The organism is Massilia sp. METH4, from assembly GCF_037094685.1.
In the GTDB taxonomy this organism is placed as follows: Bacteria; Pseudomonadota; Gammaproteobacteria; order Burkholderiales; family Burkholderiaceae_D; genus Rugamonas.
Genome location: NZ_CP146614.1, coordinates 1,763,999 through 1,820,812, shown reverse-complemented (window position 1 = coordinate 1,820,812; position 56,814 = coordinate 1,763,999). Strand labels below are relative to the sequence as shown.

Here is a 56,814-nt window from a genome sequence, read left to right as displayed (position 1 = left end):
GGCCGATGCCTGCTTCATCGGCACCTATGGCCTGCACCCGGAAGCCGGGTTGACGGTGGCCGATCCCGAGGAAGCGGCCGTCAAGCGGGCAATCGTCAACGCGTCGAAGCACGTGGTGGCGCTGGTCACGCCGGAGAAACTGGGCACGGCCGCTTCGTATATCGTGTGCGAGGCCGGCCGCATCGATACGCTGATCACGGCCGGCAGCGTGCCGGAAGCGGACCTGGCGCCATACCGTGCGCTGGGCGTGCGGGTGCTGTAAGCCTTACTTCGCTTCCGCCGCCAGCGTATTGAAATCGTTGATCCAGCCCTGCATGCGCTTTTGTGCGTGGGCCTTCTGTTCCGGCGTGGCGATGCTCACCACGGTGTGCACCAGCCCGATGGTGCTGTTGGTGTACGACTCATAGAAAGCCTTGCGCTCGGAATTATCGAGGCGGCTGAAGCTCTCTCGGATCAGGCTCTGGATCTGCGCGATCGCCTGCTCGCGGCTCGGTTTCTCCTGCATGATGCGGCGCGCCAGCGCCAGCACGTTGCGCTGCCGGCGCATCCGTTCATCGAGCCAGATCTGATTATCGAGCGGGCGCGCGTCGGAAGCCTTGCGGATCGCTTCCTTCTGCTCGCGCGAGAAACTGCCGAACCACAGTTCGAACTGCTCCATCGATTTCTTGTAGCGGTATTCGTTCTGGTCGTCGCGGTCGCCCTTCATGTTCTCGCGGCGGAACTTGTCGTTGTTCTTGGCGAACTTCTTCTCCATCTGCGTCAGTTGCTCGGGTTTGAGCGACAGCGCGAGGTCGGCGATGTCCGGCGCCGCCTTCAGCAGTAGCGCCTGCGTACGGGCGCGGATATCGTCGTAGTCCGCGCGCAGGTCGGCCGGCGTGGGGTTGCCACGCAACTGCTGCTGCGCGCGCTGCAGCACGTGCACGTAGTCCTGCAACTGCGTCTTGCGGTGCCAGCGGAACAGGTCGTCGATGTCCTTCTTGACCTGTCCGCTCTGTTCGTCGTCGAAGTCCACATAGTTATCCAGCCACCAGTACAACAGCGTATCGCCATTGTTATAGGCCAGCTTCAACGAGCTGCAGGCGGTGACGAGCGCCAGGAGCGCGGCCAGGCACCAGATTCGGAAAAATGATGTCTGCATGTTAAACTTTTGCATATTTTTAACTAACACGAATTCAGCCATGAACGTTGTCATCCTCGCTGCCGGCATGGGCAAGCGCATGCAATCGGCCCTGCCCAAGGTGCTGCACCCGCTGGCGGGCAAGCCTTTGCTGTCGCACGTGATCGATACGGCGCGCACGCTCGCGCCGGCCAAATTATGTGTGATTTACGGGCATGGAGGCGCCACGGTGCTGTCCGCTCTCGAAGCGCAGAAGGCTCGGGGCGGCGTGGAAATCTCGGCCGCCCTGCAGGAACCGCAACTCGGTACGGGCCACGCGGTGATGCAGGCCCTGCCCGTGCTGGATGAAGCCGTGCCCACGCTGGTGCTGTATGGCGACGTGCCCTTGACCACGGCCGCTTCGCTGCAGCGCCTGGTCACCGCGGCCGGCCAGGACAAGCTGGGCATCCTCACCGTGGTGCAGGCCGATCCGTTCGGCCTGGGCCGCATCGTCCGCGAGGGTGACCGCATCGTGCGCATCGTCGAGGAAAAGGATGCCACGCCGGAGGAGCGCGCGATCAAGGAAATCAATTCCGGCATCATGTGCATCCCCACCGGCCGCCTGAAAACCTGGCTGGCCTCGCTGCAAAACAATAATGCGCAGGGCGAGTACTACCTGACCGACATCGTGGCGCGCGCCGTCGCCGATGGCGTGGAAGTGGTGTCCGCGCACCCGGCGGCCGAATGGGAAGTGCTGGGCGTGAACAGCAAGGTGCAACTGGCGCAGCTGGAACGCATCCACCAGAACAACCAGTCCCAGGCGCTGCTGGAAAAAGGCGTGACGGTGCTGGACCCGGCCCGCATCGACATTCGCGGCGAACTGGTGTGCGGCCGCGACGTGACGATCGACGTCGGTTGCGTCTTCGAAGGCAAGGTCGTGCTGGCCGACGGCGTGACGGTCGGCGCGCACAGCGTGATCGTCAACGCGTCCATCGAAGCAGGCGCGCAGATCAAGCCGTTCTGCCACATCGAGGAAGCCACGGTCGGCCCGAAATCGATCATCGGCCCGTACGCGCGCCTGCGCCCGGGCACGGTGCTGGACGAGGATGTCCACGTCGGCAATTTCGTCGAAATCAAGAACAGCCACGTGGCCGCGCACAGCAAGGCCAATCACCTGGCCTACGTGGGCGATGCGGACGTGGGCTCGCGCGTGAACATCGGCGCCGGCGTCATCACCTGCAACTACGACGGCGCCAACAAGTACCGCACGGTGATCGAGGACGACGCCTTCATCGGCAGCGACAGCCAGCTGGTCGCGCCGGTGACGGTGGGCGCGGGCGCCACGATCGGTGCCGGCACCACGCTGACGAAGAACGCACCGGCCGGCCGCCTGACGATCTCGCGCCCCAAGCAGATGACGGTCGAAGGCTGGCAGCGCCCGGTCAAGGCGAAGAAGTAAGCAGTCCCGATGTAAGCAAGGCGGTCCTGCGCTCTTCCGAAAACCGCACCAGGTCGGGGAAGAAGCGCTCGAAGCCTTCGGCGATGGCGTCGCGGTGCCGCACCAGGTCCTGCACGCCATCGCGCAGCAAGTCTCCATTGCGGCTCAGGCGGCGCGACACCCGCGCGATGGTGCCTTCCACGCCGGCGAAACTCGCATATCCCCCCAGCCAGTCCTGCCGCACGAGGTAGGGCAGCATTTCCTGCAACCGTGGCGGCAGCATGGGCTCGTGCGCTGCCAGCGCGCGGTAGAAGCGGGCGATCAGCGCCTCGCGCGGCTCTTCGCTCCACCGTTCCCAGTGACGGCTCAATTCGTGGTCGTAAAACACGTCCAGCACGATGCCAGCATAGCGCCGCCGCCCTTCCCCGAACAATTCCTTCGCGGCCAGCACCGCCGGGTGGCTGTCTGTATAGCTGTCGATATGGCGGTGCAGCGTGATCTCGCGCGCGATCTCCGGCGGATAAGCCGCGACATCGTTCGCCTTGACGAAGTCGCCCAGCATCGCGCCGACCATCGCCGCGTCATCGTGCCGGGCCAAATACACGTGGGCAAGGTAGTTCATGCGTCATTCTAGCCGCTGGCAATCGGTGCCGCTGTGGACAAGCGTGTGCACAAGGGAAGGAACAGCCGGTGTGCAACCGGTGTGTAAAGGGTGGGCACGAGCTGGAATGGCTGGTGCGCATGCGGACTAGGCCGTATTGGGGATAAGGCTGTTGGCAAGCATGGGAAGAAGATCGGGATAAGCCGTGAATAGTCGTGTATAGCCAGTTTTCCCCTGGTTTTGAGGCAATTGGCCACCTGAATAACTTTGTGGAAAAGCCATGGTAAAACGTGTTGACAGGGTGCTCGACACGACTTTTCGATATCGCCGTGCTCCATGTTTTGGCAACCTTGCAAGCCGCTAACCCGGCCCAGCCCAGGAAGGGCAGCCGGCAGGGGATGCCGGTGAATAACCTTCCCATTTACGCACAGCGTAAATGGTAGGTGTTCCATTCGCAGAGTAGCAGTGCAAACGTTTTCGGCAGCCTGTGCAGCAGCCTGCCGGACAGCGCGAGGTGCTGCCTCAGTCCTGTGAATAACTTTGTGGGAAAGCTTGTGGTCAATCCGGTATAAGCACGGTATAAGCTGGAGATAAGCCGGCCGCCGGCAGTGGAAAAGCGCGTGGATAACCACGCGCACAAGCGGTGCACAGGCTGTGGATCGCCATGTATAAACAATGCCCGGACAGGCCCGCTCAAACAGCGATGCGCGTATCGAACTTCGCGCGGAACGTCGAGAAATACGCCTTCACATTGCGCACATTTGCATGGCTGGTGAACAAGCGGTGGGCCAGCGCGTGATAGGCCGGCATGTCCGCCACCTGCACTACCAGCACGAAGTCCGGCCCGGGCGATACCCGATAACACTGCAATACCGCGCTTTCCTGGGCTACCAGGGTCTCGAATTCGGCCATCCGCTCGGCAGCCTGCACGTCGAGCGTGATCTCGACGATGGCAGTCAGCCGCGCGCCCACCTTGTCCGGCGCCACGATGGCCACCTGGCGCTCGATGATGCCGCCGTCGCGCAAGGCCTTCACCCGGCGCAGGCAGGTGGGCGCGGACACGTGCACCAGCTGCGCCAGATCCGCGTTCGTGATAGCGGCGTTTTCCTGCAACACATTCAGGATGCGCCGATCCAGCTCATCCAATGGACTATCCATATCGCTTCCATCTTACTTGCCTCATTCAAGGCGAAAGTTAATTTAAATCAACCCTTTTCGGGTCCTTTTCGTTGATTATTTCCCCACGGCATGGGCTGAGCGAAAGGCATTCCATCGGCCGGCCAACGTGAACCTGAACGGAACCCATGAACAAACCGTCGCTGAAAATCGTCCGCAGGTCCGATCGCCTGTTCTGGAGCGGTCGCAGGCTGGTGCGCGACGTGTATTCATCGGCCTGGGGAACCGAGCCCTGCCACCTGTGCGACGACTACGATTTCGCCGTGCTGATCTGCGACGGCGATGAAGTCAGGGGCAACCTCAACATCAAGGTGCGCACGCCGGACAACCTGCTGCCGAGCGAAAAATACTTTCGCCAACGCCACTGGGAGGCACAATACGCAGCCTGCGGCGGCAATGTCGCGGAACTGTGTTCCCTGGCGGTGTCCGCCAGCCTGCCGAACCGCGAACGCATCCTGGTATTCAATGGCCTCATCCTCGGCTCCCACCTGTTGGCCATGCAGCAGGACATCCGCCTGTACGCCACCGTGCAGCGCTCCGCCCTGATCAATACGCTGATCCGCATCATGCGCTACCCCTTTCGCCCGAGCGGAGACCAGACGCTCGACGCGGCCGTCATTCCCGACGATAAATACTGGACCACGAAACCACTGCCGCGCCTGTATTACGTATCGGCCGAGTGGGCTACCGGTGCCGCGTCGTTCAAGCTGCTGCATGCCTTCCTGGACTCGGGCCTGACGATCGAAGGCATCACCCCGCCTGTCCTGGCTGCGGAGCCGCCGCCGCCGGTCGACGCAGAGTTGCCCGCCATTGCTGCCTGAGCATCGGGTGAGAAATAAAATACCACATAGGCAGTCAACATGAAATAAAAATGCATGGCATGTGGAGGGTGAAATTTCGTTTCATAAAACGTTATAACAAGTAAGCATATTTCGCCGACACTGCTCTACGATGCCTGCATATCAACAAATTACTGAAGAGGTCACCATGTGCGGCATCGTCGGCGCAGTAGCGCAACGTAATATCACCCCGATCCTGATCGAAGGCTTGAAGCGCCTGGAATACCGCGGCTATGACTCGTGCGGCGTCGCACTGCATACCGACGGCCGCCTGCAGCGCTCGCGCAGCACGTCGCGCGTGGCGGAGCTGGAAAAACAGACGCAGGAAATCGGCCTGCAGGGCTTCACGGGCATCGCCCACACGCGCTGGGCCACCCACGGCGCGCCGGCTTCGCACAACGCGCACCCGCACTTCTCGCCGAATTCCGACAATGCCCGCATCGCCCTGGTCCACAACGGCATCATCGAAAACCACGACGAGCTGCGCGACGAACTGACGAAACTGGGCTATGTGTTCCAGAGCCAGACCGACACCGAAGTGATCGCCCACCTGGTCGACCACCTGTACACGGGCGACCTGTTCGAAACGGTGCAGCAAGCCGTCAAGCGCCTGCACGGCGCCTACGCGATCGCCGTGTTCGCCCGCGAAGAACCGCACCGCGTGGTGGCCGCCCGCCAGGGCTCGCCGCTGATCGTCGGCCTGGGCAAGGGCGAGAACTTCGTGGCGTCCGACGCGATGGCGCTGGCCGGCACCACCGACCAGATCATCTACCTGGAAGAAGGCGACGTGGTCGACCTGCAACTGGGCCGCGCCTGGATCGTCGACGTCAACGGCAAGCAGGTGGAACGCGAAGTGAAAACCGTGCACGCGCACACCGGCGCCGCCGAGCTGGGCCCGTACCGCCACTACATGCAGAAGGAAATCTTCGAGCAGCCGCGCGTGGTGGGCGATACGCTGGAAGGCGTGACCGGCATCATGCCGGAACTGTTCGGCGACGAAGCCTTTAAGGTCTTCAAGCAGATCGACCGCGTGCTGATCCTGGCCTGCGGCACGAGCTACTACTCGGGCCTGACGGCCAAGTACTGGATCGAATCGATCGCCAAGGTACCCGTCAACGTGGAAATCGCCAGCGAATACCGCTACCGCGACAGCGTGCCGAACCCGAATACGCTGGTGGTCACGATTTCCCAGTCCGGCGAAACGGCCGACACGATCGCCGCCCTGAAGCATGCACGCTCGCTGGGCATGGAAAACACGCTGACGATCTGCAACGTCGCCACCAGCGCGATGGTGCGCGAGTGCAAGCTGGCCTACATCACCCGCGCCGGCGTCGAAGTGGGCGTGGCATCCACGAAAGCGTTCACCACGCAGCTGGCCGCGCTGTTCCTGCTGACGCTGTCGCTGGCCCAGGTGAACGGCCGCCTCACGGACGAGGAAGAAGCATCGCACCTGAAGGACATGCGCCACCTGCCGTCCGCGATCTCCGCCGTGCTGGCGCTGGAACCGCAGATCATCGCCTGGGCCGATGAATTCGCCCGCAAGGAAAACGCGCTGTTCCTGGGCCGCGGCATGCACTACCCGATCGCCCTGGAAGGCGCGCTGAAGCTGAAGGAAATCTCCTACATCCACGCCGAAGCCTACCCGGCCGGCGAATTGAAGCACGGCCCGCTGGCCCTTGTGACGGAAGAAATGCCGGTGGTAACGATCGCCCCGAACGACGCGCTGCTGGAAAAGCTGAAGTCGAACATGCAGGAAGTGCGCGCCCGCGGCGGCCAGCTGTACGTGTTCGCCGACGTCGACTCGCGCATCGCCTCGGGCGAAGGCGTGCACGTGATCCGCATGCCGGAACACTATGGCTGCCTGTCGCCGATCCTGCACGTGGTGGCACTGCAATTGCTGGCGTATCACTCAGCGCTGGCGCGGGGTACCGATGTGGACAAGCCGCGCAATCTGGCGAAGTCGGTGACGGTGGAGTAAAGGCCAAGTGCGGGCTTTGACGTTGATGAGCCTAGATTATGTTTGTCAAACGTAGATTATGTTTGTCAAATTTCGGCGTGTGAACATAATTGGCGTGCATACCTAACGTCTGGCCGATGAACCCATCGTTACTTTCCGGCAACGATGGGCATGCTTTCTTCATCAGCTCGTCAGATCCTCAGGCTGCGGTCGAGCGCTTGAGATTCCATCGGTGAAGGAATTGTCATAATGGTTGATGAACGTAATACACTTGACGCTCCCTGATTCCCAACAGGTGATCCGAGTGAATTGTGGAAAAAGCTGCAGTGTGCCATCGGTGACGTCATCACGCGATGTGGAAGGCAACGTATCTCAGCTAATTAACTGAGTGTCTGGAATCGACTGATGACCCTAATATAGCCGTCGATTCAAAGCATTGATAGGCTCGAACCATGCCCAGCCAGTTCGATGCAGCCACGCCTTGATTTGCTTGGTGAACATACTACGCAATTTGACGGCTAAAAGTCGTTTATTGCATAATCGACATAATACTTTTGGTAACCGATGAAAAATGGGAAAGGCGGGTCGCATGTTCGCATCGGGCTTGCATTTTGTTGTCTCAGCATTTCCAATATGGCCTGCGCCGTAACCTGCCCAGTCTTTATTTAAGCTTTTTGGCGATATAGTCTGCTCTGGCCCTGATTCCCGCCTCTGTCGCATCTTTGAGCGCCATGCGTACCCGCTCAAGATACTTGCGTCCCCGTCCAGTGCGAGCAGCTTCGTCAATTAGGGAAATTGCGAGCGGACCATCGTCGGTCAGGCGACCGAAACTTTGAGGGGCGAGGTCCTGCTCGACAAACCTTCGTGTGACCGTCTCCGTCAACCGGACACACATGTCAGAACTGAACCAAGCGTTCCAATCTAGACGCCAGCTTGCGATGCTTTTCGCCTCATCAGAGAAACCTCCTTCTTCAAATGCCCTGTAAACACGGGTAAAGGAGTAACGCAACAGCTCGGCCTGAGATCTGGATTCCCAGCCTAGCGCCCGTGCCAATAAAAACGCCGAAAGAAAGTCCTCGTCCGACCGGACGAGGACGCCAGTGGCTGTCCGTAGCGCGATGAGCCAAGGGTCCTCGCCACAAGCATTGGGAACATCGTCGGGACGGGATTGCCGGGCTACAGCCAAGATCGTCGCCATCCGCGTCACCCGGCCGGTGGCGAGTACGGCAGCAGTCTTGTTTCGATCGCGGCATAAGACGGCCAGCCACTGCAGCATCGTACTAGGATCGGCCTCAGCAGACTCCAAGGCACTGATTAAATCCACAGGATCTGTTCGGCTGATGATTGCCGTAGCGGGTCCGATGCGGCCTGCGGCCAGCAGGGCTCGGGCAGCACGGCCCACATCCTGGTTTGAAATGCGTTCCGCCAGCCCATCGTCAACTTCGGGGATGCGCCAAAAGGCCGGGTGCATCAGAACGTCCGGGCGTCGCTCGGCTATGGCGCTCGCGATTTGACCGTTGGTCTGCAGCCCTGCCACAATTTGGTCCGATTGCATCTCCGCCAGTGCATGCGACGTGACACCGCCGAGCGGCCCTTCAGAGACGAGTGCAGAGTAGAAGCGACGAGGTGATCGTCGCCACAGTTCGATGCCAACTCGATCGCCGATCTCGGCCTGCTCTGCCGGATCGCTTGACCGTTCCAGCGTTTCGAGGAGGAACTCGAATACCTCGTCTTCGATTTGACCGGCCGCCTTCAGCGCTTGCCGTGCCACGAGCGTACGAACCGACCTGGCCTGCCGCCGTCCGTCGCCATTGAGAGCCGCGAGGGCGGATACTGCCGACGTCAGGTCGGGTGGATGACTGCCCAAGAGACTCGAATAAAGCTCACAAAGCGGCCGCATGGCACGCCGGCCGCCATCGACATCGCCCCCGATGCGCTTGAGAAATTCGCGCAGCGTTGACGATGCGGGCTCGGCGAGATCGGTTAACAGAGGTTGCAGCGTGTCGGAGATGCCGCCCCGGTCTGCCAGTATGGCATCCGGAAATTTCGAGCGCAGTTGACGATCTTTCTCGCGTGCGAACTGGAGATCAAGAGCAATCCCTTTTCCGGATCGATCCATTCCCGAAAGAGTGCAGAACCCGAACGAACGGCGCAGCCTCGGCCACTGCTGCATCCAGATCGCGGTCACGACTTTCTCGTCATCGAACGGCTCTCCTGCTTCTGTCACTACTTGTTTTGTTGGAGATGAATACAGTGCCTCAAGGAGAAGTTCGACTCGCTCCGTTCGTTCGATCCCGTTCGGATAGGGATGCGCCGACACGGAAACGGGAGCACCATAGGCCAACCCTATATTCATACCAGCTGGACGGGTGAAAGCGCCGAGCAGGGTTTGTGCAGAAGTAATCTTGGCGAGATCGGCGTTCTCGATGATCAGCGAGTGCGTCCAAACACAACCGGGACGGGGCATTTCAGGTGCGGCCCAGGTTCGCGCCAGCACATATCTCCCGCTTTTCTCAAGCGGATACCCAGTGAGATAGCCGTTGGGTGACGGCTTCACGCCAGGACCGGAGAGGTCGCTCATTACCAGCATGAAACGGGCATCTATCGCATCCAATGGAAGCGAGCTAGAAATGAGCCTATGACCATCGTTATATCCGTGCAACGCCTGATGGACCAGAATCGACGACATTAGCTAATCAGCCATTGCAGTGGCTTGGTTATATCTGAACTAACGGCAAGCCCGTCCACGACCTTAATTCGGTCGGACGGTCGCTCTAGATCCCGAAGTTTATCGGTCTCAGGGAAGCTCTCGTTCTTCTCAGGATCTTCATACACACCTCCTTGGGCGCTGAGACCCCAGACATGCCAGGTCCACGGGTCACGCCCATATCGCAGATATTGGTGCAGAAGAGGCAGCTTACTTTCGAGGATCTCTGCCGGCGTTAGCCCGTCCCCTTCGACTTTGTCCCATGCGGAGATGAGAAGGGCTAAGCGCCTACCACCAATATCCAGATCTCCCGACATCAGCATTTGCAGCAGGTCAACGATCTTGACCTGCGTTGGCGCAAGATCGGCGCTCCACTCTGTCGGCTCCATCTCTGGTACTCCGATGCCCAGCCTCTTCGACATGGCTATCCGATCAACAACCCAAGCCGGCATCTTAATCGTATCACCGTTGACCAGGAGGACGAGTGCGGGCGCTTTGAGGGTTTCTAGCATGCCTTTGTCAAGCTCACGCCGTTCCCACATGCGGGCAAAGTCCTCTCCCGGCAAATCAGGAAACGACACCTGGACTTTCTGGCCAACGGCGTCCTTGAGCCGCATTGTCACGTCCCTTGCACCACTTACCTGCGTTCGCTGCTGGATATTTCCGGAACGCCACCGCTTGGCCAGTGCGTTGAGGTGCTCGTAATTGCCGTGGCTGAGGCCATCGAACGAGAGGGCCGTAATTGATCCTGGCTCACGTACCATGTGCCACAGGGCCGCGAGAAGAGTCGTTTTTCCAGAAGAGGGCAGCCCTACAATTGACAGATGGATTTCGCTGCTCAATTTTCGGTCCCCTTTTCGATCAATATGTCGATCATGCGTTCGAAGCCACGGTCCGCGCCGTCGCCCAACGCGACTGGAGGCAGGCTCGCGTGTAGCCAGAACAACAGGAGGTCGCCGACGCCCTCTCCCCGGGCGACATTCTCGCAATCCTTCGGAGATGCCGCAACTACGAACGGCTTCACTTCACCGAGATATGCCCCGTGGGATTCGCTGATCGACTTCACAAGCCCGTCAAAGTCCTTTTGCACGCGGTCCGCATATCGCGAGGCGACGACTGAATCCTTTTTCGTCAGGACAATCGCTAGCCGACATCCCTCGCGAATCGAACGTGCCTCGACCAAGGCGTCAACGATCTGTGGCGTTGCTGCCTTGACCTCATGCCTTAGCCCTGAATCAGCCAGTTGAGCGCCGTTGACCAGCAGGGTTATGCAGTCCGCCCGACGAATCTCGAAGAACTGATCGGCTTGTGATATCTGGTCGGTCGCCGCGAGATAGTCCTCCCCTGAACGGTCGCCTATGAACAAAGAGGTAAGACCCAAACCCTCCTGATAGAGATCAAGATGAAAGAACGTCGCGTCCGATCCGCGGCTGGTCCTCTCCGTGTGCGGGACGGCGCTTCTGGAAGCCGCACGGGCGAGATGGCACACCTTCTCGAACCCAATCAGGGTAGATGATCCAGCAAACGCTGCACCTGATACTGCCCCTTCCTGTAGCAGGTCGTACACTCCTGCAATCAAGCTGGTCTTGCCTGAATCGTTCGGGCCTATAAGACCGATCGACCGGGAAACAAGGCGTCGCTGCAGAATCGATGCTGTGTAGCGATCAAGTGCCTCACCCGACGCAAGCGCGATTGTCGGCTCCGGCTGTGTCACCACAGTGTCCGGCTCCTCGGCTTCCGGTATGTCGTCGATAGATATCCTGCCAGCATGCGGGCACTCGTCGATCTCGTAACCTTCGACGCATTTTCTGTCCGACGCCAGGTTGCAATCTGCGTTGCCGCACGTTAGCGCCTTGGTTGCCATCGGATCAGCCATTCACGTGCAAGAACAGGTACTCGCGGTAGAATAGTTCGGCGAGTTTGATCGCAGGAATTGACGTGTCGATTGGCAACCCAGTCATCGAAGCCCATACCGGTAGCCATGCGTCATTCGACCCGATCTCGAGTTTCTTTTCGAGCGCGAAGTGCAAGGGTGTCGTCACGGGAGATACCCTATCGGACGTCGTCACTCCCCTAATCCAGTCCACATCGGCGGCGTTCACAGCGTCCGAAATCTTCAGCGTCTCGCCGCCAATGCCAGCACGGGACAGCAGTGCCTTCATTGATGCCGGCCCAGGGGAAACTTGGGTGAGTTGGCCAAGCTCTTCACCTAACACTAATGGTTTCAACGAGGCGGCGATTTCGTCGAAAGGTGCATCCGCAACGTTGCTTTGGCCTCCGATTAGCCACCACAGCATTTGAAGCTCCTCCTCGCCCAACGATATCCGTCGGGCGAGCAGCTTCGCCACGCGATTCTGGCCATCAACGATCTCACGGGTCGCCATCCGGGCAGCATCACGAAGGCGGTCCAGCTCACTCGTCCACTGGGCCGACGTCATGCTCGCCATTGCCTCTGGCGACACCTCGAACTCTAATTTCGGTGCGACGATTTCGAACGCCTTCGTGTCGGGACGCTCGTGCTTTTTCCGCGCGAACTCAACAAGCGCGATCTTCGCCAAGCCTGGCAGATCCATCGGCAGGTCGTATTTGCGCTTGCCCTCGAAGGAGGCGTTCAGCACCACGATCGCGGCGTCGGGCATGCTGGAGAAGAGTCGTACCAGCACTGCTGCAGAGAGAACCTGCAGCTCACGGCGCGAGGCTGCGGGGACCATAGGTGAGCCATTGCCCGATATCGTAGCTAGTACTGCTTGATGCGTCTCAGCGAGTTTCTCGTTTTTCCAGCCGTCCACTGGTGCCGCCGTGGCAAATGCATATCGGACAAGGACCTCTACCGTATGGAAATTGGCGGTGGCGGCGGTATCGACCACGCCTTTCCATCTTTGCGCTCTGGTTTGACCGTCGTCCATAAAGGCGTCAACATACCAGCGGGCGAAATCGGCGTTCATCACGGGCGTCTTAGCCATCGTCAACTCTCCATCTTGGCCACTTCAGCCGCGACCTTGTTCATGATCTGTAACTCCGCTGCGCGAATCAGAGCCCGTCCATACCGTTCCGGTTCTGGTAACCTCATTTCGCCTTCCTTGAGCAGACCTAGCGAAGCGGCGATATCTCGTCGCTGGCTGCTCGAAAGATTCCAGAATCGGTAGAGCAGGTCCCGAGTATCCTCGTCGCCCATAGTCGCCTCCGCGTCCTGAACGGTCAGCACCCCGCTCGAATGTTCATGCGGCTCACTGACGGTTAGCGGCGCCCTGACGGCTACCCCCGCCGGCGCAGGTATGTCAACTTCCTCTGGTACCAAGATCGTCGAAGTGAATACGTCTTGCCCCTGATTGTTCAGGATCGCGATGAATCGCTCCGGATTGTCCTGCATCCGCCGCTGGCGAACTTCAACCTTCAAGCGGCGTTCGGCTCCAACACCCTCGACTCTGAGCCGTATCAAGTTGTAACCCGGATCGTAGGGTTTCTCATCACGCGAAGGATTCACTGCGGCTGCGGCGAAACGCACGTAGCTTGAGTCCATGACTAGCCGCTGTTTGTGCTTGTGGCCGAACACATGCAAGGCTGCGCGGGCGGTGAGCGCGTCGTCCACCGCGTCGCCGTCGGCCAGCCACTCGATGGGATGGTGGCACAGCACAAGGTTGACCGTATTCGGCGCCGGATCGAGCACAGTCTGTAACGGGCTGAGATATAGATCACGCTCCTTGTCGTCGTTGCCATCGCGGCCGGATAGAAGAGTGGACGTCAGCCCGTACAGTCTTAGGCTTACGCCGTTCTCCAACGAGATGTCCTGGTGCCAGAATGGTTTCCTGGGCCATATCTGACAGCCAAATGGGGCAGCGAACTCGTTGTATGCAGAATGCGATTGGAGAAGGAGTTGTCCAGTCGTCTCGTCACCCAGCTGCTGTTTAAGCTTCCATTCGCGGTTAGCGAGCGGCGTTGACACGATCGCGTGCTGGGCGTTCTGAATCTGAACACTGCCTTTGATGATCGCTCGGTCCACATCATGATTGCCCGGCACCACGAAAATCCGCTCTTTGGGACATCCCGAAATATCGGAAAGCTGCTGGATCCAAATTTTGGCTGCCTGATATTCATCAGGGGCGGCCTTGTACGCGACATCTCCGCCGATCAGAATTGCGCCGACCTTGCCTAGCTTCTGTACCTGCTCGGTTAAATCGCGCATCAAGCGGGTGCGAATCGAGCTATCAGGATCCATCCACTGGTCAAGGCATTCCGGCGATTTGAAGTGAATATCGGATATATGCAGTATCAACATGAACACGTTTCCTTAGCAACTAGTTCGGCCGTGCCACGCGCATTTGCATCGTAGACATCCCTGATGGGTAAGGTTTGCGGCCTTGTCTTAACGGGGTGCTCTCCATGGCTTTACCAGCATCGCGACCCCCAGGCATGTTCGCGTCCTTTCATCGCCTTTCGGATTACTTTCAAAGCTTTTGAGAGTTGAGATCGGCCTGACTTTCCGCCGGTTAGCTGATTGCTACCAACCTCAACCGCCAAAGCAAAAAGAGGCATGAAGGCGATTGTCAGTATGGCCTGAACCAGGGGCGCAGTTTCTTTTCAACTAATGTTACCATAGTCAAAGAAATGCTCAGGCGAGTTGCGAGGGGCAATCCATTTTTGGAATCGAAAACGTGCTAGACGACTGGCCGGACGATGCCGCCACCGGCTGGGAGTACTTCAGCGTGGCGCCGAAGCCCAGCGGCTGCTGTCTGCCGCATCATCGGCGCGCTTCTACCTGAAGAGCAACTGCGATGAGATGAAGGTCCCGTAAATTCATAAATGCGGGATACGGAGCAGCCTCAGCGGCTGCCGTACAATCTGGCCACTGGGGCATTCCCGCGATCGAACGCTACTCATAACATGAAACACTCTTTCGATGGTCTGTGGACGCAAACCAAGCTCGACATGCTGGGGCGCTATCTGGTCGCTTTCAACACCGCCGGCGCAACAATGCTGAACGCGTAGTACAACTAGCCCCACGAGATGATTTGTGTGCAGGCCAGGATGCCAATCACACGCCACTGCGATGCCATGTCTCCTTCCTGCAGATTGCCCTCGACCGGCGAACAGATCAGGCGCAACAAGCCTGTTTCACGTGCGGCTGCACCTGCGCGGCCGGCAGGTCGGAACAGCCACAACCGCTTCCTCCCTCTTCCTTGGCCTTGACCTCGGCCACGCAGCAGCTGCCCGAATCCTTCGGTGCCGGACCACCGCAGCAGGCTGTCGCGCGAGGCTCCGCCGGAACATCGACGAAACGCGTACTGCAGACACCGGTCTCCGGCAGCGCCAGCTGCACGTCGTCGGCGGCAACCAGGTCGCCAGCCAGCGCGGCGACGACCGAGCGCACCTGCTCGTATCCGGTCGCCATGAGGAAATTGGGTGCCCGCCCGTAGCTCTTGGCGCCAACGACGTAGTAGCCTGTCTCCGGGTGCGCCAGTTGCCGATGCCCATGAGGCCGTACCGTCCCGCAGCTGTGCTCGTTCGGGTCGATCAACGGCGCCAGTGCATCGGTGCTCTCGAGCCACGGGTCGTGCCGCACACGCAACTCGCGCGTGAGTTCCAGGTCGGGTCGCGCGCCGGTCGCGGCAATGATGCGCTCGATGCCCTCGATCGCACGCGGCTCGCCTTCAGGCCCATGGCCTTCGACGCGCAGCGTGCCGCCGTGCTCACGCAATGCGGCAATGCGAAAACCGGTATGCACCTCGAGCCGGCCAGAATCCCGCAGCGCCTTCAGGCGCATGCCGAGCTGTCCCCGTGCCGGCAGGCCATCCGCCGCGCCGCCACCGAAAACCCTCGTCAACTGGCTTCCCCGCACCGCCCACACGATCCGCGTTCCTGGTGCCACTTCGGCGAGCTGGGCCAATGTGAGCAGGCTGCCTGCGGCCGAATGCCCGGCGCCTGCCACCAGCACGCGCCGGCCGGCGTAGGTGTCACGCATTGTGCCCAGCACATCCGGCATTCCGTAGGCGATGCGTGCAGCCGCCGCGGCTTCGCCGAGCGCCGGCATGCCGTTCGCGCCCAGCGGGTTCGGATGCGACCAGGTACCCGTGGCGTCGATCACGGCCGCGACGATGCACTCGTGCTCACCGGTATTGCTGCGCGTCCGGATGACGAACGGTGCCGCTTCCCGACCACCCGTCGTGACCTTGTCGAAGTCCACGCGGGCTACCTGCACCACGCGATGCCCCAGATGAATACGCGAGGCCAGCATCGGCAGTTCGGCCAGGGGCCGCAGGTAATTGTCGAGGAGCTCGCCGGCAGTCGGCAATTCATCGGCAGCGGGTGGTTGCCAGCCGGCGCTTTGCAACAGCTGGCTGGCTGCCTTGTCGAGGTCGTACCGCCATGGCGAGAAGAGCCGGACGTGGCGATACGTCTCCAGGTTGGCCCCGACGCTGGCGCCCTGTTCGAAGACGACCGGCGTAAGGCCGCGTGCGATCAGGTGCGCCGCGGCGGCCAGTCCGATCGGGCCTGCGCCCAGCACGGCAATGGGAAGCTGAGGAAGCGATGCAGTCATGGCAATTCTCCTTACATGGTCAGCGCGGCCACCATCATCGTGGCCGACGCAGGGCAGATGCCCTGGAATTCACGGGATGCCTTCAGGGCGGCGGGCGCGGTATTCCGTTCGACGATGACGAAGCCGCGCTGGCCGAAGAAGCCGGCAGCCGTGGTGGTGAGCAGGTACAGCCGGTCGATGCCGTTACCGCGCGCCCTGGCCTTGATCGCGTCCAGCAACCGGTTGCCGATGCCCCGGCCACGCCAATGTCCCGTAACCGCCATCGAACGCAACAAGGCGAGACGGTCGTACCGTTCGTAGCCGCCCACGCAACCCACAACGCCGTCGACTTCGCCGACTAGAAAGTCGTCGAGATGATCGCGGGCACCTTCCAGCGGCAACGCCGCTGCCTCGAGCAATGCTTCGATTGCTGGCAAGTCCGCGGCGGTAGCCGGACGAAATGTCATCATGTGCTCCATCCAATGCTCCTTCGTTATTCGTCGAAATACGAATAAATGAGAAAAAATTCAGAAGGTTCCGATCATTTGCTTCAACTGGGCCAGCCGATCCGGGTTCACGCAGTAGCACACTCGCTGCTCGTCGGAGGATCCAAGAATCAGTCCGGACTGCTTCAGGATGGTAACGTGCTGCGATACCGTCGATGGGGCCAGCGGCAGGAAGTCCGTCAGGTTGCCGAAGTAGCATGCGCCGTATTCGGCAAGGTGTTTCAACAGCTGCACCCGCGCCGGGTGGCCCAGTGCCTTGCACATCACCGCCAGGTCATCCACATCGACCGCCGACTGCGACGCCGGCGCCTTGATCTCGCAACAGGTTGTCATGTCATCTCATTCGTCATTCAACGAATAAAGCTTACGACCCTTGTCACGAAGCTGTCAAGATAGTTCGATATTATTTGAAATGTCGTATGGCATATTGTATGATCGTTCCACGATTGTCGAATCATCAAAGGGAGTGTGGACATGCAGACGAAGGAAGTGTTGGCGGCGCTGGCGGCCCTGGCCCAGGAAAGCCGGCTGGCCGTGTTCCGGCTCCTGGTGCAGGCCGGCCCGGCGGGACTCGCAGCCAGCAAGATCGCCGATAAGCTCGACATCGCGCCATCGTCGCTGTCCTTCCATCTGAAGGAGCTCACGCATGCGAAGCTGCTGTCTTCGAAGCAGGAAGGCCGCTTCGTGATCTATTCCGCGGATATCCAGACGATGAACGGCCTCATTGGCTTCCTCACCGAGAACTGCTGCGGAGGCGTCCCCTGCGGTCCCGATAACGGCAGTTGCGATGCCGTTTCCCCGAACTGATCCGATCAATCACCTCATTCAAATAGATGAACGTCCTGTTTCTCTGCACCGGCAACTCGTGCCGCTCCGTCCTGTCCGAAGGAACCTTCAACCATTTCGCCCCGTCCGGCCTGAAGGCGATCAGCGCGGGCAGCCAGCCGGCTGGCCAGTTGCACCCGCGCGCCGTCGCCCTCCTGCACCGCAAGGGCATCTCGACCGAGGGTTACTTCAGCAAATCGTGGGACGACTTGCCGGTAACGCCTGACATCGTCGTGACCGTGTGCGGCAGCGCGGCGGGCGAAACGTGCCCGGCCTACCTGGGCCCCGTGCTGCGCACGCATTGGGGGCTCGACGATCCGGGCCACGTCGTCGGTAGCGAGGAAGAAATCGAGGGCGCGTTCGAGCGTACCTACGAAATCATCCTGGCCCGTCTCCAGGCATTCCTGGCGCTGCCGCTGGAGGAACTGCGCGGCGACAAGGCACGCTTCAAGGCCGAGCTGGATCGCATCGGCACGCTCGTGCCCTGATCGCACTGCCACGCTGGCGTGGCATCCGAGGGGCGCCTGTCGGCGCCTCGCTGATTTTCTTCTTTCAAGGATGGACCCGTGCTGATCGCGTTCCTGATCTTCGTTGCGACCCTCATTTTCGTCATCTGGCAGCCGCGCGGCCTGGGCATCGGCTGGAGCGCCGCGGCCGGCGCACTGGCGGCCCTGCTTGCCGGCGTCATTCATGTGGCCGATATTCCCGTGGTCTGGAATATCGTGTGGAACGCCACCGGCGCCTTCGTCGCCGTCATCATCATCAGCCTGCTGCTGGACAAGGCCGGCTTCTTCGAATGGGCCGCGCTGCACGTGGCGCGCTGGGGAAAAGGCAACGGCAGGCGCCTGTTCGCGATGCTGGTCCTGCTCGGTGCGGCCGTCGCGGCGGTGTTCGCCAACGATGGCGCGGCCCTGATCCTCACCCCGATCGTGATCGCCATGCTGCGCGCGCTGCGCTTCAATGACCGTTCCACGCTGGCGTTCGTCATGGCGGCCGGCTTCATCGCCGACACGGCCAGCCTGCCCCTGGTGGTATCGAACCTGGTCAACATCGTCTCGGCCGATTATTTCGATATCGGCTTCGCCCGCTACGCCGCCGTCATGGTGCCGGTGAATTTCGTCTCCGTCGCCGCCACGCTCGGTGGGCTGTTGCTGTTCTTCCGGAAGGACATCCCCGGCAACTACGACCTGGCGCAACTGAAGCGCCCCGCCGACGCCATTCATGACCGCGCCACCTTCGTTACCGGCTGGTGGGTACTGGGCCTGCTGCTCGTCGGGTTCTTCTGGCTCGAGGCGCTGGGCGTGCCGATCAGTGCCGTCGCTGCCGCGGGCGCGGTCCTGCTGCTGCTCGTCGCCGGCCGTGGCCACCGCATCTCCACCCGCGCAGTGCTGCGCGGCGCGCCGTGGCAGGTCGTGATCTTCTCGCTCGGTATGTACCTCGTGGTGTACGGGCTGCGCAATGCCGGCCTGACCGATTATCTGACGGCGCTGCTGAACCGCTGTGCCGAACACGGCGTATGGGGCGCCGCGCTCGGCACCGGCTTCATTACCGCCATCCTGTCGTCGATCATGAACAATATGCCGACCGTGCTGATCGGGGCGTTGTCGATCGACGCGACAACCGCGCAAGGCGTGGTACGCGAGGCGATGGTGTACGCCAACGTGATCGGCAGCGACCTGGGGCCGAAGATCACGCCGATCGGCAGCCTTGCCACCTTGCTCTGGCTGCATGTGCTGGACAGCAAAGGCATCCACATTTCGTGGGGCTATTACTTCCGCGTGGGCGTCGTGCTCACCCTGCCCGTGCTGCTCGTTACCCTGGCCGCGCTGGCCATCCGTTTAGCTTGAGGAGACATCATGAGCGTCACCATTTATCACAATCCCGCCTGCGGCACGTCGCGCAATACGCTGGCCCTGATCCGCAATGCGGGCATCGAGCCGGTCGTGATCGAATACCTGCACAACCCACCCGATCGCGCGACGCTGGCCGGCCTGATCGCACGCGCCGGGCTGACTGTCCGCGAAGCGATCCGGCAAAAAGGCACGCCATATGCGGAGCTCGGCCTGGACAACCCGGCCGTCACCGACGACCAGCTGCTCGACGCCATGCTGGCCCATCCGATCCTGATCAACCGCCCGTTCGTCGTCACGCCGGCCGGTGCAAGGCTGTGCCGCCCATCCGAGCTGGTGCTCGACATCCTCACCGAACCGCAGCGGGGCGCGTTCACGAAGGAAGACGGCGAACCGGTCATCGACGAGAAAGGACAACGCATCCATCATGGATAAGATCGCGAACCTGCCCAATATCCAGCCGGAGCAGCTCGACATGCCGGCCGTGCACAAGCTTGCTCCGGTGGGCGACATGGATCACCCGCCGCGCTTCCTGCTGCTGTATGGCTCGCTGCGCGAGCGCTCGTTCAGCCGCTTCCTTACCGAAGAGGCGGCGCGCATCCTTGAACACTTCGGCGGCGACGTAAAAATCTTCGATCCGACCGAGCTGCCGATGGTCGGCAGCGTGCCCGAGGATCACCCGAAAGTGGTGGAGCTGCGCGAACTGTGCCTGTGGTCCGAGGGCCAGGTGTGGTGCAGCCCGGAGCGGCATGGCGCCATCACCGCCGTGATGAAAAACCAGATCGACTGGATCCCGCTGGAACAGGGCGCGCTGCGCCCCAGCCAGGGACGCACGCTGGCCGTGATGCAGGTGTGCGGCGGTTCGCAGTCGTTCAACGTGGTCAACATGCTGCGCCTGCTGGGGCGCTGGATGCGCATGTTCACGATTCCCAACCAGTCCTCGGTGCCGATGGCCTACAAGGAATTCGACGAGGCCGGCCGCATGCGGCCTTCGGCCTACTACGACCGCGTGGTCGACGTGATGGAAGAGCTGTTCAAGATCACGTTGCTGATGCGCGGGCGCACCGATTACCTGACGGACCGCTACAGCGAACGCAGCGAGCGGGCGCTGAAGGCAATCGACCGGCAGATCGCCAGGCTGTGACGGGGCGCGCTATTCCAGCACCTGCCGGAACCCGTCCCGGTTCGGCATCCTGATCGCTCCCAGCGACTTCGCATCGAGCACCGCGTCGGCCGCCACGATGCCGTTCAGGTGCAGCGTGTACGCCGTCACCGCATACACCTCGTCGGCCGTCAGCGATTGCGGCGCATCGAGTGGCATCGCGCGCCGGATATAGTCGAACAAGGTCGGCGCGTAAGGCCAGTAGCTGCCCACCGTGAGCACCGGCGCCTTGCTGGCCAGCGTGCCCTGCCCGCCGGCCAGCCGCGGCGCCGTGCCCTTCTCGCCGTTTTCGCCGTGGCACGCCAGGCAGCGCGCCTGGTAGATCGCCTGTCCCTGCCTCACCGATCCGCGCCCGGCCGGCAAGCCGGCGCCGTCGCCGCGTACGTCGATATCCCAGCCGCGGATTTGCGCGGCGGTGGGCGTCTGGCCCAGGCCCAGCCGTTGGGCGCCAGCCCCCGGGGCAAAGGCGAGCAGCGTGGCGGCGGTGGCGATCTGGGCCAGCTTACACGTGGACATTCGACACCTCGCCATTGGCCGCCACCTTCCAGCTCTGGATGGCGTTGTAGTGGTACACGGAGTTCTGGCCATCCTTGCCGATCAGCGCAAGGCGGGTCGGTTGCACGTTGCCCGCCTCGTCCACCGCGCGGCTTTGCAGGATCGCTTCCTGCCCCGACCATGTCCACGGCAGGCGAAAGCGCGTCAGCGCGCGGGATTGCACCGGCCCGTCCAGCGTCGCCACCTGCCACCGGCGCCCGCCATCGACCGAGACCTCGACCCGCGCGATGCGCCCGTGCCCGCTCCACGCCAGCCCGGTGATCTCGCGGAAGCCATGGCCATCGAGCACCTGTCGTGCCGACGGGGCGGTGATCACCGATTTCACGCCCATGTGGAACGTGAACTGGCGCGCGGTGCCATCGGGCATCAGATCCGTGTACTTGGCCGTTTCCTCGCGCGTGTGGAATGGCGCGTCGCCCACCTTCAGGCGGCGCAGCCACTTGATGCTCATATTGCCCTCGAAGCCGGGCAGCAGCAGGCGCAAGGGGTAGCCCTGCTCGGGGCGCAGCATCTCGCCGTTCTGGCCGTAGGCCAGCAGCGCGTCGTCGAGCGCCTTGGCGAGCGGGATGCTGCGCGTCATGGCCGCCGCGTCGGCGCCTTCCGCCAGGATCCACTTGGCCGACGGCTGCAGGCCCGCCTCGGCCAGCACGTCGGCCAGCCGCACGCCGGTCCATTCGGCGCCGCTCAGCAAGCCGTGGATGTCCTGCACGGTGCCTTTGCCCGGCGCCTTGAACTCGGCCATGCTGTTGCCCGAACACTCGATGAAATGGCTGCGCGAGACGGCGGGAAAGCGCAGCAGGTCCTTCATGCTCAGCAACAGCGGCCGCTCCACCAGCCCATGCAGCATCAGCCGGTGCTGCGCGGGGTCGATGGCCGGCACGCCGCCATGGTGGCGCTCGAAGAACAGGCCGTTCGGCGTCGTGCTGCCGAACAGGCTTTGCAGCGGCGTGCGGGTGGCCGTGGGAAAGGCGGCTGGCTGGTCGGGCAATTTGCGCCGCACCTCGTTCTCGAATGGCGATGGCAAGCCGTAGGGCGGGTTCAGGAAGCCGGCGCCCGGTTCGCGCATCCATTGCGGCACATGCGGTGGCAAATTCTGCGCCACATTCCCGGGCAGACCGTCCGGTGCGCTTGCCAGCGCCGCGCCAGGCAATGCCGCCGCGCCGCCGGCCGCGGCCAGCGAGGCTGCACCTCGGCGGATGAAGCTGCGCCGGCGTGGCGATGCCGGCGCTTCGGTTTTTTCTCGATCGATGCCCATCGTTTTCTCGTCAGCTATTGCATGGCTGGCAATTTACGCTGGCGGCAAAAGACCCGTCAACGAAACCGCTAGAACGGTTTCAGATAAGCTCATGCGGACACCGTTCTGCTTTAAGGGAGACTGCGCCTGCCCTATTCCAGCCGACGTATCCCGGCGGCCGGACGGCTATCCTTACATGTGGGGCGGCCGGCCATCCGCGCACGGCTGCCATGAACCGGGAAAACGACCCATGACCACATCGTCACTGAACAAGCAGACCGCGAACCTGGGCGTCGCCTGGGAAAACCTCTACGGCTACACCCAGGCCGTGAAAGTGAAGGACACGATCTACATCTCCGGCCAGCTGAGCCACGACCGGCAAGGCAATCTCGTCGCGCCGGCCCTGGTGGACGAGTACCGCAAGCCGCGCAATTTCGACATGATGGGCGAGCAGATGCGCCAGACCTATGTCAACGCGGTCGAGTTGCTGGCCCGCTTCGGCGCCACGCTCGACAACGTGGTCGAGGAAACACTGTATGTGCTCGACGTGGACGCCGCGTTCGCGGTGGCTGGCGAAGTGCGCAAGGCCGCGTACGGCAGTGCGCAACCCGCGGTCGCCAGCAATCTGATCGGCGTGTCCCGCCTGGCGTTCCCCGAACAGCTGATCGAGATCACGTTCCGCGCCATCGTGCCGGACTGACGCGCCGCGGACTGCGCCGGGCCGGTCTTTACGCGAACTTACGCGTCTTGACGCCATCTCGCACCCTGCGGCGGCAGAATCGGTGCTCCACAAAGGAGTAAACGATGAAGCGCTGGATACTGGGTGTCATGATCGGCTGGTGCGCGGCGAGCCTGCCGTGCCATGCGGAAGAACCGCTGACCTTGCCGAAGGAAGAGTTCGAGCAAATGCTCGACAGCTATCAGCTCGTGCTGAAGGATTACGTCGGCGAGGCCGACAAGAAGAAACTGTTCACGGAAGCAATCCGCGGCATGATGGCCTCGCTGGACCCGCACTCGCGCTACCTGGACAAGAGCGACCTGGAAGACCTGGAACGCATCAACTCGGGCAAGTATGTCGGCATCGGCGTCGGCGTGGACATGCAGAATGGCCAGATCCTGATCCGCGACGTCTTCGAAGGCGGCCCGGCCGACAAGGCCGGCATCCGCCGCGGCGATTCGATCGTGGCGATCGACGGCTCCCCGCTGTTCGGGCTGCGCGACAACCAGATCGCCAGCCGCATGCACGGCGAACCGGGCACCACGGTGGAACTGACCCTGGCCAAGCGCGGCAGCACGCCACTGCGCACGATCACGGTCACCCGCGCCACCATGCAGGAGCACACGGTCAGCGTGCAGCGCCTGGCCGGCAATATCGCGCGCATCCGCATCACGGAATTCGGCGGTGCCACCGGGGCCGAGCTGATCAAGGCATTGCGGGAACTGGACGGGCAGCGCCCCGTCGAAGGCATCGTGCTCGACCTGCGCAACAATCCGGGCGGCTTGCTGCCCTCGGCGGTTGCCGTGGCGGGCGCCTTCCTGCCGCAGGGCGCGGTGGTATTCACCACGACCGGCAAGGTCCCGGAGAGTAACGGCAAGGTCGTCGTGTCCCCGCGCTTCTACGGCAAGACGGGTTCCGAAGACGCCTATGAGCAGTTGCCGGCATTTGCCCAGACCGTGCCGCTGGCCGTGCTGGTGAACGGCTCGTCGGCTTCCGCGGCGGAACTGGTGGCCGGAGCCATCCAGGACCACGGGCGCGGCAAGGTCATCGGCGCCCGCACCTACGGCAAGGGGTCGATCCAGACCGTGTTCCCGCTGACCGACGATTCGGCCATCAAGCTGACGATCGCGCGCTACTACACACCCAACGGGCACGAAGTGCAGGCACAGGGCATCGAGCCGGACGTGCCGGTCGCGCCCACCGTGGCCAAGGGCGACGACGAAGCGCTGCTGTTCCGCGAAGCCGACATCGCGAACCACCTCCCCGCGACCACGGGCGAACCGCAGGCCAGCACAACACAGCGGCCGCACGCGGAAGACAGCAAGACGTTCGGCTCGGCGAACGACCGCGCGTTGCAGGCGGCGCTGGCGCAGTTGAACCCCGCCCTGCCGCCGGGCCAGGCCCTGGGCTCGGTATGGCGCGGCATCTCCGCCATGTTCAAGCCGGGCAGCTGACTGGCATTCGCAGGGTGCATGAAAGCACCTTCTATTGCACCGCTTGCGCAGCGTCGTTGGCTTTCGTGCCGGAACGGCGGGCTGGGGGAATCTTGTGCGTCCGGCTTCATGCAACTTCCGCGCGCAGAACGATCCAAGCTCAATCCAGGCTGGTCCCTTGCTCACCTGGCAGCGCGAAGATCGCCTGCAGGTCCTCGGCGCCCAGCACCGGCGCCAGGCCGCCTTCGGCATCGAGCAGCGCACTGGCCAGTTCGCCCTTGCGGCGCTGCATGTCCTGGATCTTCTCCTCCAGCGTACCGCGCGCGATCAGCTTGTAGACGAATACCGGCTGCTCCTGGCCGATGCGCCAGGCGCGGTCGGTGGCCTGGTTCTCGCTAGCGGGGTTCCACCATGGGTCGTAGTGGATCACCGTGTCGGCCGCAGTGAGGTTCAGGCCCACGCCGCCCGCTTTCAGGCTGATCAGGAAGACCGCCGCGCTGCCTTGCTGGAAGGCGGCAATCGCGCCGGCACGGTCTTCCGTCTCGCCCGTCAATACCGCGAAGTCGACGTCGCGGGCCTGCAGTGCGTCGGCGATCAGCGCCAGCATGCTGGTGAACTGCGAAAACACCAGCACCTTGCGCCCTTCGCTCAGCAGCGTATCGAGCAGCTCCAGCAGCGCATCGAGCTTCGCCGATCCGGCCGTGGCGGCGCTTTTCTTCAACAGGCGCGGATCGCAGCATACCTGGCGAAGCTTGAGCAGCGCATCGAGGATGACGATCTGGCTGCGCGCCAGCCCCTTGCGGTCGATCTCGTTGCGCACCTTGCGGTCCATCGCCACGCGCACGGTTTCGTACAGGTCGCGCTGCGCGCCGCCCAGTTCCACGGGGAGCATGATTTCCGTCTTCGGCGGCAGTTCGGTGGCCACCTTGTCCTTGGTCCGCCGCAGCATGAACGGTTTCACGCGCCGCGCCAGCAGGTCCTTGCGCAAGTGGTCGCCACCCAACTCGATCGGTTTGCGGAAGACCGCGTTGAAGGCTTTCTCGTCGCCCAGCAAGCCCGGCATCAGGAAATGGAATTGCGACCACAGTTCGCCAAGGTGATTCTGCACCGGCGTGCCGGTCAGGCACAGGCGATGGCGTGCGTCGAGCAGGCAGGCGACCTGGGCGGCGCGCGAGCGGCTGTTCTTGATGTACTGCGCTTCGTCGAGGATCAACAGGTGGAAGCGGTGCCGGCGCAGCGCCAGTTCGTCGCGGCCCAGCAGCGGGTAGGTGGTGAGGACCAGGTCAGCCTGGGCGACGCCGTCGAACAGCGCCGCCCGGTCCTTGCCGTGCAGGAGCAGCACGCGCAAGCCGGGCGCGAAGCGCGCAGCCTCGGCCCGCCAATTGTCCATCAGGCTGGTCGGAGCAACCACCAGCGCCGGCGCGTCGAGCCGGCCCGCTTCCTTTTCGGCCAGCACATGGGCCAGCGTCTGGATGGTCTTGCCGAGCCCCATGTCGTCGGCGAGGATGCCGCCGAAGCCGTACTCGCGCAGGAACTGCATCCAGGCCAGGCCGTCGCGCTGGTAGCAGCGCAGCGTGGCGCGCAGGCCAGCCGGCGCCGCTACCGGCAGTACGCCGCCGAAACCCTCGAGCTTGCGGCCCAGTTCGCGCAGCCGCTCGCCGCCTATCCAGCGCAGTTGCGCGGCCCGTTCCAGTTCCGCCAGGCGTGCCGCATCCGTTGCCGGCAGGCGCAGCGTGTCGCCCAGGCGCTCGGTGAAATACAGCTCGCCCAGCGTCAGCAGGATGGGCTTGATGCGGCCCCACGGCAGGGCAACCCGCTTGCCGTCGGGCAGGGTGACGATGGACGCGGCGTCGTCGTCGTGCGCCGCCAGCGAGGCGGCATCGAAGTGGCCCGGCGTCGAGCGGATCATCTGCACCAGCAGCGGCAGCAGCGCATGGCGCCGGCCATCGATGACGAAGCCCAGTTCCAGCGCGAACCAGGCGTTGACGCCCTCGCCCTCCTCGTCCAGCTCGGCGTACCAGTCTTCCGGGTCGTGGAAGTCGTACAGGAAGCCGGGCTCCATGACGACTCGCCAGCCCATGGCGCGCAGGCGTGGCACTTCGTGGCGCACGAATGCCATCCAGTGCCTGGGGGAGGCCAGCTGCAGGGGATCGGGCGGCACGCCGCCAAAGCCCAGTGAGGCCAGCAAACCCGCTGCCGCCTCTTCGGCAGCGCGGTTGCGCTCGATGAGTTCGATTGCCGCGCCATGCATCCGGCGCAGCTGCGGCGGGCTCGCTGCCGTTGCCGTCTCCCCGTCGTAGTCGAACGACAAGGCAGCATAATGCAACAGTTCGTCCAGGCCGGCGCCGTAGGCGCTCTCGAGCAGCAGGCAAGGCAGCGGCAGGATGTCGCTGCGCTGGCGCGTTTCCAGTGCCCGCGGCAGCGGCAATACGCGGTCGAGCCCCCGCGCCGCCAGCCGCGCGGACAAGCCGGCGACGTGCGCCGGCGCCAGCCGCGGCGCCTTCGCCACCATCGCCAGCAATTGCCTGGGCCGCATCGCGGCGAGCGGCTCCGGCAGCGCCAGGCGACCGAGACGGCCATCCTCCAGGTACAGCACCGGCTCCGTGGGCAGTACGTGGCCGACGGGGCCGCCATCCGGAGACCGCCAGCCCAGCTGCAGCAGTTCGCCGTCTTCCGCGCTCTGCCAGTCCAGTATCGCGTCGCGCCGCGGCCCGGCACTCACCGCGACGATGGTGGCGCGTTTCAGGCCGGACGTGCTGGGCGCGTAAAACAGCCGGCCCTGTGCGCACAGCAATTCCAGCAGGCGGGCACCGATCGTCCCGGTGAGACGGTTGTCGCCGTAGTACAAATTGCCATTCCGCAAGGCCGCCACCAGCCGGAGCGGTTCCTCGTCCTCGGGGCGGACCCAGTCGGGCGGCATGATGAGCAGGCCGCTCAGGTCGCTTTGGATCGTGGCGGAAGCCAGGCCACCATCCTTGTGCGGGCGCGTCTTGCACAGGTGCAGGCGCAGCGTGCCCTCTCGGCGGTCCGGCACCAGCAGGAAGCCGAGTCGGTGCACAGGGCCGGCTCGGCTTCCTGCTGGCGCCGGGCTGTCGGTCCCCAGCGCCAGCGCAAATTCGCCAAGCCAATTCTCGGCCCCCGCCGGCAGCGCGGGCTCTGGCGCGATTGCCGTGCCCGATGGCTCGTCGAGACTGGCCAGCAGCACGGCCACGACGTGCTTGCAGTTGTAATCCATCGGACAACTGCATTCGCCTTCCACTCGCACGCCGCCACGCGCGGTGGGCGACAGGTAGATGGTCTGCTCGTAGACATTGCGGCCGCTGCCTTCCACTTCGCCGAACAGGCAATCATCATCCCGCGTGATACTGAGCACCTTGCGCCGCCGCGCATAATCCGCGCCGCGCGCATAGGTGCCGACATCGAACTGAGCGGTAATATCGTCGAGGGTGAAGTGCATGGTGGGTGCTGAGCGAGACAGGACATGCATTATCGCCGAGGTTACGCCATCGGTACCTGGCATGCCCCAAGCGATGTAACGGAACAAAAAAGGCCGGCAATTGCCGGCCTTTCGCATGCCTGTTCACGGGGCGATCAGGTCCCGATGCGCCCGCCGTCGTTCTTCGTGATGACGATCGTCGCCGAACGCGGGCGCCGGCCCGGGCCGTAGCCGGCATTGCTCGGCCACTTGCTCGTGTACTTGTCCGGGTTGGCGATATCGGCCAGCGCGGTGTTTTCACCGGGGTGCTGGATGTTGACGAACAGCGCCTTGCCGTCCGGCGTTTCCGTGATGCCCGTGATTTCCGCGCCCACCGGGCCGACCAGGAAGCGCTTGAGCGTGTCGGCGCTGGCCTTCTTGCCCACGTAGGTGTCCACGGCCAGCTTGCTGCCGTCGGCCTTGTCGTAGGTCAGCGTGGTTTTCGCGCCGTCGCCCACCTGGCCCGGCAGGGCGGCCAGCATCATGTTGTTCGTCACGTCCGTGTAGGCGCCGTCGTCGGTCTGGATCCAGCAGATGCCGGTGCTCTTCAGGAATGCCAGGCCGTCCGGGCTGGAGAAGTCCTGGTCGGCGGTCAGCGAGGAGAGGTTGATCTTCGTCGCATCCGCGCCGCTCTCGGCACCGAACAGGTACACGTCCCACTGGAAGGTGGTGGCCGCGCCAGCGCCCGCGCCTTCCTTGAAGCGGATAATGTGGCCGTTCGGGTTGCCGTTCTGCGCGCTGGTACCCTTCATGTCCGTGTAGGCGCGCGGGTTGCCCGAGTCCGGGGCCAGCTGCGACGAGCCGCTCGGATTCACGCTGCGGTTCGAGTTGTTCGTCAGCGTGTAGTAGATCTCGCCGTTGGCCGGGTTCACCGAGCACCATTCCGGGCGGTCCATCTTGGTCGCACCCACGGCGTCCGCTGCCAGGCGGGCATTGACCAGCACGTCCGCCTGGTCGGCGAACTTGTAGGCGGCATAGGCGGCGATCTGCGCATTGTTGATCGACAGTTCGATCCACTGGCCGGTGCCGTCCGCATTCAGCTTGGCCACGTACAGCTTGCCCACGTCCAGGTACTTGTCGCCCGTGGCGATGCGGTCGGCCGGGGTCGCGTCCGCGGCACTCCAGACGGCGTTCGACACGAACTTGTAGATGTATTCGTTGCGCGAGTCGTCACCCATGTACACGGCCACCGGCTGGCCGGCGGTGACCAGGCCGAAGGCGGCGCTCTCGTGGGCGAAGCGGCCCAGGGCGCTGCGCTTCTTGGCGACCTTGGTCTTGTCGTACGGGTCCACTTCGATGATGTAGCCCTGGCCGTTCATCTCGTTGCGGTAGTCGGCGCTGGCCGAAGCGCCCTTCACGCTGATGTCCCAGCGCTGGTACTTGTCTTCCGTGCCGCCGGTTTCCCAGCCGTGGCGCGATGCGGAACCCTGCGTGCGGCCGTAGCGGCGCAGCGAGGCCACGCTCTTGTCGTTGCCGCGCGCGGCGTCGTCGGTGGCCGAGCGGAAGAAGTAGCCGGACCAGTTTTCTTCGCCGGACAGGTAGGTGCCCCACGGCGTGCGGCCGTTGCCGCAGTTGTTCAGGGTGCCGCGGGTGCGCGTGCCGTCCGGCGAGAACTTGGTAACCAGCAGCGCATTGCCACGCGCCGGGCCGCCGATTTCCACTTCGGTCAGCGGCGTGATGCGGCGGTTGAACGTGGAATCGGTGACGGTGGCCCAGGTGGTGCCGGTTTTCTTCACTTCGACCACGCTGATGCCGTGCACGGCCACTTCCTTGTCCACTTCGCCGGCCGGGCGCGGCAGCGAGGTGGTGCCGCCGTTGGCGTGCAGGAAGTGCGAGGACAGTTTTTCATCGGTGGTCGCCTCGTGGTTCACGGCGAGCACGCCGCGGTCCGAGGCCGTCGTCGACGGCGTGCCGGTGGCGGACAGCGCGAAGAATTCCATGCCGTCGTGGTGGTCGCCGGCGCGGTTGTCGAAATCGGTGTCGGTGCCGTCGTTCTTGTAGGCGGCCGTCGCGGCGCGCAGCGGGTCGCCCAGCGCGTAGATCACGGTGGCGGTGTAGCCGGCCGGGACCAGGACGGAATCGGCCAGGCTCTTCGGCACGGCCGTGAAGGCCAGCAGCTTTTCCGCCGGCGCCGGTGCCGGTGGCGTCGGATTCGTGGTCGGAGGCGGCGTCACCGGATCGTCGTCGGAACCGCCGCAGCCGGACAGGCCCAGGCCGCCCAGCACGGCGGTGGCCGCCGTCGCGAAGCCGCCGCGCAGCATGTTGCGACGGGACAGGCGTGCGCTCAGCACGGCATTGAAATGGTTCGGCGCATTGCTGCTGTCGAGGTCGTCCGCCGCGGTGGGCGTGAGCGTCAAGTCGTTCGGCTTGTTCATTGCTGGGTCCTATGCCTGGTGGGGTTACAAAACGCCCCGGATTCTAGTAGTCATAAATGACAGCTTGATGACCAGACAATGACTCGCCGAATCTTTTGTTATGTTTGATTAAGCATGACCCATGGCCGGGTCAGCGTGCACCGGCGTCCACGCCTGCACCACGCTGCACGACGGAGACGCGGGCGAACCGGATGCTCTCCAGCGTCCCGATCCGGCTTTTCAACGGCCACCAGTCATAGAGGAAGATCTGCACGGGCCGCCACATGGCCACCCAGCCGATGATCGTCAGGCTTTCCCGCGCCACCTTCGCGGCGTGCCCGGGAAACGCGTTCAGCAGCAGCTCGCCCGCGGTGAGGCAGGCGGCCACGAACACGAGACCGATCACGAGGCTTGCTCTCCCCTGCCTGAGCAACTGGGCCAGTTCGCCGCGCGCCAGCTCGATCTTGTAGCCGTAGTGATTGTGGACCGCATCGGCCAGCAGTTCGCCCGCCTCCCGCGGCTCGACCGGTTCCTCGACGTGGATCACGAGGTGCAGGCGGCTGTCGGCGGGCAGTGGCAGTGCCCAGTTCTCGATATAGACCTCGCAGGAGCGATCCAGGTCGCGGTTGAGGAAGGGCGTCGGGTCGAGGGAATTGAACAGTTGCGACAGTTCGCGCACGCGCAATTCCAGGGTATGGGTGGGAGGCTGGGCGGTATGCATGGGATCAGCGTAGCAAAAATCACCGGAACGTGGCGGTCTTCGCAACGCGTAGCGATCATGTCGATGAGGCCTTCCTTCACGCGGCATTGCCGGTTCTGCATTTCCCCTCTACAGTCGGGGTTTTCAGCCCGATCGCGCCATGCCCCTGTCCTTCTCGGAAATCGATCCCGCGCAAGCCCCATTGGACCTGCTGCTGCTGGCGGACCCCAGCGAAACGAAAGTGCGCTCCTACCTCGCCAGTTCGCGATGCTTCGCGGCATTCGACGGCGGTGCGATCGTTGCCGCCTGCGCCGTGCAGGCGCGCGGCGGCGGCACTCATGAACTCATGAGCATCGCAGTGCGCCCCGGCAGCCAGAAGTCGGGCATCGGCACGGCTTTGCTGGAATGGGTCGTCGGCTTCCACGAAAAGGCTGGCGCGGCGCGGCTGGAGGTCGGCACCGGATCTTTTGGCTACCAGCTGGCGTTCTACCAGCGCCAGGGCTTCCGGGTCACCGCGATCGACAGGGACTTCTTCACCACGAATTACCCCGAGCCGATCTTCGAGCAGGGCATCCGGCTCCTCGACATGCTGAGGCTTACGCGCGAATTCGGCTCGCCCCATCCGTCATGAAGTCGAGTTGCACCGAGCCGACAAGCGCTTGCAGCGCCTCCCTGGCCGCAGCGCCGGCGCAAAGTCATGGAGCGAGTGCCGCGCGCATGAACGATCGACTGGCCCTTCTCGACGAAGGCGTGAGCCGCTGTGGCGGGCCCTTCTCGCCGACCGTGGGGAACAGGGTGGTGGCGCCGGCGTAAAGAAACCGCTGCCAGGCCGAAAAACAGTACTGCTTGTCTGAACATGTGCCGCTCCTTGCATGTGTTGGAGCGCGCATTGTCGGCCCGGCTACCTGTCCAAAGACTGACAGCATGTTCTTCATGTTCCTGGCTGCACGTACGGCACTCTGGCGAAGATGCGCCGCTCGGCCCCCCGCGGATCGTCCTCCATGCGTGGCGGCACGTCGAAGATCATGGTCTGCCGCCGCGCCATGTCGTACGGCTCCCAGTGCGGCAGCAGCCGGTTGTCCGGATTGCCGGTGCGGGCAAAGGCGATGAACGCCTCGCTCATCATGTCGGCCATCGGCTGCGCCTGCGGGCCGATCGCGGTGGCGCCCGGCTTGGCGATATTGTCGAACACGAGCTGGATGTCGGAGGCGTGCGGCGCGCCGAACTTGCCGCCATCCTTTGGCGTGGCCCAGTCGAGCTGGTAGACGAAGGCGGGGCTGCCGGCTTTCGCCCGCTCTTCCGCCTCGATGATGGCGCCGCGCCAGGAGCGCGAGGCGGTAGTGATCTTGAACAGCAGGTCGCTGGCCGACAGTCCCGGATAGAGCTTGCGGTAGGCGGCGATCACGGCCTCGGGCTGGATGTCGACGCGCATGTTCGGCACGAGCTTGCCGGGCAGCTGGTCCCATGCGAGGTTGAAATTGGCCGGGTCGCCGCCGAGGAAGGCGCGCGTTTCATCGTGCGTGTTACCGATCATCATCGGAATGCGGGCCGACTGGGGCGGCGCGTCCGGATAGAACGGGTGGCGCGGCAGGTTGCGCTCGTCCAGCACGGGTGCGAACGACACGCCGCCGAACGGCAGCACCGGGTCGCGCGTGCCCAGCACCTCGACGATCCGTTGATAGGGCAGCGTGCGGATGTCGTCCACGCGGTTCGGCGCCAGCTTCAGCGCATCCAGCACCGCCTGCGCGCGCAACGCGGCGTTGAGCGGGCCGCTGGCCGTCACCTGCTGCCCGCTCATCGTGGCGGCGCGGTGGAACAGGCCGGCCGCCGCGGGCGTTGCCATGAGCGTGGCGATCTTGGCGCCGCCACCGGATTGTCCGAACACGGTCACGTTGTCGGGATCGCCGCCGAACGCGCCGATGTTGTCGCGCACCCAGCGCAGCGCGAGGACGAGGTCGAGCTGGCCGGCGTTGCCGGAATCGGCATAGTGTTCTCCGCCGTGGCGCGCCAGGTACAGGTAGCCGAACGCATTCAGGCGGTGGTTGACGGTCACCACCACCACGTCGCCTCGCCGGCACAGCCGCACGCCGTCGTACAGCGGGCTGGAACCGGAACCGTTGTTGTAGGCGCCCCCGTGGATGTAGAACATGACCGGGCGGCGCGCGCCATCGGCGAGGCCGGGCGTGTACACGTTCAGGAACAGGCAATCCTCGCTCGTCGCGTCTTCCCGGGAAGACTGCGGCGAGGCCGCGCCGTGTTCGAGCGCGTCCCGGATGCCGCCCCAGGGTTGCGGCGGCAGCGGCGCCATGAAGCGGCGCGGCGCCGTATCCGCGCCATAGCGCACGCCCTTGAAGACGTTGATGCTGTTGTCGCGGTAGCCGCGCACCCGGCCGTGCCGCGTGGTGGCGACCGGCGAGTCTCCCGCCGCCTGGGCTTGCAGGCCAGAGAGGCCTGAAAGGGTGGCGGTGGCGGCGAACGATTGCTTCAGGAAGGCGCGGCGTGGCGATACGAACATGGCGGCGGTCGGCGAAGTGGATTCGCCCGCCAGCTTAGCCCAACAGCGATCGGCGTGGCACCGCCGGTGCCTTCAAAAGTAAAAAACGCCACGCGAGGTGGCGGTTTTCATGGCAATCAGAAGATCAGGTAGATCAGCACCAGCACCACGGCCGGCACGCCCAGCAGCCAAGCAATCAGATACTTGCCCATGATTGTTCTCCTCGATGTGGTTACGATATGGCTCCATGGTGCCAGGCCGCGGCGGGCGCGTCGGTACGCTACAGCACGGTACGCGACCTTTATTCGGCCAGCGTATAAAGATCGGCAAAACGATTCGTTCTTATTTTTCAGGCATGTCTTTAATCTGGAGCACACCAGAATTCGCCAGGAAGCAGGAACGATGCCGATGAATCCAGTCCATTCCATGCCGCGACCCCGTCACCGGGCGATTTCTGGCCGTTCGATGCGATGTAACCGCACCCGAATGTAACGCCCTACTTCCACCGTATCCGTGCCCCGCCACCGCGTCGTGGCGCCCGCATGCCATCCCACCCGATGGCGAGGGCCGGCTCATGCCCACACCCGGGCGGCAAGCCATACGCCTGGCGCATCCAGCCGTGATCGCATTCCTAATTTTTATCGCTCGACAGAGGAGAATCCATGAGCATCAAGGCAATCAACGTCCGTAACCAGTTCCGCGGCAAGGTGAAGGAAATCATCGACGGCCCGGTCGTGTCGGAAGTCGATATCGAAACCCCGGCCGGCATCGTCACGTCGGTGATCACCACCCGCTCCGTGCGCGACCTGGGCCTGGCGCCCGGCGTGGAAGTGGTGGCTCTCGTGAAGGCCACCGAAGTCTCGGTCGCCAAGCTGTAAGGCGCGGCCGGCCCGGTGCCGGTCACGGTACCACGACCTTTCATTGCGAGGCACTGTGAACAAGGTACTGACTTTTCCCGATTCGTTCGGGATGGCGCTGTCGATCCGCGCCAAGGCGCTGCTATTCCACGACCCCCGTTCCCTTGCATTGCTCGAGCAGGTGGAAAGAGTGGCGCGCAGCGACGCCACCGTGCTGGTGATCGGCGAGACCGGCACGGGCAAGGAGCTCGTCGCGCGCCATATCCATGCGCAAAGCGAGCGTGCCGGCCCTTTCATCGCCGTCAACTGCGGCGCCTTCAGCGAATCGCTGATCGACGCGGAACTGTTCGGCCATGAGGCGGGCGCTTTTACGGGGGCAAGCCAGGCCCGCGCCGGCTGGTTCGAGGCCGCCAACGGCGGCACGCTGTTCCTCGACGAGATCGGCGACCTGTCGCCCGCGCTGCAAGTGAAGCTGTTGCGCGTGCTGCAGGAGCGGCAGGTGGTGCGCCTGGGCTCGCGCCGCGCGATCCCGCTCGACGTGCGGCTGGTGGCCGCCACCAACGTGGACCTGCACAAGGCGATCGCCGCGGACCGCTTCCGTTCGGACCTGTATTACCGGCTCAGCGTGGCCACCGTCAACCTGCCGCCGCTGTACGAGCGGCCCGGCGACATCCTGCCGCTGGCGCGCCACTTCATCGGCCTGTACGGCGCGAAGATGAAGCTCGATGGCGTGGCGCTGGAAGCCGATGCGGAAAGCGCGCTGCTGGCCTACGACTGGCCCGGCAATATTCGCGAGCTGGAAAACGTGATCCACTATGCCTTGATCGTGTGCCGCCAGCAGCGCATCCTCGCCGAGGACCTGCGTATCGGCGGTCGGGTCCCGGCAGGGCGCCCACCCGCGGTCGCCACCGTGCCGGTCGCCCCGGCTCATCACGACAGCGGTGCGCGGGCGGTGTCGGGGCTGGAGCAGCTGGACGCGCTGCTGAACGATCTCGTCGAGGCGGGCGAGCCGGCACTGTTCGATACCGTCGAGGAGCGGCTGATCCGCGTGGCCTTCGACGCCTGCGAGCAGAACCAGGTGCAGACGGCAAAGGCATTGGGCATCAGCCGCAACGTGCTGCGCACGCACCTCAAGCGTTTCGGCCTGATCGGCGGCGACCCGGCCGATGCGCGCATCGAATCGCGCGACTTCCACGGCGTGCGCGCCGCCATGTAAGGCTCCGGCGCGAGCGCGCCGGATATTCCCCGTTCTTCACCGCGCTGTTGCCCCGCTGTTCGCCAGCCAGCACCCGCTGTGCGGCATCCAACAGTTTTCAAGCCTCTTGCCGCTGTTTTCCCCGTATTCGGCATGGCACGAATGCTGCAATCAGGACGGTAGCTCCGCCCCGACCACACCATCATTGGAGAACCACAGTGAACGACCGTCTCGACCGCATCAAGGCTTCCCCGTCCGTCGCCGTCAAGCAGAAGCTCGACTTCCCCGTCATCGATACCGATGTCCATACCAACGACTACACGCCCGACCTCGAGGACTACGTGGCCAACTACGGCGGCGTGAAGCTCGTCGACGCCTTGCGCAAGGCTTCGGCCTCGCGCATCGGCCGCGGCTTCATCGGCAACGGCAAGAACTGGTACGAGCAGACGCCGGAAGAGCGCCAGTACTACCGCACGATCCGTGCGCCATGGTGGGCACGGGTGACGAAGAACACGCTGGACGTGGCGACGTACCACCTGCCGGAGCTGCTGTACGAACGCCAGGAAGAGCAAGGTTCGGACTATTCGATCCTGTTCCCGAACAATGTGCTGGCACCGCTGGGCGTGCGCGACAAGGATGACCGCACGGCGCTGCAGCGCGCCGTCAACCACTACCACGCCGACCTGTATCGCAAGTACAGCGACCGCCTCACGCCGGTGGCCGGCATCGCGCTGCACACGCCGGAAGAAGGCATCGCCGAGCTGGAATTCGCGATCAAGACGCTGGGCCTGAAGGCCATCAACATCGCCGGCAGCGTGCGCCGCCCCATCCGCGCGCTGGCCGACAAGTACCCGGCCGACCAGCACCCGGAACTGCAGAAGTACATCTCCTACCAGGACTTCTACGGTATCGACAGCGAATACGACTACGACCCGTTCTGGGCCAGGGCCGTGGAACTGGGCGTGCCGATCCTCACGCACTATGGCAGCCAGGGCTGGACGGGCCGCAGCTCGATCAGCAACTACATGAACAACCACATCGGCCACTTCGCCGACGGTTCCGAGGCGTTCGCCAAGGCGCTGTTCTTCGGCGGCGTCACGAAGCGCTTCCCGCAATTGCGCGTCGGCCTGCTCGAGGGCGGCGCCGACTGGGGCGCCCGCGTGTTCACGCACCTCGTCGACCGCTGGGAAAAACGCAGCCTGGAAGGCTTGAAGAACTACGACCCGGCCGCCACCGACCGCGCGCTGCTGACGGACCTGTTCCGCCGCTACGGCGCCGACCTGACCAAGGGGCGTTCCATCGATGGCGAAGACCTGATTCGCGACACCCTCGGCGCGCACTACACGCACGGCTCGCGCCAGCCGCAGGGCGATGAACTCGACGACTTCGCCAAGGCCGGCATCGAGAAGGTGGAAGACATCAAGGCGCGCTGGGTCGACAACTTCTTCTTCGGCTCCGAATCCGACGACCGCACGATCGCCACCGCCTTCAACGACAAGTCCAACCCGCTGGGCACGAAGATCAACGCGATCTACTCGTCCGACGTGGGCCACTGGGACGTGCCCGACCTCACCGACGCCCTGGCCGAAGCCTACGGCCTCGTCGAAGAAGGCGTGATCAGCGAAGCGGACTTCAAGGCGTATGTGTTCACCAACCCGTACAAGCTGTACACGGAAGCGAATCCCGACTTCTTCAAGGGGACGGTGGTGGAAGCGAAGCTGAAGGCGAGTCCCCAACGCTAACAAGGGCTGAGCTCGTGTCTCGTGGGGTCAGACCCCAGTGACACAAGCTCTACAGGTCCTTGATCGTGCCCGCGCCCTCCATAGGTAATGGGCATGAGCGAGTATCGAGTTCATTTAAGGCTGTGCTCGTGTCTCGTGGGGTCTGACCCCACGAGACACGAGCACAGCCGCATCATCATCACGGAGAAATTTCATGTCCCAACGCAAGATGCGTCTCGGCGCCTTCATCATGGCCACCGGCCATCACATCGCCGCGTGGCGTCATCCCGGTTCGCAGGTCGATTCCGGCGTCAATATCGACCATTACATCGCCGTGGCCAAGACCGCCGAGCGGGGATTGTTCGACCAGGTGTTCGTGGCGGACAGCCCCGGCGTGGCCTACCGCGGCAATGACAACGAGGCGTTCAGCCGCCAGGGCCGCGTGTCCTATTTCGAGCCCGTCACGCTGTGGTCGGCCCTGTCGGTCGTCACCAAACACATCGGCTTCGTCGCCACCGCGTCGACCACGTACGAGGATCCCTTCCTGCTGGCGCGCAAGTTCGCGTCGCTGGACCACATCAGCAAGGGCCGCGCGGCGTGGAATGTCGTCACCACGGGCGCCGATTCCGTCTACGGCAACTTCGGCCTTGATGCGCACCCGGACCCGGAGGTGCGCTACGAGAAGGCCCACGAATTCCTCGATGTCGTGAAGGGCCTGTGGGACAGTTTCGAGGACGACGCCTTCCAGCGCGACCCGGAGAGCGGGGTCTACTTCGATCCCGGCAAGCTGCACGCGTTGAACCACCACGGCAAGTACCTGAAGGTGGCCGGCCCGCTGAACCTGGAGCGCTCGCCGCAGGGGCAGCCGGTGATCGTGCAGGCGGGTTCCTCGGAGCCGGGCCGCGAGCTGGCGGCCGCCACGGCCGAGGCGATCTTCACGGCCTGGACGAGCCTCGAGGAAGCGCAGGCGTTCTACAGCGACGTGAAGGGCCGCCTGGCGAAGTACGGCCGCCGCCCGGACCAGCTGCTGATCCTGCCCGGTATCTCGCCTGTCATCGGCCGCACGCAGGAAGAGGCGGAGGCAAAATGGGCCGAGCTGCAAAGCCTCATTCACCCATCCGTCGGCCTCGACACCATCGCGCGCTTCTGGCCGGGCGAGGACCTCACCAAGTGGGACCTCGACGCGCCGCCGCCCTACTACCCCACGCCGCCCTCCGGCAAGAACAGCCGCCACCACGTGGTGATCGAGCTGGCGCGCCGCGAGAAGTTCACCGTGCGCCAGCTGTACGAATACCTGGCCGGCGCGCGCGGCCATTGGGTGGTGGTGGGCACGCCGCAGAAGATCGCCGATGAAATGCAGAAGTGGTTCGAGAACGGTGCGGCGGACGGCTTCAACGTGATGCCGCCCGTGCTGCCGCAATCGCTGGACGAGTTCGTCGACCTGGTGATCCCCGAGCTGCAAAAGCGCGGCCTGTTCCGCACCGAGTACGAAGGCACCACGCTGCGCGAGAACCTGGGCCTGGACAAGCCCGTGAACCGCTTCTCCATCAAGGCCGCGAAAGCCGCCTGACCGCATGCGAGGCCGACGCTGTTGGCTTCGCAGCAGCTCCACCCGCATCTGTTTGGCAAGTGCTGGCGAATCGACAGCGAATCGATGGAAAGCGCGCGAAAACCCCGGAAATGGCGCAAAAAGGATGGCACGGAACCTGCGTAATGAAAGTAAACAGCAGTGAACCGTCCAACCCATCAGGAGCATTGTTTGAAGTACCTACATCGAAGAATCTGCACCACCGCCGGCCTGCTCGCGATCGCCGGCGCGACCCAGGCGGCGGGGCAAAGCAATGAAGACCTGCAACGCCAGATCGAGGAATTGAAGGCAGTCGTGAAGACCTTGCAGCAGCAAATCGGGGGACAGGGTACGGCCGCGCGGACACCGGTGGCGGCACCGGCGGAGGCGGGGCAATCGAGTGCCTCGGCCGAAAAGACTTTCATCGGACCGGAAGCCACGGCCAAGGCAGACCCCGGGGCGCCGTCCGCCAATACCGAAACCACGCCGGCCGCGCCGGAGGTCGCCACCAAGGCCGACATCGACGGCCTGCGCACCGACCTGGAAAACTACAAGTACGAGCAAAAGCGCAACCGCGAAACGAAGACCGCATTGACCACGCGCGGCACCACGATCGGCGGCAGCGTGCAGGCCCGCTACACGGCGCAGGACCCGGCCGTGCGCACGGGCAGCACGGCCACCTCAAGCGACCGCTCGTCGAGTTTCGACATCCCGCAAGCCACGCTGAACTTCGCCGGCAGCCTGTATCGCGACTATTCGGAAGGCCGCAACCTCGACTACCGCCTGGCCTTCGCCTATGCGAAGAACAGCCCGGCCACCGACGGCAGCCAGCTGAACGCCACCGACGCCTACATACGCTACAGTCCCCTGCCCACGCTGACGGGCCTGGAAGACCCGCGCCTGACGATCACGCTGGGCCAGCAGCAAATCCCCTTCGGCCTGGAAGCACAGATCGGCGAGGAGCTGCGGCCCGTGATCAACAACGCGCAATTCCTCGGCGGCCTCGGCGTCGGCACCCGGCAGATCGGCCTGATCGTGCGCGGCGACTACGACCCGTACGTGGACTACGGCTTCAACTACCGCGCCCCGCTGCTCGAGTATGCGTTCGGCGTCGTCAACGGCAGCGGCCCGAACAAGTCGGACGACAACAACCATAAGGATTACATCGCCCGCCTCGCCTTCACGCTGCCGGTCGATTACTACAGCCTGTTCCGCGAGCTGAAGTTCGGCGTGTCGGCCTACAAGGGCAAGAAGAACCTGGTCAATGGCACCAATGTCGTGGGCCTGGGCAAGCGCGACCGCTACGGCTTCGATATCTACTACAACCACGCGCCGTTCGGCATCACCTACGAGTATGCGGAAGGCCGCGACGGCGTGGCCAACAACGGCCCCGAGATCAAGTCGCGCGGCCAGTACCTGACCGCCTTTTACACCTGGGGCGAGCAGTGGGTGGCCAGCTCGCGGGCGCAGGCGAAGTACGACGACTACTGGCCCAAGTCCTACCAGCTGTTCGCCCGATACGACACGTTCGACCCGAACCGGGCGCTGGACAACGACAGGACCAAGGTCGGCGTCCTCGGCTTCAACCTGTTCTTCGCCGAGACCACCAAGTTCCAGGTCAACCTGAACCACTACGACTACCAGAACCCCGCCCAGCGCAGCTCGAACGAGTTGCTGGCCCAGTTCCAGTTCGGCTTCTGATCATCGAAACACAGGATATCGCCATGAAACTAGCAAGCTTCCGCACCGTCGCCGCCCTGCTGGCCGGCATTGCCACCGTCACGCTGGGCTTCACCGCGCCGGCAGCCCACGCACAGGACAAACCAAAGGTCATCCGCATCTCGTACTCCAGCGCCGGCACCGGCGGGCGGCCGCTGACGGGCGGCACGTCGATCGCCACCGCCCACCAGCAGGGTATCCTGGAGAAGGAATTCGCCAAGGATGGCATCAAGATCCAGTGGACCTTCAACCCCGGCGCGGGTCCCGCCACGAACGAACAGCTGGCCAACGGGCTGGCGGACTTCGCGCACCACGGCGACCTGCCCATCATCATCGGCCGCTCGACCGGCCTGCGCACGAAGATCCTGTTCTCGTACACGCGCTTCGGCCCGGCCTACATCACCGGCCCGATCGACTCGCCCGCCAAGTCGCTGGAAGACCTGAAGGGCAAGCGCCTGGCCGTGTTCAAGGGCACGGCCAGCCAGCTGGCGCTGGGCCGCATCCTGAAGAAGCATGGCCTGACCGAGCGTGACTTCAAGACGGTGAGCATGGACGGCGACACCCTGCGCGCGGCGATCGCCACCAAGGATGTCGATGGCGGCTTCATCGCCCCGTTCGACCTGGAGGCGCGCGGCGTCGGCAAGGTGATCTACTCGACCGGCCCCGACCCTGAGCTGACGTCGCAGGGCGTGTTCTGGGTCTCCGAGGAATTCGAGAAAAAATACCCGGACATCGTGCAACGCGTGGTCACCGCCCTGATCAAGGTCACGGCCTGGAGCTCGGAGGAGAAGAACCGCGAGGCGCAGTACAAGCTGTGGTCGAATTCCGGCACCAGCTACTACGAATACCAGAAGACCTTCGCCGACGTGCCGCTGAAATGGCGCCTGTCGCCGCTGCTGGACGAGTACTTCGTCGAGAACCTGAAGAAGTCGATCGTGCAGGCCAGGGAATTCAAGCTGATCCGCCGTGACGTGAGCGTCGACGGCTGGCTGGCGCCGAAGTACCTGAACACGGCGCTGAAGGAATTGAAGCTGGAAGGCTACTGGCCCGAATTCAATGCCGCCGGCAAGCCGAAGACCGCGCAGGTGGCGCAGAACTGACGGCATCATGACCACCGCCACCTCAATTGTCACCTCAGTTGCCACATTGGCCGCGACGCCCCTGCCGCAGCCCACGGTTACGCCAGCCGCCAACGCGAGTGCGGCGGAACCGGGCAGGCATGCCTTCGCGCCGGCCTTCAATGTCGCCGCCGGCCTGATCCTGCCGCTGCTGCTGCTCGGCCTGTGGCAATACGCCGTCGACCAGCGCTGGCTCGCCGAGCAGATCCTGCCCGCGCCGGCCCTCGTGTGGCAGTCGCTGGTCGAGCTGTGGGACAACGGCGACCTGACGTCGAACCTGGCCATCAGCCTCTCGCGGCTCGGCTGGAGCCTGGCCATCGGCGGCGGCGCCGGCTTCCTGCTGGGGATCGCGATGGGCATCTCGAACACGGTGAAGGCCTATGTGTACCCGAGCTTCCAGCTGGTGTCGCAATTCCCGGTGATCGGCTGGGTGCCGCTGCTGATCATCTTCGCCGGCATCGGCGAGGCGCTGAAGATCGCGGCCATCTCGATCGCCGTGGTGGTGCCGGTGGCCGTGAACACCTACCAGGGCATTCGCAACATTCCCCGCGCGCTGCTGGAAGTGGCGGCCGTGCACCGCTTCACGTTCTGGCAAAAAGTGCGGCGGCTGGTGCTGCCCGCGGCGTCCGCCGGAATCTTCCAGGGCTTGCGGCAGGGCGTGATGCAGGCGTGGCTGTCGCTGGTGTTCGTGGAACTGCTGGCATCGAGCGAAGGCATCGGCTACCTGATGGTGTGGGGCCGCCAGCTGCTGCAACTCGATATCGTGGTGGTCGGCATGATCGTCATCGGCGCCGTGGGCATCGTGCTCGATCGCCTGCTGGCCTGGGGCGAGGCGCGCTTGCAGGGCTGGCAGCGCCGGGCATATTGAGGAGAGTGCAATGAAAAACATCGATCCGCGCGGCTTCGTGCTGCCGCTGCTCTTCCTCGTCGCCTGGTATGTGGTGACGGCGCTGCAACTGGTGAACACCAGGTTGATCGTGCCGCCGGCCGCCGTCGTCGAGGCGGCCTGGAAGGTGATCGGCAGCGGCCAGTTGCTCACCGGCTTGCAAGCCAGCCTCTCGCGCGACCTCGCCGGCTTCGCGGCCGGCAGCGTGGGGGGCATCCTGTTCGGCGTCCTGCTCGGCGTATCGCGCTGGGCCGAGCGGCTGGTGGGCCCCACGTTCCACACGCTCAAGCAGATCTCGCTGTTCGCGTGGCTGCCGCTGCTGTCCACGTGGCTCGGTACCGGCGAGGCGGCCAAGATCCTGTTCATCGCGCTCTCCGCCTTCTATCCGGTGGCGCTCAATACCTTCGAGGGCGTGCGCAGTGTCACCCGTGCGCAGGTCGAGGTGGCACGCGTGCTGGGCTTCAACCGCTGGCAGCTGGCATGGCGGCTGATCCTGCCGGCCGCGTCGCCGCAGATCGCCACCGGCCTGCACCTGGCGCTGCTGTACGCCTGGCTGGCCACGATCGGCGCCGAATACCTGCTGGGCTCTTCCGCGCAAGGCATCGGCAACGTGGTCATCCGCGGCAAGGCCGCCTTCCACATCGAACTGATCATCGTCGGCATGCTGTTGATCGGCATCGTCGGCATGGTGCTGAACCGCCTGGCCACCCTGGCCGAAGCCCGCGTGCTGCACTGGCGCGGCCCGCGTCACTGACATAACGGAACCATGTCCACACTGACCATTGCCCTGCCTTCGACCGAGGCGCCGGCGCGCGGCCGGCTGCTGCGCTGGAACGACAGCCTGACGCGCTTCGCGCTGTCCTGGCCCTTTCCCCTCGCCGTGCTGCTGGCCTGGTACCTGGCCGCCGAATACGAGTGGCTGCCGCCGCAGATCCTGCCGCCGCCGGCGATGGTGGCCACCACTTTTGTTGAGCTGATGCAGACGGGCGAGCTGCCCGACAACCTGTGGATCAGCCTGTGGCGCGTGCTGGCCGGCTTCCTGGCCGGCGGCCTGGGCGGGCTCGCGCTGGGCGTGCTGATGGGGCTCTCGCCCACCGCGAAGGATTACCTGTATCCCACGTTCCGCCTGATCGCCCAGGTGCCGTCGATCGGCTGGCTGCCCTTGTTGATGATGCTCGTGGGGATCGGCGAGGCGCTGAAGATCATCCTGATCTCCAAGGCCGCTTTCGTGCCCATCGCGCTGAACACCTACAAGGGCTTGCAGGGCGTGTCGACCCGCTTCATCGAGGTGGCGCGCGTGTACCGCTTCACGCGCTGGCAGTTGCTTGCCAAGGTCGTGTTCCCCGCGGCGCTGCCGCAGATCTGGAACGGCATCCGCTACGGCCTCACGCATGCGTGGCTCGCGCTGGTGGCCGTGGAGCTGCTGGCTTCGTCCGAAGGGCTGGGCTTCATGATCGTCTACGGCCGCCAGCTGTACCAGCTCGACGTGGTGCTGGCCGCGGTGGTGGTCGTGGGCGCCATCGGCTTCACGCTCGACAAGCTGCTGGCGGTGATCGAACAACGCCTGCTGCGCTGGCGCCGCGACGGCTTTTGAAGGAAGACCATGACGACTTCGACCGAAATCGCCGACCTGCGCCGCATTGTGCGCGGCGCGACGCTGCCCGCGTTCCTGTTCGCCATCTGGTGGGCCGCGTTCCACTTCGAATGGACCGACACGGTGATGTTCGTGCCCATCGGGAAGGTGTGGGAGACGGCCGTGCGCCTCTCCGACAACGGCTACCTGTGGCGCTCGCTGGGCGCCTCGCTGGCGCGCGACCTGGCCGGCTTCGCGCTGGGCAGCACGATCGGCTTCGCCGCCGGCATCGCCCTCGGCCTGTCCCGGCTGCTGGAAAACCTGGTCGGTCCCACGCTGCACACGATCAAGCAGATCTCGCTGTTCGCCTGGATTCCGCTGATCTCCGTGTGGTTCGGCCTGGGCGACACGGCCAAGGTGGTGTTCCTGTCGCTGGCGGCGTTCTTCCCGGTGGTGCTGAACACCTTCGAAGGCATCCGCAGCGTGCCGCGCGAATTGATCGAGGTGGGCCGCGTATTCGCGCTCACGCCGCTGCAGATGCTGCGGCGCGTGGTGCTGCCGGCCGCGCTGCCGTCGATCTTCGCCGGCGTGCACCTGGCGCTGATCTACGCCTGGCTGGCCACGCTGGGCGCCGAATACCTGCTCACCTCGGGCATCGGCATCGGCAACCTGCTCACCGACGGCCGCGAACACCTGTGGATGGACCAGGTGTTGCTGGGCATCGTCGTCGTCGGCTTCGTCGGCTTCGCATTGAACCTGGTCGCCACCCGCATCGAAAGCCGGCTGCTGCGCTGGCGCGGCACATCGACCGGGCAGTACTGAACTTTTTGGGAGAACTCATGGCACACGCAGGCACGCTGGAAATCAGCAATCTGAGCAAGCAATACCGCGTCAAGGGCAATACCCTGCCGGTCCTCGACAATATCTCGCTGTCGATCCGGCCGGGGGAATTCATCAGCATCGTCGGCTCCAGCGGCTGCGGCAAGTCCACCTTGCTGCGGCTCGTGATCGGCCTGGAGAACGATTACCAGGGCGAGATCCTGCTGGACGGCAAACGCGTGGTCGGTACCAGCCTGGAGCGGGGCATCGTGTTCCAGGAACACCGGCTGTTCCCGTGGCTGACGGTGGAGCAGAACGTCGCCCTGGGCCTGCTGAACGCCGACCTGCCGGAGGCCGAAAAGCGCGCCTCCGTGCAGGAGCACATCGAACTGGTGGGCCTGAAGGGGTTCGAGACGGCGCACCCGTATCAACTCTCCGGCGGCATGTCGCAGCGCGTGGCGATTGCCCGCGCCCTCGTCAACCGCCCCGAGGTGCTGCTGCTGGACGAACCGTTCGGCGCCCTCGACGCCCTCACCCGCAATCACCTGCAGCAGGAATTGCAGCGCATCTGGGAACAGGAAGGCATCACTGCCATCCTCGTGACGCACGACGTGGACGAAGCCGTGTACCTGGGCGACCGCGTCGTGGTGATGGAACCGAGGCCGGGCCGCATCAAGCGCATCGTCGACGTGCCGCTGCCCCGCCCGCGCGACCGCGGCAGCTACGCCTTCGCCGCGATCAAGGACGATGTGCTGGCCGAGTTCTCCGACAAGCCGCGCCCCGAGCTGCTGGCCGGGCCGGAGCACGATTCCGTCGCCGAATGGCAGTTTTCCTGGTAACCCGAAAAGAAAGAGAGACATGTCCGATCCCTTCGAATTGCTCAAGGCCCGCTACGGCATCCAGCCCACCCCCAGCCTCGGCACGCTGAACCCCGTGCTGGAAACCCTGTTCGCGCACCGCTCGGTGCGCGCGTTCCGGCCCGACCCGCTGCCGGCCGATACGCTCGACGTGCTGGTGGCGGCGGCGCAGTCGGCGCCCAGTTCCTCCAACCTGCAAGTGTGGAGCGCCATCGCCGTGGAAGATGCCGGCCGCCGCGACCGCCTGGCCACGCTGGTCGGCAACCAGAAGCACGTGCGCGAGGCGCCGCTGTTCATCGCCTGGCTGGTCGACCTGTCGCGCCTGCAGCGCCTGGCGCAGGAGCGGGGCCGCCAGCTCGACGGGGCCGAATACCTGGATACGTTCCTGATGGGAGTGATCGATGCCGCGCTGGCGGCGCAGAACGCGGTCACGGCGGCCGAATCGCTGGGCCTGGGCACCGTGTACATCGGCGCGCTGCGCAACGAGCCGGAAGCGGTGGCGGCGGAACTGGGCATCGCACCGGGCAGCGGCGTCTATCCCGTGTTCGGCCTCGTCGTCGGCCAGCCGGACGAGACGCGGCCCGCCTCCGTGAAACCGCGACTGCCGCAATCGTCGGTGCTGTACCGCGAGCGCTATGCGCCGGCGCCGGTGGAGCAGGAAGTGGGCGGCTACGACGAGGCGATGCGCGCCTTCTATGCTTCGCAGGGCTTGCCCGTCACCACCTGGAGCGAGCATTCGCTGGCCCGGCTGAAGACGGCCGAGGACTTGAAGGGACGGCATCGCCTGAAGGAAGCCCTGGCAGGCCTGGGCTTCCCGCTGCGCTAGGCCGTCGATGTCATCGACCGCACTGACCGGAGACGCCCCGCCACGCCACTTTCTCACCGGGTTCATGTTGCTGGGGATACTGGCCGGCACGTCGAATGGCGTCGCCAAGGTGGTATTCCCCCTGTACGCCGCCGCCATGCAAGCCTCGCCCTGGCAGATCGGCCTGGTGGGCGGCCTGCAATTCGCAGGCATGCTGCTGCTGTCGCTGCCGCTCGGCGCATTGATCGACCGGCACGGCAGCCGGCCGCTGTTCCGCTTCGGTTGCATTGCCGGCATCGTGCTGTTCCTCGCCGGCTTCACCTTCGCGGCCACGCCATGGCAGCTGGTCGCGTGCGTGGTGCTGTTCGGCTTGGTGAACCCGTTTCGCATGGTGACCACGCAGACCGAATTCCTGCACCTGCTGCCGCGCATCGGCCCGGCGAAGGCCGGCTGGCAGCGCGCCTCGCACAGCGCCGGCATGTTCTTCCTGGGGCCGATGCTGGGCGCCTGGCTTGTCGGGCTGGCCGGCTATGCCGACACGTTCCGCGTGGTGGCGGCCGGGCTGTTCGTCACGCTGCTGATCGGCGAGCGCGTGATGTCGAGCGCGCCGGCCGGCCAGGGCGCCGACGCCACGCCCTTTATCGGCCGCGTGCTGGACCAGTTCCGTCTCATCGGCAGCCGCCCGGAATTGCGGCGCACGATGCTGGTGGAGTTCATCGGGCAGGTGGCGATGTCGTACTTCACCGTGTTCGTGATCCTCGTGGCGATGCGCCGCTTCGGCATGCCCGCGCAACAGGCCGCCGGACTGGTGACCTTGCAGGGCGCCGCCTTCGTGCTGACCTTGCTGGCGGCAGGCGCCATCGTGATGGGCTGGCGCGAGCGCACGCGCTACTGTATCGGTTTCACCCTGTTGCTGTGCGCCGAGCTGCTGCTGGCCAACCCGCTGCACCAGGGCGCGCTGTGGGCGGGCGCGCTGCTGCTGGGGCTTGGCCTGGGCATACAGCAACTGACGTGCGTGGCGCAGTTCGCCCGCCTGGCGCAGGAGCTGGGGCGCGGCCGCACCGGCGGCATGTTTTCGCTGGCCGGGCCGAGCGGCGCGCTGGCGGGCGCCGTGGCCGGCGGCTTGCTCAACCAGTACTTCGGCATGCTGGCCGGCTTCCACGTGCTGGCGGTGCTGTTCCTCGTGCAGCTGGGCCGCGCGTGGTTCGGCCCTGTGCGGGTTTGAGCACCCCGGCAACAGCGCGAGGGGTTGCCGCTGCTGCTTGCGCAGCAGCGGCGCCGCGATTTCCCGGCCTTGCCGTGGTATGGAACCTGCAATCCATCGGTGACCAACACAGTGAGGGCACCACATGAACCACGCAAGGCGCAACATCGTTACCCGTTCGTTGAAACTGATCGCCGGCGTCGCGCTGGCCGCCACCGCGGCCGGCGCGCTCGCCGCGGCACCGGCCGTGATCCGCGTCGGCGTCGCCACGCCGGCGCACGGCACGCCGCCCGGCTTCGGCGGCTCGTCGATCGCCATTGCCCACGCCACCGGCGCGATCGAGCAGGAATTCAAGCCGGACAACATCAAGGTCGAATGGTATTTCTTCAAGGGCGCCGGCCCGGCCGTCAATGAAGCGCTCAGCAACAGGCAGCTCGATTTCGCCTTCCAGGGCGACCTGCCGTCGATCATCGGCAAGGCGGCCGGCCTGAAGACGCGGCTGGTGCTGGCCACCGGCGTGCGCACGAATCTCTACCTCGCCGTGCCACCGGATTCGCCGATCCGGTCGGTAAAGGACTTGCGCGGCAAGCGCGTGGCGATCTTCAAGGGCACCAACGCGCAGCTGCCCATCAACCGGCTGCTGGCAGCGCATGGCCTGAGCGAAAGGGACCTGCGGGTGGTCAATCTCGACACGGCCACCGCGCAGGCGGCGCTGACGACGAAGGATATCGATGCTGTGTTCGGCAGCTACGACCTGATCAAGCTGCGCGACAAGGGCGTGGCGCGCATCGCCTACACGAGCAAGAACGATTCGGCCGTGTTCACGCGCCAGAGCCACATGCTCGTGACCGACGAATTCGCCGCGAAATATCCGGACGCGACGAAGCGCTTCGTGAAAGCGGTGGTGAAAACGGCGCGCTGGAGTTCCGACGACGCCAACCGCGAGGAAGTGTTCCGCCTGTGGGCGCGCCCCGGCACGGCGAAGATCGAGCACTGGCGCGAGGATTACGAGGGCCAGCCGCTGCGCGTGCGCCTGAGCCCCCTGTTCGACCCGTTCCTGACGGAACGCTACAGGGATGCGGTGGAACATGCGTACCAGTTCCGGCTGATCCGCCGCAAGTTCGACGTGGACCCGTGGATCGACCGCAGCTTCCTGAACGCGGCGCTGAAGGAATTGAAGCTCGAAGGCTACTGGCCGGCCAACCCCGTGGGCACCGTGCGCTCGACCAGCAATCACCCGGCGCCAGCACCGGTGCCGGGCAGTTCCGGGAGATCTTAACGGGCAACATTCAATTCCGCCGATCTACGCCGATCCGCGGTCAATTGTGCCAATTCCGCCACCATGCGGGCAAGCTCGCGAATAAATACCGGCAGTTACTTGTCTTCCGATACCGCCGTGCTAACGTGGAACGACTGTCCCGTCATTCCTTCCGGAGGAGCTTGCCATGAATGCCTTGCGTTGCCTGTTCGGATGTACGTTGCTGGTATCGATCGCCGCGAGCGCGGCGCCGCAGGTCGACGTGGTCGCGAAAGGGCTGGCCAATCCGCGCGGCCTGGCGTTCGCGCCCGATGGCGCGCTGTACGTGGCCGAGGCGGGCAAGGGCGGCGACGGCGCCTGCGCGGTGCTGAGCGACGGGCAAACGGCCTGTTATGGCGAGACGGGAGCCGTCGTGCGCATCGATGTCAGTGGCGGCAAGGACCCGGTGCGGGTGCTGGACGGATTGCCGTCGCTGGCGGCGCAAGGCGGTTTCGGCGCGGCCGGTCCGCAGGCGGTGGCGTTCGCCACCACGGGCGAAGGCAAGGTGGCCCTCGGCCTGGCTTCGCAGCCGGAGACGCGTGAAGGCCTCGGCCCCAAGGCCCATTTGCTGGCGCGGGTGCTGTCGATACCGCGCGTTCGCGGCGGGCAGTTGCCGGTGTCACGCGACAAGGCCGCGGCGAGCGCGCCGGCCGCCGGCGTGACCGGGCAGGCTGCCCAGCGCGCTCAAAAGAAACCCTTCGATCTCGCCTTTTACGAAGCGGCGGAGGATCCAGCCGGCGATGGCGTCGACAGCAATCCGGTCGGCCTGCTGGCGCTGGGCCGGGAGTTCCTGGCCGTGGACGCCGGCGGCAACTCCTTGCTGAAGGTGGACCCGCGGCATGCAATCTCGACCCTGGCCACCTTCGGCCCGCGCGACGTGCCGGCCCCGCCCTTCCTCGGCCTGCCGCCAGGCGCCACGATCCCCATGCAGGCCGTGCCCACGTCGGTGGCGCGCGGCCCCGATGGCGCGCTGTATGTGGGCCAGTTGACGGGGTTCCCGTTCCCGGTCGGCGAGGCAAATGTCTACCGGGTGCCGGCCGACGGCGGCGAACCCGAAGTCTTCGCCAGCGGCTTCACGAACATCATCAGCCTGGCCTTCGATGCGGCCGGCCGGCTGTACGTGCTCCAGATCGGCAACGGTTTTGCCGGCCCTGGCGGCCCGCCGTTGCAATCGCCGGGCCGGCTGATCCGCGTGGAAATGGCCGGCACGCGCACCATCGTCTACGAAAACCTGTTCTACCCGGGTGGCGTGGCGATCGGGCCCGATGGCGCGGCGTATGTGACGAACAACAGCATCGTGCCGGGGCCGATTCCCGAAGCGTTCCCGGATGGCGGGCAGGTGCTGCGCATCAGCCTGGACTGAGGTCAGTCGCGGTCGGGTGCCCCCGGAGGGAAGATGTGCCGGTAAGGCCGCCCGGCATCGACGGCGCGGGCGAACGACGGGCGCGCCAGCAACCTTGCCCGGTAGGCCTTCGCATGCTCGTAGCGTTCGGGGATCGGGTGCACCCAGTCGGCATAGAACAGCGATGGCGCGGCCGCGCAGTCGGCCAGCGTGAACGCCTCCCCGGCGGCCCAGTGCCGCCCGGCCATGTGCCCGTCCAGCCAGGCATAGGAGCGGTCCAGCAGCGAGCGTGCATCGGCCACGCCGCGCGCATCGCGTTCTTCAAGCGGGCGGATGAAGTCGTACACGATGCGATGCATCGGGGTCATCACGTAGTTGTCGAAGAAGCGGTCGAGGAAGCGCACCTCGAGTGCGCGGTCGCCGTCTTCCGGCAGCAGCGGGGGCGCGTCGCCGCGATAGCGTTCCAGGTACTCGATGATGATGCTCGCTTCCACCAGGTCGCGCGGGCCGTCGGTAAGCAGCGGCATGTGGCGGATGGGCCAGCGGCGGGCGAACTCCTCTTCCGCAGCCGCGTCGCCGTCGTTGATCGGGCGCAGCGTGTACGGCAGGCCGTGTTCGTGCAGCGCCACGATCACTTTCTGGCAGTAGGACGAGAACGGGTGGGCATACAGGGTCAGTTCCATGGCCGCCTCACAGGAAGAGCTTGGCCAGCTGGTCCAGGTGGGCGGCGGTGCCGTGCTCGCGCGAGGGCACGCCCCGGTCGGCCGTGGTGCCGTCCAGGAAAGCCACCTGCTCGTGGAAGCGCTGCAAGGTGCCGGCACCGTCGGGCAGGAATTCCACCGAGGCCAGCGAAGCGGAGTGGTGGGCGCCGTCCAGGTGCATGTCGTAGATGTAGACCAGCCGGGCGGCGGGCACGATGTGGTGGAAGCGCGCCGTGAAGCGGGTTTCCATCTCTTTCGCGCCGGTAAAGCGGCCATGCAGGATTTCGATGCCGCCTTCGCGCGCATCCAGTTCACGGTGGTGCAATTGCCAGCCCGGCGGTCCGTCGAACCAGCGCGCCTTCAGCGCGGGATCGGTCCAGGCGGCGAACACGCGGTCGGGCGGCACGGGGTAGCGCCGTTCGATGACGAAGGAACCATGGAAAATCGGTTGCATCAGGTCTTCCTTTCCTTGCTGTGGTTGGAGTTCCAGTGTCCCGAATCAGAGATTCGTTGAATAAATTCGACGAAATCGCCCCGATGCTGCGTTGAAAATGCCCGAAAGGCGCCCAGCCTTACCGGGCATTTCCGCCTTGCCTCGAGACGATTTCGTCAAATTTATTGCTCAACGAACTTCTGATTCAGGACACTGGGCGAGCAGTTCGCCGAGCCGGTCGAAATGCGTTTCCCATTGCTGGCGGCGCTGGCTCAGCCACCCTTCGGCCAGGCCGATCATGGCCGGGTCGAGCGTGCAGGTGCGCACCCTGCCCGTCTTTTGCGTCGTCACGAGGCCGCTCTGTTCCAGCGCCTGCACGTGCTGCACCACGGCCGCCAGCGACATGGCCAGCGGCGCGGCCAGCTCGCTCACGCTGGCGCTGCCGCGCGACAGGCGTAGCACGATCGCGCGGCGCGCGGGTTCGGCCAGGGCGCGGAAGACGGCATCGAGTCTTGGGTCATCGTTAAGCATGGACTTGAGTATCCGCCCGCTCATACAGATAGTCAAGTAAACGCTTTAGTGTTTGGTGTGTGTACCGATACAACGTTGATGGACGAACAAGCGGCTGTTATGCTGAAAGATCCCCTATTGCCGGAGTCCATCATGCATGAAGTTGTCAGCGTTCCCCATATCGTTCCGCTGAACGATATCCTCCCCGACGAACCCCTGCTGATGATGGGCGCGGGCCCGGTACCGATCCCGCAAAGCGTGGCCACGGCAAACTCGATCGTCATCAACCACCTGGGCGAAACGATGAACCGCGTGATCGCCCAGGTGAAGGACATGGGGCGCTACGTGTTCCAGACCAATTCGCGCTACGTGCTCGGCGTGGGCGGGCCCGGCTCGGCCGCGATGGAGATGGCGATCGCCAACCTGGTGCACCCGGGCGACAAGGTGCTGTGCATCTGCAACGGCTATTTCAGCCGCCGCATGGCCGAGATGGCGGCCCGCGTGCGCGGCGAAGTCACGATCCTGGAGGCGGGCAGCAACGAAGGCGCCAGCGTGGAAGCGGTCGAGCGCGAACTGCGGGGCAAGCGCTATGACGCCGTCACGCTGGTGCAGGGGGAAACGTCGAACACGGTGTGCAACGGCAAGCTGGCCGAGATTTCGCGGCTGGCGCGCGAGCATGGCGCGCTGGTGATCGTGGACGCCGTGTGCACGCTCTCCACGATGCCGCTGGAAATGGATAACTGGCAGATCGATGCCGTGATCACGGGCGGGCAGAAAGGCCTGTCGTCGATTCCCGGCGTGTCGCTGCTGGCGTTTTCCGAGCGGGCCTGGGCGAAGAAGATCTTCACCCGCAGCGACCAGCCGTTCCACTGGGTGCTGGACGCGAACCTGGCGGACAAGTTCTGGAACCAGAAGTCCTACCACTACACGGCGCCCGTTTCGGGCATCCTGGCGTTGCACGAGGCGCTGCGCCTCGTGTGCAACGAAACGCTGCCGAAGCGCTTCGAGCGCCACCTGCACTGTTCCGAGGCGCTGCAGGCGGGCATCGAGGGCATGGGCCTGGAGCTGCTGGTGAAAAAGGAGCACCGGCTCAATTCCGTGGTGGGGATCGTGGTGCCGCAGGGTGTGCAGGCGGCCGAAGTGCTGGCGCACATGTCGGGCGTGCACCGCGTGGAGATTTCCGGGGCATTCGGGCTGAACATCGTGCGTATCGGCCAGATGGGCGAGCAAAGCCGCGCGCACAACCTGTTCCGCACGCTGCACGCGCTGGGTTCGAGCATGCAGGCGGCCGGCGCGCAGCTCAACCTGCCGGCCGGCATGGCCGAGCTGGAACGCTCGCTGTCGCGTTGAGCGCCGGCGGATCAGGCGTGCTTAAGAGCGCCTAACAAAACCCCCATGGCTGCGTTGCAGCGTCTCGCCGTACAGGTGTACTGTCTTCGACGCCGCGCCTTGCCCTGCGGGTTTTGTTACGCGCTCCAAGCCTTGAGCGGCATTAGGCTTTATCATTGTCCCGTTGATATGAGCGAGGACGATCGAAAGTGACGTCACTGTACAAGTTCGCGGCGGCGGGTCTGCTGGCCGCCTTCCTGCCACTGGCGCATGGCGCCGGCCCCGTCGTGGTCACCGACCACGTGCGCAGCGAACTGGTGGCGCATGCGCCCGAGGGCATCCAGCCCGGCAAGACGCTGTGGCTGGGCCTGGCCATCGATCACCAGCCGCACTGGCACACGTACTGGAAGAATCCGGGTGATTCCGGGCTGGCCACCACACTGGCGTGGAAACTGCCCGCCGGCTTTACCGCCGGCGAGATCGCCTGGCCGACACCGAAGAAATTGCCGCTCGGCCCGCTGACCAACTACGGTTATGAAAACAGGGTGCTGCTGCCGGTGCCCGTGCAGGTGCCCGCGACGTTTACGGGCGGCGACCTGAAGATCGGCCTGCATGCCGAATGGCTGGTCTGCAAGGAAGTGTGCCTGCCCGAGGCGGGCGACTTCGAACTGACCGTTCCCGCCAACGCGTCCACCTCGGCCCATGGCGCCCTGTTCGATGCGACGCGCGCCGCCACGCCGGTGGCGCAGGAAGGCACTACCGCCACCGCGCGCGTCGATGGCCATGCGCTGGCGATCGAGGTGCACGGCCTGCCTGCGAAGCCGCAGGGCGAGGTGCAGTACTTCGCCGAGGATGTCGGCGTGATCGACTACGCCGCGAAGACCGAGCAGCGCTGGGCGGACGGCGTCCTGCACATCAAAGTACCGCTGTCGCCGCAGCGCAGCGAAAGCCCGTCGGTGATGAAGGCCGTGCTGGTGGCGCCGGGGCAGCCGGCCGGCTGGACGGTGTCGATCCCCGTCGAGGGGGACTGGCCGGCGCTCGGCAGTACACCTTCCGCGCCGGCGCCCGTGCCGGCTGCCCCCGCGGTACCTGCTCCCGCTCCGGATACCTCGTTCGCCCTGACGCTGCTGTTCGCCTTCCTCGGCGGCGCCCTGCTGAACCTGATGCCCTGCGTGTTCCCCGTGCTGTCGCTGAAGGTCTTCCACCTCGTGCAGCACAAGGAAGAGCGCGCCCGCGCCGTGGCCGGCGGCATCGCCTACACGGCCGGCGCCGTGCTGTCGTTCGTCGCGCTGGCCGGACTGCTGCTGGCGCTGCGCGCCGGCGGCGCGGAACTGGGCTGGGGCTTCCAGCTGCAATCGCCCGTCTTCGTCGGCGTGCTGGCCGCGCTGTTCACGCTCATCGGCCTGAACCTGGCTGGCGTGTTCCAATTCGGCGGCGTGCTGCCGGGTTCCCTGGCCGGCTACCGGGCCAGGCATCCGGTCGTCGACGACGCGCTCAGCGGTGTGCTGGCCGTGGCCGTGGCATCGCCCTGCACCGCGCCGTTCATGGGCGCCGCACTGGGCGTGGCGCTCACGGAACCGGCGCCGCAGGCACTGGCCATCTTCGCCGTGCTGGGCCTGGGCATGGCCGCGCCCTACCTTGCCGTGGCACTGGTGCCGGCGCTCGGCCGGCTGCTGCCCCGCCCCGGCGCGTGGATGGCCCGCTTCAAGGTGCTGATGGCCTTCCCCATGTTCGCTACCGTCGTGTGGCTGCTGTGGGTGCTGGGCCAGCAGACGAGCATCGACGCGATGGCCGGCATGGCGGCCTCCCTCGTCGCGCTGGCTTTCGCCTGCTGGACGATCGGCACGCCCGTCGCCTCGCGGGGCACCCGCGCCGCGTTAGCGACGGCCGGGCTGGTGGTGCTGGCCGGCGCGGTGTACTCCGTGTGGCCGCTGCTGAAGGCGGAGCCGGCCCAGGCAAGCGCGCAGGCTTCCGGCGATTGGGCGCCGTGGTCGGCCGAGGCCGTGAGCCAGGCGCGCGCCGCCGGCAAGCCCGTCTTCATCGACTTCACGGCCGCCTGGTGCATCACGTGCCAGTTCAACAAGCGCACGGTGCTGAACGATGCGCAACTGCTGAAGGATTTCGGCGCGAAGGACGTGGTCCTGCTGCGCGCCGACTGGACCCGCCGCGACCCCGCCATTACCCAGCAGCTGGCGCAGCTGGGGCGCAGCGGCGTGCCCGTGTACGTGTTGTACGGACCGAAGGACGGCCAGCCACAAGTGCTGTCCGAGGTGCTGACTGTGGAGCAGGTGCGGACGGCATTGGGCAGGATCTGACCTGCATGGTGATGTGATCGACTGAACGAGGAAACGCGATGAAGAAGATGACGACGGCAGCAATCCTGGTCACCGGCCTGATGGCCACCGGACTCGCGGCGGCGCAAGCCACCGTGGGCCAGCCCGCCCCCGCCTTCACGGGGGTGGACACGAGCGGGAAGCAGGTTTCGCTCGACAGCTACAAAGGCAAGTACGTGGTGCTGGAATGGGTCAACCCCGACTGCCCGTTCGTGAAGAAGCACTACGACAGCGGCAACATGCCGGCCACGCAAAAGCACGCGGCGGCGAAGGACGTGGTGTGGCTGTCCGTCAGCACCAGCGGCAACGCGACCAGGGACCCGAAGTTGGCCGCCTCGCTGAACAGCTGGACGAAGGAAAAGAACGCCGTGCCCACCGCGCTCGTGCTGGACGACGGCAAGATCGGCCGCGCCTACGGCGCCAGGACCACGCCGCACATGTACCTGATCGACCCGGCCGGCAAGATCGTGTACGCCGGCGCCATCGACAGCAAGCCGAGCTCGAACGCCGCCGATATTCCCACCTCCACCAACTACGTGATCCAGGCGATCGACGAAGTCTCGGCCGGCAAGGCCGTCAGCAAGCCGATCACGCAGCCGTATGGCTGCTCCGTCAAGTACGCCAGCTGAACCTACTGCCGAGCCCGTGTCACGGTGCCTCGTATGATGATCCCGTCGGATCTTTGGCAAAATTACCGCTGAAGGAAACGGCCAGGCAGAGTGATGTCGATGGTGTCTAAGGCCAAGAGCCTGTGGGTCAGATTGGCGCCTCTGCCTGTTTTTCATTGTTAAGTCCGGACGGTATCTTAGGCTTCGAGCCTGCATACGAGGGTGGTCAACAAATGAATTTCGTAGGCACGCCAGTAGTAGGAATTGATGTCAGCAAAAGCAAACTGGATATAGCGTTGCTGAAGA

52 protein-coding genes (2 of these 52 only partly in view) are annotated in these 56,814 nt (G+C 64.6%); 31 read left to right on the top strand and 21 right to left on the bottom strand.

Going from position 1 to position 56,814, the window contains the following annotated elements; translation table 11 throughout:
* A protein-coding gene (locus V6Z91_RS08115) for a DeoR/GlpR family DNA-binding transcription regulator (protein WP_338768963.1) crosses the window boundary here: on the top strand, positions 1–262 show its 3' end. 488 nt of this gene lie to the left of the window's left edge; 262 of the gene's 750 nt are visible here — the last part of the coding sequence; the start codon falls outside the window, past its left edge; it ends in the stop codon at positions 260–262.
* Between the two features lie 3 nt (positions 263–265).
* Here the strand turns inward: V6Z91_RS08115 and V6Z91_RS08110 are convergent, their stop codons facing one another.
* A complete protein-coding gene (locus tag V6Z91_RS08110; protein ID WP_338768961.1) occupies positions 266–1,138 on the bottom strand; it encodes a DUF6279 family lipoprotein in 873 nt (290 codons plus the stop codon).
* A gap of 40 nt (positions 1,139–1,178) precedes the next feature.
* Between V6Z91_RS08110 and glmU the strand changes: the two genes are divergently transcribed.
* Positions 1,179–2,555 (top strand): bifunctional UDP-N-acetylglucosamine diphosphorylase/glucosamine-1-phosphate N-acetyltransferase GlmU, encoded by a 1,377-nt coding sequence (gene glmU / locus V6Z91_RS08105; protein WP_338768959.1) that lies wholly within the window; start codon positions 1,179–1,181, stop codon positions 2,553–2,555.
* Here the strand turns inward: glmU and V6Z91_RS08100 are convergent.
* Positions 2,539–3,156 carry an ACP phosphodiesterase gene (locus V6Z91_RS08100; RefSeq protein WP_338768956.1) on the bottom strand — a complete coding sequence of 206 codons (618 nt, stop codon included), beginning with the start codon at positions 3,154–3,156 and terminating at the stop codon, positions 2,539–2,541. The genes glmU and V6Z91_RS08100 overlap by 17 nt on opposite strands.
* A gap of 672 nt (positions 3,157–3,828) precedes the next feature.
* Positions 3,829–4,293, bottom strand: coding sequence for an Lrp/AsnC family transcriptional regulator (locus V6Z91_RS08095; protein ID WP_338768953.1), 465 nt, complete (start codon positions 4,291–4,293; stop codon positions 3,829–3,831).
* 146 nt (positions 4,294–4,439) lie between these two features.
* On the opposite strand from V6Z91_RS08095, the gene V6Z91_RS08090 reads away from it, so the two are divergent.
* Both V6Z91_RS08090 and glmS read left to right on the top strand, forming a co-directional pair.
* Positions 4,440–5,132, top strand: coding sequence for a hypothetical protein (locus tag V6Z91_RS08090; RefSeq protein ID WP_338768950.1), 693 nt, complete (start codon positions 4,440–4,442; stop codon positions 5,130–5,132).
* A gap of 166 nt (positions 5,133–5,298) precedes the next feature.
* Positions 5,299–7,128 (top strand): glutamine--fructose-6-phosphate transaminase (isomerizing), encoded by a 1,830-nt coding sequence (gene glmS, locus V6Z91_RS08085; RefSeq protein WP_338768947.1) that lies wholly within the window; start codon positions 5,299–5,301, stop codon positions 7,126–7,128.
* Positions 7,129–7,768: 640 nt separating this feature from the next.
* On the opposite strand, the gene V6Z91_RS08080 is transcribed toward glmS, so the two are convergent.
* The 8 genes from V6Z91_RS08080 to V6Z91_RS08045 form a co-directional block, all read right to left on the bottom strand.
* Positions 7,769–9,796: a hypothetical protein gene (locus tag V6Z91_RS08080; protein ID WP_338768944.1), complete on the bottom strand. Its 2,028-nt coding sequence runs from the start codon at positions 9,794–9,796 to the stop codon at positions 7,769–7,771.
* Entirely contained in the window at positions 9,796–10,656 is an 861-nt protein-coding gene (locus tag V6Z91_RS08075) for a hypothetical protein (protein ID WP_338768942.1), read from the bottom strand. Before V6Z91_RS08075 ends, V6Z91_RS08080 begins: the two co-directional genes overlap by 1 nt.
* Positions 10,653–11,678 carry a hypothetical protein gene (locus V6Z91_RS08070; RefSeq protein WP_338768939.1) on the bottom strand — a complete coding sequence of 342 codons (1,026 nt, stop codon included), beginning with the start codon at positions 11,676–11,678 and terminating at the stop codon, positions 10,653–10,655. The genes V6Z91_RS08075 and V6Z91_RS08070 overlap by 4 nt, the downstream gene beginning before the upstream one ends.
* Before the next feature lie 4 nt (positions 11,679–11,682).
* Positions 11,683–12,777, bottom strand: a complete 1,095-nt coding sequence (locus tag V6Z91_RS08065; RefSeq protein WP_338768936.1) for a GTPase-associated system all-helical protein GASH — start codon at positions 12,775–12,777, stop codon at positions 11,683–11,685.
* Positions 12,778–12,779: 2 nt separating this feature from the next.
* Positions 12,780–14,090 (bottom strand): metallophosphoesterase, encoded by a 1,311-nt coding sequence (locus V6Z91_RS08060; RefSeq protein WP_338768934.1) that lies wholly within the window; start codon positions 14,088–14,090, stop codon positions 12,780–12,782.
* A gap of 816 nt (positions 14,091–14,906) precedes the next feature.
* Positions 14,907–16,349, bottom strand: a complete 1,443-nt coding sequence (locus V6Z91_RS08055) for an NAD(P)-binding domain-containing protein (RefSeq protein WP_338768932.1) — start codon at positions 16,347–16,349, stop codon at positions 14,907–14,909.
* Between the two features lie 11 nt (positions 16,350–16,360).
* Positions 16,361–16,807 (bottom strand): arsenic resistance N-acetyltransferase ArsN2, encoded by a 447-nt coding sequence (gene arsN2, locus V6Z91_RS08050; protein WP_338768929.1) that lies wholly within the window; start codon positions 16,805–16,807, stop codon positions 16,361–16,363.
* A 48-nt stretch (positions 16,808–16,855) separates the two neighbouring features.
* Positions 16,856–17,167: a metalloregulator ArsR/SmtB family transcription factor gene (locus V6Z91_RS08045; protein ID WP_338768926.1), complete on the bottom strand. Its 312-nt coding sequence runs from the start codon at positions 17,165–17,167 to the stop codon at positions 16,856–16,858.
* Positions 17,168–17,308: 141 nt separating this feature from the next.
* Here V6Z91_RS08045 and V6Z91_RS08040 point away from each other — a divergent pair, with 141 nt between their 5' ends.
* From V6Z91_RS08040 to arsH, 5 genes are all read left to right on the top strand, one after another.
* Complete coding sequence (locus tag V6Z91_RS08040; RefSeq protein ID WP_338768924.1) at positions 17,309–17,641, top strand: metalloregulator ArsR/SmtB family transcription factor; 333 nt, start codon at positions 17,309–17,311, stop codon at positions 17,639–17,641.
* A 26-nt stretch (positions 17,642–17,667) separates the two neighbouring features.
* Positions 17,668–18,147, top strand: coding sequence for an arsenate reductase ArsC (locus tag V6Z91_RS08035; RefSeq protein ID WP_338768921.1), 480 nt, complete (start codon positions 17,668–17,670; stop codon positions 18,145–18,147).
* A 78-nt stretch (positions 18,148–18,225) separates the two neighbouring features.
* Positions 18,226–19,506, top strand: coding sequence for an arsenic transporter (locus V6Z91_RS08030; protein ID WP_338768919.1), 1,281 nt, complete (start codon positions 18,226–18,228; stop codon positions 19,504–19,506).
* Between the two features lie 9 nt (positions 19,507–19,515).
* A complete protein-coding gene (arsC, locus tag V6Z91_RS08025; protein ID WP_338768916.1) occupies positions 19,516–19,944 on the top strand; it encodes an arsenate reductase (glutaredoxin) in 429 nt (142 codons plus the stop codon).
* Positions 19,937–20,653, top strand: a complete 717-nt coding sequence (gene arsH / locus V6Z91_RS08020; RefSeq protein ID WP_338768913.1) for an arsenical resistance protein ArsH — start codon at positions 19,937–19,939, stop codon at positions 20,651–20,653. Before arsC ends, arsH begins: the two co-directional genes overlap by 8 nt.
* 9 nt (positions 20,654–20,662) lie before the next feature.
* Here arsH and V6Z91_RS08015 read toward each other — a convergent pair whose 3' ends face one another.
* Complete coding sequence (locus V6Z91_RS08015) at positions 20,663–21,187, bottom strand: cytochrome c (RefSeq protein WP_338768911.1); 525 nt, start codon at positions 21,185–21,187, stop codon at positions 20,663–20,665.
* Entirely contained in the window at positions 21,174–22,481 is a 1,308-nt protein-coding gene (soxC, locus tag V6Z91_RS08010; protein ID WP_338768908.1) for a sulfite dehydrogenase, read from the bottom strand. The genes V6Z91_RS08015 and soxC overlap by 14 nt, the downstream gene beginning before the upstream one ends.
* 229 nt (positions 22,482–22,710) lie before the next feature.
* Between soxC and V6Z91_RS08005 the strand changes: the two genes are divergently transcribed.
* On the top strand, positions 22,711–23,160 hold the full coding sequence (locus V6Z91_RS08005; RefSeq protein WP_338768906.1) for a Rid family hydrolase: 450 nt from the start codon (positions 22,711–22,713) through the stop codon (positions 23,158–23,160).
* A gap of 104 nt (positions 23,161–23,264) precedes the next feature.
* Complete coding sequence (locus V6Z91_RS08000; RefSeq protein WP_338768903.1) at positions 23,265–24,632, top strand: S41 family peptidase; 1,368 nt, start codon at positions 23,265–23,267, stop codon at positions 24,630–24,632.
* Positions 24,633–24,771: 139 nt separating this feature from the next.
* On the opposite strand, the gene V6Z91_RS07995 is transcribed toward V6Z91_RS08000, so the two are convergent.
* From V6Z91_RS07995 to V6Z91_RS07985, 3 genes are all read right to left on the bottom strand, one after another.
* A complete protein-coding gene (locus V6Z91_RS07995; protein WP_338768901.1) occupies positions 24,772–28,068 on the bottom strand; it encodes a DEAD/DEAH box helicase in 3,297 nt (1,098 codons plus the stop codon).
* Positions 28,069–28,202: 134 nt separating this feature from the next.
* On the bottom strand, positions 28,203–30,461 hold the full coding sequence (locus V6Z91_RS07990; RefSeq protein ID WP_338768899.1) for a PhoX family phosphatase: 2,259 nt from the start codon (positions 30,459–30,461) through the stop codon (positions 28,203–28,205).
* Between the two features lie 130 nt (positions 30,462–30,591).
* The gene (locus V6Z91_RS07985; RefSeq protein WP_338768896.1) at positions 30,592–31,161 is read right to left on the bottom strand and encodes a hypothetical protein; all 570 of its coding nucleotides are present in this window, start codon (positions 31,159–31,161) and stop codon (positions 30,592–30,594) included.
* Between the two features lie 139 nt (positions 31,162–31,300).
* Between V6Z91_RS07985 and V6Z91_RS07980 the strand changes: the two genes are divergently transcribed.
* Positions 31,301–31,771 carry a GNAT family N-acetyltransferase gene (locus V6Z91_RS07980; RefSeq protein ID WP_338768893.1) on the top strand — a complete coding sequence of 157 codons (471 nt, stop codon included), beginning with the start codon at positions 31,301–31,303 and terminating at the stop codon, positions 31,769–31,771.
* 300 nt (positions 31,772–32,071) lie between these two features.
* Here the strand turns inward: V6Z91_RS07980 and V6Z91_RS07975 are convergent, their stop codons facing one another.
* Together V6Z91_RS07975 and V6Z91_RS07970 are read right to left on the bottom strand one after the other, a co-directional pair.
* Complete coding sequence (locus V6Z91_RS07975) at positions 32,072–33,655, bottom strand: carboxylesterase/lipase family protein (RefSeq protein ID WP_338768891.1); 1,584 nt, start codon at positions 33,653–33,655, stop codon at positions 32,072–32,074.
* A gap of 116 nt (positions 33,656–33,771) precedes the next feature.
* The gene (locus tag V6Z91_RS07970) at positions 33,772–34,062 is read right to left on the bottom strand and encodes a hypothetical protein (protein WP_338768889.1); all 291 of its coding nucleotides are present in this window, start codon (positions 34,060–34,062) and stop codon (positions 33,772–33,774) included.
* Between the two features lie 234 nt (positions 34,063–34,296).
* Between V6Z91_RS07970 and V6Z91_RS07965 the strand changes: the two genes are divergently transcribed.
* The 15 genes from V6Z91_RS07965 (at position 34,297) to V6Z91_RS07895 (ending at position 50,615) form a co-directional block, all read left to right on the top strand.
* Complete coding sequence (locus tag V6Z91_RS07965) at positions 34,297–34,512, top strand: TOBE domain-containing protein (protein ID WP_338768887.1); 216 nt, start codon at positions 34,297–34,299, stop codon at positions 34,510–34,512.
* A gap of 55 nt (positions 34,513–34,567) precedes the next feature.
* Complete coding sequence (locus tag V6Z91_RS07960) at positions 34,568–35,707, top strand: sigma-54 dependent transcriptional regulator (RefSeq protein WP_338768885.1); 1,140 nt, start codon at positions 34,568–34,570, stop codon at positions 35,705–35,707.
* Positions 35,708–35,904: 197 nt separating this feature from the next.
* Positions 35,905–37,428: an amidohydrolase family protein gene (locus V6Z91_RS07955; RefSeq protein ID WP_338768882.1), complete on the top strand. Its 1,524-nt coding sequence runs from the start codon at positions 35,905–35,907 to the stop codon at positions 37,426–37,428.
* A gap of 193 nt (positions 37,429–37,621) precedes the next feature.
* Positions 37,622–38,977, top strand: a complete 1,356-nt coding sequence (locus V6Z91_RS07950; protein ID WP_338768879.1) for an LLM class flavin-dependent oxidoreductase — start codon at positions 37,622–37,624, stop codon at positions 38,975–38,977.
* A gap of 189 nt (positions 38,978–39,166) precedes the next feature.
* The gene (locus V6Z91_RS07945; protein ID WP_338768877.1) at positions 39,167–40,675 is read left to right on the top strand and encodes a hypothetical protein; all 1,509 of its coding nucleotides are present in this window, start codon (positions 39,167–39,169) and stop codon (positions 40,673–40,675) included.
* A 23-nt stretch (positions 40,676–40,698) separates the two neighbouring features.
* Positions 40,699–41,793: an ABC transporter substrate-binding protein gene (locus V6Z91_RS07940; protein WP_338768875.1), complete on the top strand. Its 1,095-nt coding sequence runs from the start codon at positions 40,699–40,701 to the stop codon at positions 41,791–41,793.
* Between the two features lie 7 nt (positions 41,794–41,800).
* Positions 41,801–42,679: an ABC transporter permease gene (locus V6Z91_RS07935; RefSeq protein ID WP_338768873.1), complete on the top strand. Its 879-nt coding sequence runs from the start codon at positions 41,801–41,803 to the stop codon at positions 42,677–42,679.
* Positions 42,680–42,689: 10 nt separating this feature from the next.
* Positions 42,690–43,451, top strand: a complete 762-nt coding sequence (locus V6Z91_RS07930; protein WP_338768871.1) for an ABC transporter permease — start codon at positions 42,690–42,692, stop codon at positions 43,449–43,451.
* A 12-nt stretch (positions 43,452–43,463) separates the two neighbouring features.
* Positions 43,464–44,291: an ABC transporter permease gene (locus tag V6Z91_RS07925; protein ID WP_338768869.1), complete on the top strand. Its 828-nt coding sequence runs from the start codon at positions 43,464–43,466 to the stop codon at positions 44,289–44,291.
* A 9-nt stretch (positions 44,292–44,300) separates the two neighbouring features.
* Positions 44,301–45,092, top strand: a complete 792-nt coding sequence (locus V6Z91_RS07920; protein WP_338768866.1) for an ABC transporter permease — start codon at positions 44,301–44,303, stop codon at positions 45,090–45,092.
* Between the two features lie 17 nt (positions 45,093–45,109).
* Positions 45,110–45,928, top strand: a complete 819-nt coding sequence (locus tag V6Z91_RS07915; RefSeq protein ID WP_338768864.1) for an ABC transporter ATP-binding protein — start codon at positions 45,110–45,112, stop codon at positions 45,926–45,928.
* 19 nt (positions 45,929–45,947) lie between these two features.
* Positions 45,948–46,772, top strand: a complete 825-nt coding sequence (locus tag V6Z91_RS07910; protein WP_338768861.1) for an NADPH-dependent oxidoreductase — start codon at positions 45,948–45,950, stop codon at positions 46,770–46,772.
* Positions 46,773–46,779: 7 nt separating this feature from the next.
* Entirely contained in the window at positions 46,780–47,976 is a 1,197-nt protein-coding gene (locus V6Z91_RS07905; RefSeq protein WP_338768858.1) for an MFS transporter, read from the top strand.
* A gap of 124 nt (positions 47,977–48,100) precedes the next feature.
* Positions 48,101–49,234, top strand: coding sequence for an ABC transporter substrate-binding protein (locus V6Z91_RS07900; protein WP_338768855.1), 1,134 nt, complete (start codon positions 48,101–48,103; stop codon positions 49,232–49,234).
* A 166-nt stretch (positions 49,235–49,400) separates the two neighbouring features.
* A complete protein-coding gene (locus V6Z91_RS07895; RefSeq protein WP_338768853.1) occupies positions 49,401–50,615 on the top strand; it encodes a ScyD/ScyE family protein in 1,215 nt (404 codons plus the stop codon).
* Positions 50,616–50,617: 2 nt separating this feature from the next.
* On the opposite strand, the gene V6Z91_RS07890 is transcribed toward V6Z91_RS07895, so the two are convergent.
* The 3 genes from V6Z91_RS07890 to V6Z91_RS07880 all read right to left on the bottom strand — a co-directional run bounded on the left by V6Z91_RS07890 (position 50,618) and on the right by V6Z91_RS07880 (position 52,259).
* Complete coding sequence (locus tag V6Z91_RS07890) at positions 50,618–51,277, bottom strand: glutathione S-transferase family protein (RefSeq protein WP_338768850.1); 660 nt, start codon at positions 51,275–51,277, stop codon at positions 50,618–50,620.
* Between the two features lie 7 nt (positions 51,278–51,284).
* Positions 51,285–51,749 (bottom strand): SRPBCC family protein, encoded by a 465-nt coding sequence (locus V6Z91_RS07885; RefSeq protein WP_338768847.1) that lies wholly within the window; start codon positions 51,747–51,749, stop codon positions 51,285–51,287.
* A gap of 168 nt (positions 51,750–51,917) precedes the next feature.
* Positions 51,918–52,259: a metalloregulator ArsR/SmtB family transcription factor gene (locus tag V6Z91_RS07880; protein ID WP_338768844.1), complete on the bottom strand. Its 342-nt coding sequence runs from the start codon at positions 52,257–52,259 to the stop codon at positions 51,918–51,920.
* Positions 52,260–52,391: 132 nt separating this feature from the next.
* Between V6Z91_RS07880 and V6Z91_RS07875 the strand changes: the two genes are divergently transcribed.
* The 4 genes from V6Z91_RS07875 to V6Z91_RS07860 form a co-directional block, all read left to right on the top strand.
* Positions 52,392–53,588: an alanine--glyoxylate aminotransferase family protein gene (locus V6Z91_RS07875; protein ID WP_338768841.1), complete on the top strand. Its 1,197-nt coding sequence runs from the start codon at positions 52,392–52,394 to the stop codon at positions 53,586–53,588.
* A 188-nt stretch (positions 53,589–53,776) separates the two neighbouring features.
* A complete protein-coding gene (locus tag V6Z91_RS07870; RefSeq protein ID WP_338768838.1) occupies positions 53,777–55,882 on the top strand; it encodes a thioredoxin family protein in 2,106 nt (701 codons plus the stop codon).
* A gap of 38 nt (positions 55,883–55,920) precedes the next feature.
* Positions 55,921–56,529 carry a redoxin domain-containing protein gene (locus V6Z91_RS07865; protein ID WP_338768835.1) on the top strand — a complete coding sequence of 203 codons (609 nt, stop codon included), beginning with the start codon at positions 55,921–55,923 and terminating at the stop codon, positions 56,527–56,529.
* Positions 56,530–56,741: 212 nt separating this feature from the next.
* Positions 56,742–56,814, top strand: the start of a protein-coding gene (locus V6Z91_RS07860; protein WP_338761801.1) for an IS110 family transposase. 941 nt of this gene lie beyond the right edge of the window; 73 of the gene's 1,014 nt are visible here — the first part of the coding sequence; it begins with the start codon at positions 56,742–56,744; the stop codon falls past the right edge of the window.

Excerpts from the sequence above, each read along its gene's own strand:
- V6Z91_RS08110 (WP_338768961.1), bottom strand. The coding sequence starts at position 1,138 with ATGCAGACATCATTTTTCCGAATCTGGTGCCTGGCCGCGCTCCTGGCG.
- glmU (WP_338768959.1), top strand. The coding sequence starts at position 1,179 with ATGAACGTTGTCATCCTCGCTGCCGGCATGGGCAAGCGCATGCAATCG.
- V6Z91_RS08100 (WP_338768956.1), bottom strand. The coding sequence starts at position 3,156 with ATGAACTACCTTGCCCACGTGTATTTGGCCCGGCACGATGACGCGGCG.
- V6Z91_RS08095 (WP_338768953.1), bottom strand. The coding sequence starts at position 4,293 with ATGGATAGTCCATTGGATGAGCTGGATCGGCGCATCCTGAATGTGTTG.
- V6Z91_RS08090 (WP_338768950.1), top strand. The coding sequence starts at position 4,440 with ATGAACAAACCGTCGCTGAAAATCGTCCGCAGGTCCGATCGCCTGTTC.
- glmS (WP_338768947.1), top strand. The coding sequence starts at position 5,299 with ATGTGCGGCATCGTCGGCGCAGTAGCGCAACGTAATATCACCCCGATC.
- V6Z91_RS08080 (WP_338768944.1), bottom strand. The coding sequence starts at position 9,796 with ATGTCGTCGATTCTGGTCCATCAGGCGTTGCACGGATATAACGATGGT.
- V6Z91_RS08070 (WP_338768939.1), bottom strand. The coding sequence starts at position 11,678 with ATGGCAACCAAGGCGCTAACGTGCGGCAACGCAGATTGCAACCTGGCG.
- V6Z91_RS08065 (WP_338768936.1), bottom strand. The coding sequence starts at position 12,777 with ATGGCTAAGACGCCCGTGATGAACGCCGATTTCGCCCGCTGGTATGTT.
- V6Z91_RS08060 (WP_338768934.1), bottom strand. The coding sequence starts at position 14,090 with ATGTTGATACTGCATATATCCGATATTCACTTCAAATCGCCGGAATGC.
- V6Z91_RS08055 (WP_338768932.1), bottom strand. The coding sequence starts at position 16,349 with ATGACTGCATCGCTTCCTCAGCTTCCCATTGCCGTGCTGGGCGCAGGC.
- arsN2 (WP_338768929.1), bottom strand. The coding sequence starts at position 16,807 with ATGGAGCACATGATGACATTTCGTCCGGCTACCGCCGCGGACTTGCCA.
- V6Z91_RS08045 (WP_338768926.1), bottom strand. The coding sequence starts at position 17,167 with ATGACAACCTGTTGCGAGATCAAGGCGCCGGCGTCGCAGTCGGCGGTC.
- V6Z91_RS08040 (WP_338768924.1), top strand. The coding sequence starts at position 17,309 with ATGCAGACGAAGGAAGTGTTGGCGGCGCTGGCGGCCCTGGCCCAGGAA.
- V6Z91_RS08035 (WP_338768921.1), top strand. The coding sequence starts at position 17,668 with ATGAACGTCCTGTTTCTCTGCACCGGCAACTCGTGCCGCTCCGTCCTG.
- arsC (WP_338768916.1), top strand. The coding sequence starts at position 19,516 with ATGAGCGTCACCATTTATCACAATCCCGCCTGCGGCACGTCGCGCAAT.
- arsH (WP_338768913.1), top strand. The coding sequence starts at position 19,937 with ATGGATAAGATCGCGAACCTGCCCAATATCCAGCCGGAGCAGCTCGAC.
- V6Z91_RS08015 (WP_338768911.1), bottom strand. The coding sequence starts at position 21,187 with ATGTCCACGTGTAAGCTGGCCCAGATCGCCACCGCCGCCACGCTGCTC.
- soxC (WP_338768908.1), bottom strand. The coding sequence starts at position 22,481 with ATGGGCATCGATCGAGAAAAAACCGAAGCGCCGGCATCGCCACGCCGG.
- V6Z91_RS08005 (WP_338768906.1), top strand. The coding sequence starts at position 22,711 with ATGACCACATCGTCACTGAACAAGCAGACCGCGAACCTGGGCGTCGCC.
- V6Z91_RS08000 (WP_338768903.1), top strand. The coding sequence starts at position 23,265 with ATGAAGCGCTGGATACTGGGTGTCATGATCGGCTGGTGCGCGGCGAGC.
- V6Z91_RS07995 (WP_338768901.1), bottom strand. The coding sequence starts at position 28,068 with ATGCACTTCACCCTCGACGATATTACCGCTCAGTTCGATGTCGGCACC.
- V6Z91_RS07990 (WP_338768899.1), bottom strand. The coding sequence starts at position 30,461 with ATGAACAAGCCGAACGACTTGACGCTCACGCCCACCGCGGCGGACGAC.
- V6Z91_RS07985 (WP_338768896.1), bottom strand. The coding sequence starts at position 31,161 with ATGCATACCGCCCAGCCTCCCACCCATACCCTGGAATTGCGCGTGCGC.
- V6Z91_RS07980 (WP_338768893.1), top strand. The coding sequence starts at position 31,301 with ATGCCCCTGTCCTTCTCGGAAATCGATCCCGCGCAAGCCCCATTGGAC.
- V6Z91_RS07975 (WP_338768891.1), bottom strand. The coding sequence starts at position 33,655 with ATGTTCGTATCGCCACGCCGCGCCTTCCTGAAGCAATCGTTCGCCGCC.
- V6Z91_RS07970 (WP_338768889.1), bottom strand. The coding sequence starts at position 34,062 with ATGGAATGGACTGGATTCATCGGCATCGTTCCTGCTTCCTGGCGAATT.
- V6Z91_RS07965 (WP_338768887.1), top strand. The coding sequence starts at position 34,297 with ATGAGCATCAAGGCAATCAACGTCCGTAACCAGTTCCGCGGCAAGGTG.
- V6Z91_RS07950 (WP_338768879.1), top strand. The coding sequence starts at position 37,622 with ATGTCCCAACGCAAGATGCGTCTCGGCGCCTTCATCATGGCCACCGGC.
- V6Z91_RS07940 (WP_338768875.1), top strand. The coding sequence starts at position 40,699 with ATGAAACTAGCAAGCTTCCGCACCGTCGCCGCCCTGCTGGCCGGCATT.
- V6Z91_RS07935 (WP_338768873.1), top strand. The coding sequence starts at position 41,801 with ATGACCACCGCCACCTCAATTGTCACCTCAGTTGCCACATTGGCCGCG.
- V6Z91_RS07930 (WP_338768871.1), top strand. The coding sequence starts at position 42,690 with ATGAAAAACATCGATCCGCGCGGCTTCGTGCTGCCGCTGCTCTTCCTC.
- V6Z91_RS07925 (WP_338768869.1), top strand. The coding sequence starts at position 43,464 with ATGTCCACACTGACCATTGCCCTGCCTTCGACCGAGGCGCCGGCGCGC.
- V6Z91_RS07920 (WP_338768866.1), top strand. The coding sequence starts at position 44,301 with ATGACGACTTCGACCGAAATCGCCGACCTGCGCCGCATTGTGCGCGGC.
- V6Z91_RS07915 (WP_338768864.1), top strand. The coding sequence starts at position 45,110 with ATGGCACACGCAGGCACGCTGGAAATCAGCAATCTGAGCAAGCAATAC.
- V6Z91_RS07910 (WP_338768861.1), top strand. The coding sequence starts at position 45,948 with ATGTCCGATCCCTTCGAATTGCTCAAGGCCCGCTACGGCATCCAGCCC.
- V6Z91_RS07905 (WP_338768858.1), top strand. The coding sequence starts at position 46,780 with ATGTCATCGACCGCACTGACCGGAGACGCCCCGCCACGCCACTTTCTC.
- V6Z91_RS07900 (WP_338768855.1), top strand. The coding sequence starts at position 48,101 with ATGAACCACGCAAGGCGCAACATCGTTACCCGTTCGTTGAAACTGATC.
- V6Z91_RS07895 (WP_338768853.1), top strand. The coding sequence starts at position 49,401 with ATGAATGCCTTGCGTTGCCTGTTCGGATGTACGTTGCTGGTATCGATC.
- V6Z91_RS07890 (WP_338768850.1), bottom strand. The coding sequence starts at position 51,277 with ATGGAACTGACCCTGTATGCCCACCCGTTCTCGTCCTACTGCCAGAAA.
- V6Z91_RS07885 (WP_338768847.1), bottom strand. The coding sequence starts at position 51,749 with ATGCAACCGATTTTCCATGGTTCCTTCGTCATCGAACGGCGCTACCCC.
- V6Z91_RS07880 (WP_338768844.1), bottom strand. The coding sequence starts at position 52,259 with ATGCTTAACGATGACCCAAGACTCGATGCCGTCTTCCGCGCCCTGGCC.
- V6Z91_RS07875 (WP_338768841.1), top strand. The coding sequence starts at position 52,392 with ATGCATGAAGTTGTCAGCGTTCCCCATATCGTTCCGCTGAACGATATC.
- V6Z91_RS07865 (WP_338768835.1), top strand. The coding sequence starts at position 55,921 with ATGAAGAAGATGACGACGGCAGCAATCCTGGTCACCGGCCTGATGGCC.